At 35.5% G+C, this 57,671-nt stretch carries 55 protein-coding genes and 2 tRNA genes (1 of these 57 cut by a window edge); 22 read left to right on the top strand and 35 right to left on the bottom strand.

All coding sequences use genetic code 11. The annotated features are described in order from the left end of the window. Positions 1-31 precede the first annotated feature (31 nt). The 6 genes from H599_RS0100995 to H599_RS0100970 all read left to right on the top strand — a co-directional run bounded on the left by H599_RS0100995 (position 32) and on the right by H599_RS0100970 (position 6,073). Complete coding sequence (locus H599_RS0100995; RefSeq protein ID WP_026712410.1) at positions 32-1,357, top strand: trigger factor; 1,326 nt, start codon at positions 32-34, stop codon at positions 1,355-1,357. A 192-nt stretch (positions 1,358-1,549) separates the two neighbouring features. Then, the gene (gene clpP, locus H599_RS0100990) at positions 1,550-2,221 is read left to right on the top strand and encodes an ATP-dependent Clp endopeptidase proteolytic subunit ClpP (protein WP_026712409.1); all 672 of its coding nucleotides are present in this window, start codon (positions 1,550-1,552) and stop codon (positions 2,219-2,221) included. Positions 2,222-2,300: 79 nt separating this feature from the next. After that, on the top strand, positions 2,301-3,533 hold the full coding sequence (gene clpX / locus H599_RS0100985; RefSeq protein ID WP_026712408.1) for an ATP-dependent Clp protease ATP-binding subunit ClpX: 1,233 nt from the start codon (positions 2,301-2,303) through the stop codon (positions 3,531-3,533). A gap of 168 nt (positions 3,534-3,701) precedes the next feature. Next, positions 3,702-4,940, top strand: a complete 1,239-nt coding sequence (gene serB / locus H599_RS0100980; protein ID WP_026712407.1) for a phosphoserine phosphatase SerB — start codon at positions 3,702-3,704, stop codon at positions 4,938-4,940. A 165-nt stretch (positions 4,941-5,105) separates the two neighbouring features. Beyond that, a complete protein-coding gene (locus H599_RS0100975; protein ID WP_026712406.1) occupies positions 5,106-5,537 on the top strand; it encodes a VOC family protein in 432 nt (143 codons plus the stop codon). Positions 5,538-5,542: 5 nt separating this feature from the next. Next, positions 5,543-6,073, top strand: a complete 531-nt coding sequence (locus H599_RS0100970) for an SRPBCC family protein (RefSeq protein WP_026712405.1) — start codon at positions 5,543-5,545, stop codon at positions 6,071-6,073. A 136-nt stretch (positions 6,074-6,209) separates the two neighbouring features. Here the strand turns inward: H599_RS0100970 and H599_RS0100965 are convergent, their stop codons facing one another. Continuing rightward, positions 6,210-7,736: a GH3 auxin-responsive promoter family protein gene (locus H599_RS0100965; protein ID WP_026712404.1), complete on the bottom strand. Its 1,527-nt coding sequence runs from the start codon at positions 7,734-7,736 to the stop codon at positions 6,210-6,212. A 100-nt stretch (positions 7,737-7,836) separates the two neighbouring features. Between H599_RS0100965 and H599_RS0100960 the strand changes: the two genes are divergently transcribed. Continuing rightward, positions 7,837-8,631 carry a DUF2797 domain-containing protein gene (locus H599_RS0100960; RefSeq protein ID WP_026712403.1) on the top strand — a complete coding sequence of 265 codons (795 nt, stop codon included), beginning with the start codon at positions 7,837-7,839 and terminating at the stop codon, positions 8,629-8,631. Positions 8,632-8,655: 24 nt separating this feature from the next. On the opposite strand, the gene H599_RS0100955 is transcribed toward H599_RS0100960, so the two are convergent. The 4 genes from H599_RS0100955 to sppA all read right to left on the bottom strand — a co-directional run bounded on the left by H599_RS0100955 (position 8,656) and on the right by sppA (position 14,204). After that, a complete protein-coding gene (locus H599_RS0100955; RefSeq protein ID WP_026712402.1) occupies positions 8,656-9,015 on the bottom strand; it encodes a helix-turn-helix domain-containing protein in 360 nt (119 codons plus the stop codon). A gap of 2 nt (positions 9,016-9,017) precedes the next feature. After that, positions 9,018-9,347, bottom strand: a complete 330-nt coding sequence (locus H599_RS0100950) for a type II toxin-antitoxin system HigB family toxin (RefSeq protein ID WP_026712401.1) — start codon at positions 9,345-9,347, stop codon at positions 9,018-9,020. A gap of 292 nt (positions 9,348-9,639) precedes the next feature. After that, the gene (locus H599_RS0100945) at positions 9,640-12,267 is read right to left on the bottom strand and encodes an AsmA family protein (RefSeq protein ID WP_026712400.1); all 2,628 of its coding nucleotides are present in this window, start codon (positions 12,265-12,267) and stop codon (positions 9,640-9,642) included. 176 nt (positions 12,268-12,443) lie between these two features. Then, a complete protein-coding gene (gene sppA, locus H599_RS0100940) occupies positions 12,444-14,204 on the bottom strand; it encodes a signal peptide peptidase SppA (protein WP_026712399.1) in 1,761 nt (586 codons plus the stop codon). A gap of 124 nt (positions 14,205-14,328) precedes the next feature. On the opposite strand from sppA, the gene folK reads away from it, so the two are divergent. Further along, a complete protein-coding gene (folK, locus tag H599_RS0100935) occupies positions 14,329-15,465 on the top strand; it encodes a 2-amino-4-hydroxy-6-hydroxymethyldihydropteridine diphosphokinase (protein WP_026712398.1) in 1,137 nt (378 codons plus the stop codon). A gap of 2 nt (positions 15,466-15,467) precedes the next feature. Here folK and H599_RS0100930 read toward each other — a convergent pair whose 3' ends face one another. From H599_RS0100930 to H599_RS0100920, 3 genes are all read right to left on the bottom strand, one after another. Further along, positions 15,468-17,600: an Ig-like domain-containing protein gene (locus tag H599_RS0100930; RefSeq protein WP_026712397.1), complete on the bottom strand. Its 2,133-nt coding sequence runs from the start codon at positions 17,598-17,600 to the stop codon at positions 15,468-15,470. Positions 17,601-17,630: 30 nt separating this feature from the next. Then, positions 17,631-18,167 carry an RNA methyltransferase gene (locus H599_RS0100925; RefSeq protein ID WP_026712396.1) on the bottom strand — a complete coding sequence of 179 codons (537 nt, stop codon included), beginning with the start codon at positions 18,165-18,167 and terminating at the stop codon, positions 17,631-17,633. Positions 18,168-18,252: 85 nt separating this feature from the next. Next, the gene (locus tag H599_RS0100920) at positions 18,253-18,696 is read right to left on the bottom strand and encodes a DUF1573 domain-containing protein (RefSeq protein WP_026712395.1); all 444 of its coding nucleotides are present in this window, start codon (positions 18,694-18,696) and stop codon (positions 18,253-18,255) included. A gap of 163 nt (positions 18,697-18,859) precedes the next feature. Here H599_RS0100920 and mutS point away from each other — a divergent pair, with 163 nt between their 5' ends. From mutS to H599_RS0100900, 4 genes are all read left to right on the top strand, one after another. Then, positions 18,860-21,466 carry a DNA mismatch repair protein MutS gene (gene mutS, locus H599_RS0100915; RefSeq protein ID WP_026712394.1) on the top strand — a complete coding sequence of 869 codons (2,607 nt, stop codon included), beginning with the start codon at positions 18,860-18,862 and terminating at the stop codon, positions 21,464-21,466. 144 nt (positions 21,467-21,610) lie between these two features. Next, a tRNA-Gly gene (locus H599_RS0100910) sits at positions 21,611-21,683 on the top strand. 14 nt (positions 21,684-21,697) lie between these two features. After that, a tRNA-Leu gene (locus H599_RS0100905) sits at positions 21,698-21,783 on the top strand. A 106-nt stretch (positions 21,784-21,889) separates the two neighbouring features. Next, a complete protein-coding gene (locus tag H599_RS0100900) occupies positions 21,890-22,237 on the top strand; it encodes a DUF1508 domain-containing protein (RefSeq protein WP_026712393.1) in 348 nt (115 codons plus the stop codon). An 89-nt stretch (positions 22,238-22,326) separates the two neighbouring features. On the opposite strand, the gene H599_RS0100895 is transcribed toward H599_RS0100900, so the two are convergent. After that, a complete protein-coding gene (locus H599_RS0100895) occupies positions 22,327-22,530 on the bottom strand; it encodes a PG1828 family lipoprotein (RefSeq protein WP_026712392.1) in 204 nt (67 codons plus the stop codon). A gap of 389 nt (positions 22,531-22,919) precedes the next feature. Next, on the bottom strand, positions 22,920-24,173 hold the full coding sequence (locus tag H599_RS0100890) for a 3-deoxy-D-manno-octulosonic acid transferase (protein WP_026712391.1): 1,254 nt from the start codon (positions 24,171-24,173) through the stop codon (positions 22,920-22,922). A 154-nt stretch (positions 24,174-24,327) separates the two neighbouring features. Between H599_RS0100890 and H599_RS0100885 the strand changes: the two genes are divergently transcribed. Both H599_RS0100885 and H599_RS0100880 read left to right on the top strand, forming a co-directional pair. Continuing rightward, positions 24,328-25,461, top strand: coding sequence for a DegT/DnrJ/EryC1/StrS family aminotransferase (locus H599_RS0100885; RefSeq protein WP_026712390.1), 1,134 nt, complete (start codon positions 24,328-24,330; stop codon positions 25,459-25,461). A gap of 2 nt (positions 25,462-25,463) precedes the next feature. Continuing rightward, complete coding sequence (locus tag H599_RS0100880) at positions 25,464-25,907, top strand: nuclear transport factor 2 family protein (RefSeq protein ID WP_026712389.1); 444 nt, start codon at positions 25,464-25,466, stop codon at positions 25,905-25,907. A gap of 62 nt (positions 25,908-25,969) precedes the next feature. Here H599_RS0100880 and H599_RS0100875 read toward each other — a convergent pair whose 3' ends face one another. The 12 genes from H599_RS0100875 to H599_RS0100820 form a co-directional block, all read right to left on the bottom strand. Beyond that, positions 25,970-26,221 (bottom strand): hypothetical protein, encoded by a 252-nt coding sequence (locus tag H599_RS0100875; RefSeq protein WP_026712388.1) that lies wholly within the window; start codon positions 26,219-26,221, stop codon positions 25,970-25,972. A 103-nt stretch (positions 26,222-26,324) separates the two neighbouring features. Next, positions 26,325-26,708 carry a DUF3037 domain-containing protein gene (locus tag H599_RS0100870; RefSeq protein WP_026712387.1) on the bottom strand — a complete coding sequence of 128 codons (384 nt, stop codon included), beginning with the start codon at positions 26,706-26,708 and terminating at the stop codon, positions 26,325-26,327. After that, entirely contained in the window at positions 26,686-27,474 is a 789-nt protein-coding gene (locus tag H599_RS0100865; protein WP_035140968.1) for a HipA family kinase, read from the bottom strand. Before H599_RS0100865 ends, H599_RS0100870 begins: the two co-directional genes overlap by 23 nt. A 163-nt stretch (positions 27,475-27,637) precedes the next feature. Continuing rightward, complete coding sequence (gene fabD, locus H599_RS0100860; protein WP_026712385.1) at positions 27,638-28,510, bottom strand: ACP S-malonyltransferase; 873 nt, start codon at positions 28,508-28,510, stop codon at positions 27,638-27,640. Positions 28,511-28,711: 201 nt separating this feature from the next. Next, on the bottom strand, positions 28,712-29,239 hold the full coding sequence (locus H599_RS0100855) for a YceI family protein (protein WP_026712384.1): 528 nt from the start codon (positions 29,237-29,239) through the stop codon (positions 28,712-28,714). Positions 29,240-29,353: 114 nt separating this feature from the next. After that, positions 29,354-30,730, bottom strand: coding sequence for a sensor histidine kinase (locus H599_RS0100850; protein WP_026712383.1), 1,377 nt, complete (start codon positions 30,728-30,730; stop codon positions 29,354-29,356). Positions 30,731-30,733: 3 nt separating this feature from the next. Then, positions 30,734-31,408 (bottom strand): response regulator transcription factor, encoded by a 675-nt coding sequence (locus tag H599_RS0100845; protein WP_026712382.1) that lies wholly within the window; start codon positions 31,406-31,408, stop codon positions 30,734-30,736. 134 nt (positions 31,409-31,542) lie between these two features. After that, positions 31,543-31,770: a (4Fe-4S)-binding protein gene (locus H599_RS0100840; RefSeq protein WP_026712381.1), complete on the bottom strand. Its 228-nt coding sequence runs from the start codon at positions 31,768-31,770 to the stop codon at positions 31,543-31,545. Positions 31,771-31,772: 2 nt separating this feature from the next. Then, positions 31,773-32,180 (bottom strand): OsmC family protein, encoded by a 408-nt coding sequence (locus tag H599_RS0100835; protein WP_051590590.1) that lies wholly within the window; start codon positions 32,178-32,180, stop codon positions 31,773-31,775. Between the two features lie 32 nt (positions 32,181-32,212). Then, positions 32,213-32,497 (bottom strand): GNAT family N-acetyltransferase, encoded by a 285-nt coding sequence (locus H599_RS0100830; RefSeq protein WP_026712379.1) that lies wholly within the window; start codon positions 32,495-32,497, stop codon positions 32,213-32,215. Between the two features lie 11 nt (positions 32,498-32,508). Beyond that, on the bottom strand, positions 32,509-33,225 hold the full coding sequence (locus H599_RS0100825; RefSeq protein WP_026712378.1) for a pirin family protein: 717 nt from the start codon (positions 33,223-33,225) through the stop codon (positions 32,509-32,511). 92 nt (positions 33,226-33,317) lie between these two features. Further along, the gene (locus H599_RS0100820; protein WP_026712377.1) at positions 33,318-33,899 is read right to left on the bottom strand and encodes a Crp/Fnr family transcriptional regulator; all 582 of its coding nucleotides are present in this window, start codon (positions 33,897-33,899) and stop codon (positions 33,318-33,320) included. A 270-nt stretch (positions 33,900-34,169) separates the two neighbouring features. Here H599_RS0100820 and H599_RS0100815 point away from each other — a divergent pair, with 270 nt between their 5' ends. From H599_RS0100815 to H599_RS0100800, 4 genes are all read left to right on the top strand, one after another. Further along, entirely contained in the window at positions 34,170-34,769 is a 600-nt protein-coding gene (locus H599_RS0100815; protein ID WP_026712376.1) for an RNA polymerase sigma factor, read from the top strand. 157 nt (positions 34,770-34,926) lie between these two features. Then, positions 34,927-36,114, top strand: a complete 1,188-nt coding sequence (locus H599_RS18960; protein WP_051590589.1) for a FecR family protein — start codon at positions 34,927-34,929, stop codon at positions 36,112-36,114. Between the two features lie 91 nt (positions 36,115-36,205). Further along, positions 36,206-39,685, top strand: a complete 3,480-nt coding sequence (locus H599_RS18955; protein ID WP_051590588.1) for a SusC/RagA family TonB-linked outer membrane protein — start codon at positions 36,206-36,208, stop codon at positions 39,683-39,685. A 30-nt stretch (positions 39,686-39,715) separates the two neighbouring features. Continuing rightward, a complete protein-coding gene (locus H599_RS0100800) occupies positions 39,716-41,128 on the top strand; it encodes a RagB/SusD family nutrient uptake outer membrane protein (RefSeq protein ID WP_026712375.1) in 1,413 nt (470 codons plus the stop codon). A gap of 171 nt (positions 41,129-41,299) precedes the next feature. Here H599_RS0100800 and H599_RS0100795 read toward each other — a convergent pair whose 3' ends face one another. Further along, positions 41,300-41,662 carry a DUF983 domain-containing protein gene (locus H599_RS0100795; protein WP_026712374.1) on the bottom strand — a complete coding sequence of 121 codons (363 nt, stop codon included), beginning with the start codon at positions 41,660-41,662 and terminating at the stop codon, positions 41,300-41,302. Between the two features lie 91 nt (positions 41,663-41,753). Between H599_RS0100795 and H599_RS0100790 the strand changes: the two genes are divergently transcribed. Further along, positions 41,754-42,617, top strand: a complete 864-nt coding sequence (locus H599_RS0100790) for an AraC family transcriptional regulator (protein WP_026712373.1) — start codon at positions 41,754-41,756, stop codon at positions 42,615-42,617. Between the two features lie 267 nt (positions 42,618-42,884). Here the strand turns inward: H599_RS0100790 and H599_RS0100785 are convergent, their stop codons facing one another. Further along, positions 42,885-43,973: a mandelate racemase/muconate lactonizing enzyme family protein gene (locus H599_RS0100785; protein ID WP_026712372.1), complete on the bottom strand. Its 1,089-nt coding sequence runs from the start codon at positions 43,971-43,973 to the stop codon at positions 42,885-42,887. Between the two features lie 131 nt (positions 43,974-44,104). Here H599_RS0100785 and H599_RS0100780 point away from each other — a divergent pair, with 131 nt between their 5' ends. After that, positions 44,105-44,953 (top strand): AraC family transcriptional regulator, encoded by an 849-nt coding sequence (locus tag H599_RS0100780; RefSeq protein WP_026712371.1) that lies wholly within the window; start codon positions 44,105-44,107, stop codon positions 44,951-44,953. A 3-nt stretch (positions 44,954-44,956) separates the two neighbouring features. Here H599_RS0100780 and nhaA read toward each other — a convergent pair whose 3' ends face one another. The 4 genes from nhaA to H599_RS0100755 form a co-directional block, all read right to left on the bottom strand. Then, the gene (nhaA, locus tag H599_RS0100775; RefSeq protein ID WP_026712370.1) at positions 44,957-46,090 is read right to left on the bottom strand and encodes a Na+/H+ antiporter NhaA; all 1,134 of its coding nucleotides are present in this window, start codon (positions 46,088-46,090) and stop codon (positions 44,957-44,959) included. A 234-nt stretch (positions 46,091-46,324) separates the two neighbouring features. Next, positions 46,325-46,894, bottom strand: coding sequence for a hypothetical protein (locus H599_RS0100765; RefSeq protein ID WP_026712368.1), 570 nt, complete (start codon positions 46,892-46,894; stop codon positions 46,325-46,327). Between the two features lie 154 nt (positions 46,895-47,048). Next, positions 47,049-48,239 (bottom strand): pyridoxal phosphate-dependent aminotransferase, encoded by a 1,191-nt coding sequence (locus H599_RS0100760; protein ID WP_026712367.1) that lies wholly within the window; start codon positions 48,237-48,239, stop codon positions 47,049-47,051. A gap of 75 nt (positions 48,240-48,314) precedes the next feature. Continuing rightward, a complete protein-coding gene (locus H599_RS0100755) occupies positions 48,315-49,409 on the bottom strand; it encodes a fatty acid desaturase family protein (protein ID WP_026712366.1) in 1,095 nt (364 codons plus the stop codon). 109 nt (positions 49,410-49,518) lie between these two features. Here H599_RS0100755 and rsmG point away from each other — a divergent pair, with 109 nt between their 5' ends. Further along, on the top strand, positions 49,519-50,148 hold the full coding sequence (gene rsmG / locus H599_RS0100750) for a 16S rRNA (guanine(527)-N(7))-methyltransferase RsmG (protein ID WP_026712365.1): 630 nt from the start codon (positions 49,519-49,521) through the stop codon (positions 50,146-50,148). Between the two features lie 25 nt (positions 50,149-50,173). After that, entirely contained in the window at positions 50,174-50,704 is a 531-nt protein-coding gene (locus H599_RS0100745; protein WP_162174240.1) for a hypothetical protein, read from the top strand. Between the two features lie 95 nt (positions 50,705-50,799). Here the strand turns inward: H599_RS0100745 and pruA are convergent, their stop codons facing one another. The 7 genes from pruA to gpmI all read right to left on the bottom strand — a co-directional run. Next, positions 50,800-52,428: an L-glutamate gamma-semialdehyde dehydrogenase gene (gene pruA, locus H599_RS0100740; RefSeq protein WP_026712363.1), complete on the bottom strand. Its 1,629-nt coding sequence runs from the start codon at positions 52,426-52,428 to the stop codon at positions 50,800-50,802. Between the two features lie 153 nt (positions 52,429-52,581). Next, positions 52,582-52,968 (bottom strand): Co2+/Mg2+ efflux protein ApaG, encoded by a 387-nt coding sequence (apaG, locus tag H599_RS0100735; protein ID WP_026712362.1) that lies wholly within the window; start codon positions 52,966-52,968, stop codon positions 52,582-52,584. 79 nt (positions 52,969-53,047) lie between these two features. Beyond that, positions 53,048-54,304 carry a type IX secretion system plug protein gene (locus tag H599_RS0100725; protein WP_026712361.1) on the bottom strand — a complete coding sequence of 419 codons (1,257 nt, stop codon included), beginning with the start codon at positions 54,302-54,304 and terminating at the stop codon, positions 53,048-53,050. Positions 54,305-54,381: 77 nt separating this feature from the next. Then, positions 54,382-55,146, bottom strand: coding sequence for a class I SAM-dependent methyltransferase (locus H599_RS0100720; protein WP_026712360.1), 765 nt, complete (start codon positions 55,144-55,146; stop codon positions 54,382-54,384). 89 nt (positions 55,147-55,235) lie between these two features. Beyond that, positions 55,236-55,610: a GxxExxY protein gene (locus H599_RS0100715; protein WP_026712359.1), complete on the bottom strand. Its 375-nt coding sequence runs from the start codon at positions 55,608-55,610 to the stop codon at positions 55,236-55,238. A 47-nt stretch (positions 55,611-55,657) separates the two neighbouring features. Beyond that, positions 55,658-56,476 (bottom strand): type I methionyl aminopeptidase, encoded by an 819-nt coding sequence (map, locus tag H599_RS0100710; protein WP_026712358.1) that lies wholly within the window; start codon positions 56,474-56,476, stop codon positions 55,658-55,660. A gap of 116 nt (positions 56,477-56,592) precedes the next feature. Further along, positions 56,593-57,671 carry the 3' portion of a 2,3-bisphosphoglycerate-independent phosphoglycerate mutase gene (gene gpmI / locus H599_RS0100700; protein WP_026712357.1) on the bottom strand. The gene runs 445 nt beyond the window's last position, so the window shows 1,079 of its 1,524 coding nt (coding positions 446-1,524); its start codon lies off the right edge, out of view — the gene reads right to left on this strand; the stop codon is at positions 56,593-56,595.

Raw genomic sequence — 57,671 nt, 5'->3', positions numbered from 1 at the left:
TCCAATTTTATTACGTAAATTAAAGAAGAAGATGGATATTAAAAGAGTAGCGATAGATGCTGTAAATGAAACAATTGTAATGACAGTTGTTCACATGGATTACAAAGGTCAGGTAGCCAAAAGACTTAACGAAAAAATGCCATTGGCACAAGTAAAAGGTTTTAGAAAAGGACAAGTGCCAAAAGACCTTGTTGAAAAACAATACGGAAAAGGGATTAAGAAAGAAGAAGTTAAGAAAGTAGTTGACTTAGCTTTAGAGCGTTATATCCAATCAGAAAGACTGAACCTTTTAGGTACTCCACTTCTTAAAGAAAACGAAAATTTAGACTGGGATGCTGAAGAATTAGTATTCGAATATGAAATTGGTTTAGTGCCAAACTTCGAATTAGATTTAGATGCTAAAAACGATATCGTGAAATATGTAGTTACTGCTGACGATAAATTAATCGACGGACAGGTAGAGCGTATTCAAAAACAATTTGGAACTGCAATCCCTCAGGAAACTGTAGTTGAAGGTGCTGATTTAAAAGGTATTTTTACTAACGAAGCAGAAGGAATTGGTAATACAACTACTATTTCTTTGTCTGTTTTTAAAGATAAAGCTACTGCTGATAAATTCATCGGTAAAAAAGTAGGTGATGTGGTTACTGTAAACACTCAAGGTTTATTTGAAGACGATCACCAATTAATGGATTTCTTAAAAGTAAGTCATGATGTGGTTCATACTTTAGCTGTTGATGTTGATTTTACAATCGAAGCGATTACTGTTTCTGAACCAGCTGAATTAAACCAGGAATTATTCGATAAATTATTCGGAGAAGGAAAAGTTGCTTCTTTAGAAGAATTGAAAGGAAAAATTAAAGAAGATGCTGAGTCTCAATTTGCGCAACAAGCTGACCAAAAATTATTAGGGGATGTAACGGAGTTCTTAATCGAAAACACAAAATTCGATTTACCGGCTGAATTCTTGAAAAAATGGTTGCAAACTGTAGGTGAGAAAAAATTAACTGCTGAAGAGGCTGAGGTTGAATACGCTCGTTCTGAAAAAGGATTGCGTTTCCAATTAATCGAAGGAAAAGCTTTGGCTCAAAACGATATCAAAATCACTTTTGAAGATTTAAAAGCTTTCACAGCTAAAAATATCAGAATTCAAATGGCGCAATTTGGTCAGACAAATCCAACTGACGAAGAAGTAGATGGAATTGTTGCCAGAGTTTTATCTAACCAGGATGAAGTGAAAAGACTTTCTGATCAGGTAGTTGCTGAGAAATTATTGGAATTGTTTAAAGAAAAAGCAAATCCAACGACTAAAGAAGTGACTTACGAAGAATTTATTGCTGCTTCTTACGGAGAATAAATAATTTCTGGAATAGCGGTTGGCATTAGCCAAAAGTTAAAAAAATAGTTATATTTGAGCGTCAGAAGTTTCTTTTGGCGCTCTTTGTTTTAAATGCTTTTTGGGTTTTATAAGACAGAATGGCATTGTTTTCAAAGAGGTATAACCTTTGATGAATACAAAAAACAACTATAACTCATAATTAATAAAAATATGAACTACGGTAAGGAATTTAAAAAATTTGCTACTAAGCACCAGGGAGTAAACGCGATGTATTACGATAAAATCGTAAATGCTATGACGCCAACAAATATGACTCCGTATATCATTGAAGAACGTCAGTTGAATATTTCGCAATTGGATGTTTTCTCAAGATTGATGATGGACAGAATTATCTTCTTGGGAACAGGAATTGACGATCAGATTGCAAATATTGTTCAGGCACAATTATTATTCTTAGAAAGTGCTGATGCTTCTAAGGATATCCAAATTTATTTGAATTCGCCAGGAGGTAGCGTGTATGCAGGATTAGGAATTTATGATACCATGCAATACATCAAGCCAGATGTGGCAACTATCTGTACAGGTATGGCAGCTTCAATGGGAGCGGTTTTATTATGTGCAGGAGCTGCTGGAAAACGTTCGGCTTTACCGCATTCAAGAGTAATGATTCACCAACCATCAGGAGGAGCACAGGGGGTGGCTTCGGATATGGAAATCAACTTACGTGAAATGTTGAAACTGAAAGATGAGTTATATAGAATTATTTCGCATCATTCAGGACAAGAATTTGATAAAGTATATGCTGATAGTGAGCGTGATTACTGGATGATTGCTGAAGAAGCAAAACAGTACGGAATGATTGATGAAGTTTTAATAAGATAATTTAGATGGAAGTTAGAAGATGGAAGTTGGGAGTACTCCTAACTTCCATCTTCTAACTTCCATCTTCTAACTATAAAAAATGGCAAAAGAAGTATTAGAGTGTTCGTTTTGTGGAAGGAAAAAGCCGGAAACCAATTTGTTGATTGCCGGAATTAATGCGCATATTTGCGACAGATGTATCGAACAGGCTCACGGAATTGTTCTGGAAGAATTGAAATCGAGCGGGAGTTCGAAATTAATTGGTGATTTGATTTTGCAAAAACCAAAAGAAATCAGAGCTTTCTTAGATGAATATGTAATCGGGCAAGACCAGACTAAAAAAGTAATGTCGGTGGCGGTGTACAATCACTACAAACGTTTGATGCAACAACAATTGGAAGATGAAGTGGAGATTGAAAAAAGTAACATCATCATGGTGGGACAAACCGGAACCGGAAAAACATTAGTAGCCAAAACGATTGCAAAAATGTTAGATGTTCCTTTGGCTATTGTGGATGCAACGGTTTTAACTGAAGCAGGTTATGTAGGAGAAGATGTCGAAACCATTTTGACACGTCTTTTACAGGCAGCTGATTATGATGTGGCAAAAGCCGAACGCGGAATCGTATTTATTGACGAAATAGATAAAATTGCCCGTAAGAGCGATAATCCATCTATAACTCGTGACGTTTCGGGTGAAGGAGTGCAACAGGCTTTATTGAAATTATTAGAAGGAACGGTGGTGAACGTACCACCAAAAGGAGGACGTAAGCATCCGGATCAAAAATTTGTAGAGGTAAATACCCAAAACATTCTGTTTATTGCCGGAGGAGCTTTTGATGGAATCGAAAGAATTATTTCGAAACGATTGAATCGTCAGGCAGTGGGTTATTCAACTTCTAAAAATGAAGATAATATAGACAAAGAAAATTTGTTGCAATATATTATTCCGAAAGACATCAAAGATTTTGGTTTAATTCCTGAAATTATTGGTCGTTTACCAGTGTTGACGCACATGGATCCTTTGGACAGAGAAACTTTAAAATCTATCTTAACTGAGCCTAAAAACGCTTTGATTAAGCAATATGAGAAATTGTTTTTGATGGATGAGGTTGAATTTAGTATTTCAAATGATGCTTTGGACTTTATTGTTGATAAAGCATTGGAATATAAATTAGGAGCCCGTGGATTGCGTTCACTTTGTGAAGCTATCTTAACCGATGCGATGTATGAATTGCCAAGTACGGATGAAACAACTTTGGAAATTGACTTAGATTATGCTAAAGAAGCTTTGAACAAAAACTTATTAAAAAGATTGGAGATTGCTTCTTAAATTTTAGGACAATTAAAATAATTGAGCCCGACAGTTTTTAAAAAGCTGTCGGGTTTTTTAGTTTATAATTTTCGGATAATTAACTCTTTGTAAAAAAGACAGAATCTACTTTTTTATAAAAAATATATTGTCGATTTTTGTCGCTTCTAAAATCAATATAGATTAAAAATGGCAATTGAGGATAAAGAGATTATTTTATTAAAAGTTTCTGGTCAGGATAAACCAGGGGTAACCGCTGGTTTGACATCGGTTTTGGCGACGTACAATGCCGTTATTTTAGACATTGGTCAGGCCGATATTCACGATACACTTTCGTTGGGAATTTTGTTCGAAATTGAGGCTGGTTCTTCATCGGCTCCGGTTTTGAAAGATTTACTGTTTAAAGCTTATGAATTAGGAATTAAAGTGAAATTTATTCCAATTACCATTGATGATTATGAAAAATGGGTAAAAGCACAATCTAAACAGCGTTATATCATTAATATTTTAGGAGAGACGTTGGCTGCGGGACAATTGGCTGCGGTGACTAAAATCATGTCGGATCAAAACCTGAATATTGATTCCATCAAAAGATTAACGGGAAGAACTTCGATTGTAGAAACAGAAATTTATCCTCGTTCCTGTGTGCAGTTGTCGGTTTCCGGAGATATTGTGGATAAAACGGCAATGACAGCCAGTTTTATGGAAATTTCCAGAACTTTAGATGTGGATATTTCATTCCAGGAAGATAATATTTACCGAAGAAACCGTCGTTTGGTGTGTTTCGATATGGATTCTACTTTGATTCAAACGGAAGTAATTGACGAATTGGCCGAATTAGCGGGAGTAGGAGAACAGGTTAGAGCTATTACCGAATCGGCGATGAATGGTGAGATTGATTTTAGCGAAAGCTTTAAAAAACGCATGGCATTGCTGGAAGGTTTGAGCGAAGAAGTTTTGCATAACGTAGCAATCAATTTGCCAATTACCAAGGGAGCACACCGTTTGATGAAAGCCTTGAAATACTACGGTTATAAAACGGCTATTTTGTCCGGAGGATTTACGTATTTCGGACATTATTTGCAAAAAGAATTAGGAATTGATTATGTGCATGCTAATGAATTGGAAATCAAAGACGGCAAACTAACCGGGAATTATGTGGGTGAAATTGTAGATGGTAAAAAGAAAGCCGAATATTTAAAAGCGATTGCTGAAAAAGAAGGTATTCATATCAATCAAACGATTGCGGTGGGTGATGGTGCCAACGATTTGCCAATGATTAATTTAGCCGGATTAGGAATCGCTTTTCACGCTAAACCTACGGTAAAAGAAAGTGCTGCAACTTCTATTTCGAGTTTAGGATTAGACGGAGTGTTGTACTTATTAGGTTATCACGATCGTCATATTGACATGATGGACGAAATATAAGGAGACAAAAAAATAACATTTAGGAAACCTTAGTTCTGATTTTGAACTAAGGTTTTTTTATGGAATAAAGAAAAAAATAATGCGGACTTAAAATCGGGTTTTAAATAAGTTGTACTTTTATAGGTGTGAACAAAAAAAGAATTATGAATTAAAAAGCATCAAATTATGGCAACAATTAATCCGTATTTAATTTTTAATGGCAATTGCGAAGCAGCATTTTTATTTTATCAGTCGGTTTTTGGCGGAGAGATTCCGTATATCGGGAAATTCAAAGATATGCCGGCGGGAGACGGTTCGGGAAATTTATCAGAAGAAGATGCCAATCGAATTATGCACGTTTGTTTACCTATTGGTGATGTGGTGTTAATGGGTAGTGACAGTAATTCGACTAGTGGAGATGTGGTTTTTGGAAATAATTTTTCGGTATCTGTTAATGTGGAAAGCAAGGAAGAAGCGGATCGGATTTTTAACGGATTGTCGGCCGGAGGAAATGCTTATATGCCGATGAATGATACTTTTTGGGGTGCTTATTTTGGAATGTTTACCGATAAATTCGGGATCAACTGGATGGTGAATTTTGATAAAAACGAAAAGTAATAAGGATGAAAATAGTAAAGAAAATTATAGCTGTTTTTTTAGCTCTGATAGTATTGCTTCTGGTAGTGGCTTTGTTTATTCCAAAAGATTATACGGTTTCGGTTTCTGCAGTTATTAATGCCCCAAAAGCGGAAGTTTTTGATTATGTGAAATTGATTAAAAATCAGGAAAAATACAGTGTTTGGGTGATGCAGGATCCAAATGTTGTAATGAATTATGAGGGGACTGACGGAACGGTGGGTTTTAAAGCTTCCTGGAACAGTAAAGATGATAATGTGGGCGAAGGTTCGCAACAAATCACGGCTGTTACCGAGAGTCGAATGGATGTCGATTTGCATTTTGTCAGACCAATGGAGGGAGAAGCTAAAGCTGCTACTTTTGTAGAGGCTATTTCCGAAAATCAAACGAAAGTTACTAATGAATTCTATGGGCATTCCGATTATCCTATGAATTTAATGTCTGTTATTGGAAAGCAATTCATCACCGACGCACAAACGCAAAATTTGGCTAATTTGAAGAAGATTTTAGAAAAATAATTAGTTTTTTACGCCACTAATTCACGAATAAAATGTAAAAGAGACTATTCTTTTGCAATGTCACTAATATTTTAAAATTACTTTTCTTAGTGGAATTTTGATATTATATAAATTAGTGAATTCGTGGCTAAAATAATTAAATAATTACTTTCTCCTGCATGCTTTTCAACTGCTCCAGATAATCTCTTTGATTGGACAATCTTGGAATTTTATGCTGACCACCTAGTTTGTTATTGTCTTTTAGCCAATCATAAAACAAGTGTTCTCTGGCAACATTGATTACCAAAGGATTTAGTGTCATATTATTGTAACGTTTGGCTTCGTAATCGGAATTTAAAGTTTGTAAAGTTTCGTCCAAAACCTTTCTGAAAATATTCATGTCGGCGGGTTTTTTCTTGAATTCAATCATCCATTCGTGTGCGCCTTTTTCTTTGCCTTGCATAAATACAGGAGCTACGGTATAATCTTTAATCTCTGCTTTGGTGAGTTGGCAGGCTTTGTCTAAAGCCATATCGGTATTTTCGACCATCAATTCTTCACCAAAAACATTGATGTGATGTTTGGTTCTGCCGGTTACTCTGATTCGAAATGGATTTAAAGAAGTAAAACGAACGGTGTCGCCCACTAAATAACGGAACAAGCCGGAATTTGTAGTAATAACAACCGCATAGTTTTTATTTAATTCCACATCATTCAGGCGGATGGCTTTTTGATTTGTTGTGCCAAAAGTATCCATTGGAATAAATTCGTAAAAAATGCCGTAGTCCAGCATCAGCAATAAATCCGAGGAATGATTTAAATCCTGAATGGCAAAAAAGCCTTCGGAAGCGTTGTATATTTCGTAATATTTAAAATCTTTTTTAGGTAATAAGTTTTTGTACTGCTCGCGATACGGATTAAAACTTACCCCGCCATGAAAATAAACTTCCAGATTAGGCCAGACTTCTAATAAATTTCCTTTGCCGGTTTCTTCGAGCATTTTATTCATTAAAACCAACATCCAGGAAGGAACGCCGGCAAAACTGGTAACATTTTCTCTTTGGGTTTCGTTGATAATCGCCGCGATTTTAGATTCCCATTCGCTCATTAATGAAGTTTTATTGCTGGGAGTGCTGCTAAATTCGGCCCACATGGGCATATTTTCAATTAAAATTGCCGATAAATCACCAAAATAACTATTGTTGTCTTCATAAATTTGGGAGCTTCCTCCTAATCGTAAACTTTTGCCGGTAAAAAGTTCGGAGTTTTCATTGTTGCTCAGGTACAGGCACAATAAATCTTTACTGCCTTTGTAATGACAATCTTCGAGCGCTTCATAACTCACCGGAATGAATTTACTTTTAGCATTAGTGGTTCCGCTGGATTTGGCAAACCATTTTATGGGTGATTCCCAAAAAACATTTTGCTCGCCCTGACGGCTTCTTTCGATATAAGGTTGCAATTCTTCGTAAGTAGAAATCGGAATTCTTTCGGAAAAAGTAGCATAGGAATTTATCGAAGCATAATCGTATTTTTTGCCTAACTCCGTATTTTTTGCAGCCGAAATCAAATTTATAAGTAGTTCTTCCTGAACCTCGTTGGGGTATTTCAGGAAAAGTTCAATCTGGTGGATTCGTTGTTTTAAAACCCAGGAGGCAAATGAATTGATGAATTGTTTTGGCATTTTTTAAAAAAATAGGGTTATGAAATTTACTCCAGGAGTAATAACTTTACCAAAAATAGGAAAATTTACGAAATAGCAAACTTTTTAAAATTCAAACTTCATGCAATACGAAGGCGTGCTTACTAAAATGGAAACCGAATACGGAAAACCGATTCAATATTATTTGGTTTTTGAGAACAGTTTTTTGAATGTAAACCAACTTTTGGATAAAAATATCGAAATCAGTCTGGAAGGTTTTCAATGTTTGAATTGTGGTAAAAAGAAAAAAATATACCGTCAAGGATTTTGTTACGAATGTTTTTATTCCAGTGCTGCTGTGGGCGACTGGATTATGAAACCCGAATTGAGTACGGCGCATTTGGGAATTGAAGACCGTGATTTGGTTTATGAACAAAAAGTACAATTACAACCTCATATTGTGTATTTGGCTTTGTCGAGCGAAATAAAAGTAGGCGTAACGCGCAAAACACAGGTGCCTACACGATGGATTGATCAGGGAGCGACTCAGGCGATTGCAATTGTGGAGGTTCCGAATCGCTATTTAGCAGGAATTACCGAGGTAGCTTTGAAAGATCATTATGCGGATAAAACCAATTGGCGTAAAATGTTAACCAATGATATTGAAGCCGTAGATTTGGTTGCAGAAAGGATAAAATTGGAGCATTTAATTCCCACAGAAGTTCAGGAATATTTTTATTCGGAGAAAAATGATTTGTATCAGCTGGACTATCCCGTTTTGCAATATCCTGTGAAAGTAAAGAGTTTGAATTTAGATAAAATGCCAAATTTTCAGGGAAAATTAACCGGTATAAAAGGACAGTATTTGTTGTTTGAAGACGGAACTGTTTTTAATGTTCGCGGCTCGGAAGGATATATGGTGAGTATTAAGGTTTAATAATAAATTTATGAGTTTATAATTTTAACTCGCGTTATGCAGAAATACTTCGGCAGGAATTCTAAAATAGTTTTTTAGCTTTTGAGCCATTTTTAAAGTAATTTCTCTTTTTCCCGAAAGGATTGCTGAAACATGTCCCTTGCTTCCAATTATTGGTTCAAGATCTTTTGCTTTTATTCCCATTTCCTGCATTTTATATTTAATTACTTCTAAGGCATCGAGTTCAGGTAATTGATAATGTTTTTCGTCATAATCTTTAATCAAAACCATCAATAAATCCAATTCATCACTTTCAGCTGTATTGGGTTCAGCGTTGAAAATTTCCATCATTCGTATTGACGCCTTGTTGTAATCGTCTTCTGTTTTTAATACTTTCCAGTTCATAATTAAATCTTTTTATCTGTTAGGATTGTAGTGTCAAATACAATTGTTGCTACATTTATTTTGTCATATTCTTTGTGTGTTCCAAACCAAATTACATAACAGGCACTTTGTAGAAAATTAACCGAAATGACTAATCGAAAATCATTTCCTTTGATGTTGAAAACTACACGGTTGTTATTTACAATGCTTGCATTTCCATAAACTCTTTTGACTTCGTTGAAGTTTTTAAATTCCAATTTTGAAAATTCATTATACCAAATTAGTAATTGAGTTGCAGCAATTGGATACTTTTTGATGTAAAATAAAATAGTTTTCTTTACAAGGATTTTCATTGAACAAAGGTAATAAAAGTTTTCAATTTGCAAACATTTATTGGTGTTATGTTTTAAAATATTTGATATTTAACCCCATTGGGTGAAATTATTAAAAACGTCAGTTCGAGTGATTTTCTTCCGAAGCCTCGGGAGAAAATCACTCGAACTGACGAAAAATTATCATTAAAAACTAATTTCACCCAACGGGTTTGCTATTTAGATTGGTAGTTATAATTGTTGCTTTTGAAAAAATACAATCCGTCTCAAAATAGTACTTTGAGACGGATTGTTCGTTTAAAAAAGAGTATTGCTAATTTGTTTTTGTTGTATCAGTTACTTTTTTCTTTTTGTTGAAGAGATTATTAAGCAAATCAGTTGCTTTGGTTTTGACTTCTTCCTTGGCTTTTTGTTGCACTTCTTCTTTCGTTGTCGGAATTACCGTTTTAGTGGTGTCTCCGGCTTTTTTATTTTTGTTAATAATATCCGTCAGGGCAGCATTTCCTTTGCTGACTAATTTTTGTTTTTGTTGTTGAATCAATTGATTGGTCAAATTGGTCGCTGCTGCTTTTAAATCGGTGGTGATTTTAGGTTTGGAAAAACTTCCTGTTAGTATTGCATTTACCGGAATATTTTCGAGTTTTGCTGCATCGGCAGCTGATAATTTCGAAATCAAAGCATTGGCTTCGGTTCCTAAATATTTCGCAGGAACATTCAATTTGATATTGTAATTCATACTTTGGTCAAAACCATGGGTTCCGCCAATGGTAGCCTGAATATCCTGATATTTGATGTTAAAAGGTTTCACGCTCACTTTTCCGTCTTTGAAAGTAATGGCAGCTTTTAAATCATTTAAATTGATTTTGCTCATGTCTAAAAACTTGATGTTCGAAGTTAGAGCCGTCAATAAAGTCGAATTACTGGAATTGATTGTGGTAGAAAGAAACTGTCCTAATAAATCTCCGGTAATGGTTTTTAAGTCGGGCGTAAATTCTACGGCGTCCAGATTTCCATTTAATTTGATGGTCGAATTGATTTTTCCATTTACAATTCCGGCAATTGGAGCGAGTTTTTTCAACATGTCCAGCTGAGTGAACGATTGTGCAATATCAACCTGATTTAAACCTAAATCCATGTCGAAAGTTGGCGTTTTTTCTTTGGTAGAAACCGCTCCCGAAAGTCCAATCGAACCACCAAAAATGGAAGTTTTTACGTTTTCCATAGTTAGTTTTTCATCTTTAACGATTAATTTTCCTGAAACATTTTTTAACGTAAGATTGTCATACAAAACCGTATTGGCTTCGGCTGTTAGCGAACAATCTAAGAAAGCGGGGATTTTCATCGCTTCTGTTTTCTTTGTTTCTGTTTTAGGCGCTTCTTCTGTGGTCATGAAATCATCAACGGCTAATTGGTTGGAAGTTAAACTGAAATTTCCCTGTAAATTTTGATTCTTGAAAATATAACCGTAGAAATTTTCTAAAACTCCGGTAACGCTTAAATCACTTTTTCCGGTGGAAGCATCAAATTGTTTCAGGTTTACACGTGACGGATTGAAAGCAATTACCGCATTTTTAATATTTAACGATTTGCCGTTTTCATCGGTGTATTTGAATCCGGATAAGCTCATCGTTCCGGAATTATTGATGTTTTGGTATTGACTTTTTTCTACCGATTCCATGTCAAATTTGGTAGTAACATCGGCTTTCAGGATTCCACTCAGCGGTTTGTCTAATTTGACAGGATAGGCTTTTGAAAAATTGCCCAGATTGATGGTTCCTTTTAGCATGGCATCTACCAAAGCGTTTTGCGTGATGTTTTTAATATTCGCTTTGGCATTAAAAACATCCTGATCAATACGGAAAGAAAGTTTGTCCAGATTGACATAAGTATCGTTTAAAACTCCGGTTTGATTGATGATTTTAGTATCAATCACAATGTTTTGAACTGATTTTGGTAAATCAGGATATTGGAACGAAGCATTGTTAGAGGCGATTTCGATATTGAATTTTGGAACGGTAGTATCCGAATACAGTCCTTTGGCAAATCCCGCAACGGTAAAATCTCCGGTGGTTTTTACATTGTCTAAATTGGCCGCATAAGCCGCAGGAATGACTCCAAGGAAGTTTTTGAAGGAAGAAGTAGGAGTTTTGAATTTTAAATCGTATTCCTGACCGGCATCGACCAATTGAATGTAACCGTCAAATTCTAACGGTAACTGGTTGATTAAGGCTTTGTTTTCTTTGAAAGTATATTTGCTTTTTTCTAAATCGATTCCTAAAACAGCTTCTAATGTTAAGGCTACTTTATTCATGTAATTCACCTTGTCCATGTCCAGACTGATTTTAGCAGTTGAATGAGTATCTAAATCCAGTTTGGATGCGGAAAAATCTCCTTTCCCTTCGTGATTCAGGCTGTCGATAACCATTTTTATTTTGGAAGCTTCATCAAAATAACGGAATTGGAAATTCTCAATTTTGTATTGCTGAATGTTTAAAGCCAGCGGTTTGCTTTTGGAATTATCCGTTTCTTTGTCGTCTTTTAGGGCAATATCATAATTTCCAACGCCGTCTTTGTTAAAAATAATATTGATTAAACCGTCTTTAGAATTAATTCCGTCGATATTCATGGCTTCATTATCGCCTTTGAATAATTCTTTGACTGACATTTTTAAATTCAATTCGCCTAATGCAACTAAGGTGTCGCCTTCAAAAGGAGCTTTGTTGATGATGGTTAATTTTTCAACAGAAACAGTTGCATTCGGAAAGTTTTTGAATAAGCTCAAATCGGCATCGGCAAAATTCACTCTGGCATCTACTTTTTGATTAATGGCATCCAGAATCTTGGCTTTTATTTGATCTTTGAAGAAATAAGGAATGGCAAATAAGGAACCGGCAAATAGTAAAAGGATAATTCCGATAATTTTTAATGCTTTTTTTAACATGGCGTAGGAATTTAAATTTTATATGAGATGTTCTATTACAAAAATAATGCAATAGTGCTTAAGAAGTTTATAATATTTTCATAATATCTTACAGCTTCTTCAGTAGTTTTTGGAGATAAAAAAACCGTCTCAAATTATGTTTTGAGACGGTTTTTTTTGATGTCTATTTGAATCAATTAATAAATGCTAATTTGAAAGGGCATTAAAGCCTGAACACCTTTTCGGGACTGGAACTTTTTAATTTGTTGTAAAAGTTGGTAGTTTTCGTTTCCAATTTCTTCTTTGATAATGCTTGCTTTCGAATTAGCAAAAGGTATTTTAGAGAATACGTCCTCAAGGTCTTTTTCGTATTCCGGATAATTTTGGGTGCTGTAATTCTCAGTTTTTGATAAACGGGCAGCCTCGGCAATAGCAGCATTCAGTCCGCCAATTTTATCCACTAAACCAATTTTGAGCGCTTCAGTTCCTGACCAAACTCTTCCCTGAGCAATCGAATCAACCGTGGCAAAATTCATTTTTCTTCCCTGAGCAACATGACTCACAAAAGTTTTGTACACCTGCTCAATGCTTTCTAAAGTTACCGCTTTGAAATTTTCGTCCATTGGAACAAACGGGCTGTATTGGGCTGCATTTTCATGCGTTTTCACCTGTTCGATATTGATTCCGATTTTTTTTGTCAGCTGGCTGAAGTTGGGTAAAATTCCAAAAACACCGATGGAACCCGTGATGGTGTTTCTTTGTGCGAAAATCGTGTTGGCATTACAGGCAATATAATAACCGCCTGAAGCGGCATAATTTCCCATAGAAACTACAACTGGTTTGACTTTTTTGGTCAATTCGACTTCTCTCCAGATTAAATCGGAAGTCAGGGCATTTCCTCCCGGACTGTCAATTCGAAGTACAATAGCTTTAACATTTTTGTCTTTTCCGGCTTCCTGGAGCGAACGACGCATAGAACCTTCGCCAATAGTATTTACATCGCCTTCACCACTTTGGATTTCGCCCTGCGCATAAATAACCGCAATTTTATCTTCGCTTTCCGTCATTATAGCGGTCGAAATCATTTTGTGGGTATAATCGTTAATGGAGATTTTGTTGTATCCCTTTTTAGGATTTACTTGTAATATTTTTTTAATAGCGTCATGGTATTGGTCTTCATAAGCAATATAGTCAATCAGTTTTTCTCTTTTAGCCATTTCAGGAGTTCGGGCCAATAAACCACTAGCAATTTGGTTTAATCGGGCAACCGGAATATTTCTGCTTTTAGAAATGTCGGTAGCAACGGCATTCCAAACGGATTGTAACAAAGCGGCGGTTTGTTCCCGGTTAGCCTCACTCATTTTGTTTTCTAAGAATGGTTCAACGGCACTTTTGTATTTTCCGTGACGGATAACTTCCATTTTTACACCGGTTTTTTCCTGTAAATCTTTGTAGAACATGATTTCGGAAGATAGCCCTTTAAAGTCCATTTCACCCACAGGATTCAGGTAAATACTGTTGGCTACGGAATTTAAATAATATTCTTTTTGCGAATAACTATTGGCGTAGGCCATGACAAATTTGCCCGATTTTTTGAAATTTTCTAATGCATTTCTCAAATCTTTGCTTTGTGCCATTCCTAATTCAGACTCATTATTTAAAATCGAAATTCCTTTGATGTTGTCGTCAATCGAAGCCACATCGATAGCATTTATTACATCCGAAAGCCCAATGTTTTTTTCTTCTGAAAAAAAACTCATCCAGGGATCTTTGTATTTGCCGGCATAATCATATTTTACATCTTCGAGGTTTAATTCTAGAATAGAATTGTTTTTGACTGATGCTGTTTCGTCTTCTCCGCTAAACATAGTAGCGATGAAAATGATTCCGAAAAAAAACAACATTAAAAAAACAAACAAACCTACAACAGTAGCGATGACATTGCTTAAAAATTTCATAATATATATTCTTTGATTTTAGCACCTAAAGTATCTGAATATTGTTTTTTACAAAAAAAGGAAGCAGACACTAAGTGCAAAGATATTGCTATTTCTAAAATTCTTTAGTTAATTTGTGCTTAATATGAAAGCACAACATCAGGTTATTTTATCCATTGGGAGTAACCAGGGCAACCGACTCGAGGCAATAAAAAAATGTATTGCATTAATACATCAGGAAATTGGTACTGTTATTAAGGTTTCTAAAGTTTATGAAACCGCTGCCTGGGGATTTGACAGTGATGCTTTTTATAACTGTGCTTTGGTTTTGCATACGGATTTTCCGGCTGCCGAGGTGCTTTTAAAAGCCTTGACGGTGGAACAAAAATTGGGACGCATTCGCAAACATGATTCTGGTTATCAGTCCCGGATTATTGATATTGATGTGATTGCTTTTGATGAGGCTGTTATCGATACCGAAATGCTTCAGGTGCCGCATCCATTGATGCAGGATCGAAAGTTTGTGTTGTTTCCGTTTCAGGATTTAGAAACTCATTGGATTCATCCTGTTTTTCATAAAACGATTTCGGAGTTAATTGAGACTTGTTCGGATGAAGGTGAATGTGTGGCTGTGGCAAAATTGGAAAGTCCGTTGCAGCAATTTTCTTTCAGGCATTTAAAATACATTGCTTTTGAGGGAAATATTGGCGCCGGAAAATCAACTTTAGTCTCTAAAATAGCACAGGATTTTAAGGCTGAAACCCTATTTGAACGTTTTGCCGGGAATTCTTTTTTGGAGAAATTTTATAAAGATCAGGAACGTTACGCTTTTCCGCTTGAACTGTCTTTTTTGGTAGATCGATACCAACAACTTTCGGAAGATTTAGCAGCATTGAATTTGCAAAATAATTTCCTGGTAGCCGATTATCATGTTTTTAAATCGCTGATTTTTGCCAAAGTTACTTTGGAGAAAGACGAATATCAATTGTATAGAAATCTTTTTAATATTATTTATAAAGAAGTAGCAAAGCCTGATTTATACGTGTATTTGCTGCAAAATCCCGAGCGTTTATTAGCTAATATTAAAAAAAGAGGCAGGGAATATGAACAGGAAATTTCGGCTGAATATTTAGAAAAAATAAATAAAGCTTATTTGGATTATCTAAAACAACAAACCGATTTGAATATTTTGATTATCGATGTAACCCAAAGGGATTTTGTAAATAATCCTTCGGATTATCTTTTTGTTTTAGAGGAAATTCAGAAAAAAATTCAAAGCTGAAATTATCTTTTCAGTGAAAAATGACCACGGATTTCAGGGCTGTTTTCATCAATTTTCATGACATACCAATAATCATCTGCCGGGAGCATCGTTTGATGATAAGTTCCGTCCCAACTCAGATTTTGCGCATGTAAAATACTGATTAGTTTACCATAACGGTCAAAAATATGTACCGATGCTTTTGGGTAATAAATTAATCCGTTGATTTCCCAACGGTCGTTGTAAGAGTCATTGTTTGGAGTGAAAAACTTAGGAGGAATTAAAACAATAAATTCTTTACTATCCTGACCGCATGCTGTTATGTCTCTGATATAAGCCGTGTGTAAACCACTTGGGATATCAAAAAAAGCATTGGAAGTTTGAAAATTACCTTCGTCGATAGCATATTCAAAATAAGCATGTGTTTGTTTTGGAAAAATAACAACGGAGGCTTCTTTTACTTCAATGTAATCAATTTCAGGAAGCAAGTGTTCGGTTACGATAATGGTTTTAGTGCTGCTACAATTATTTTCGTTAGTAACGGTAACAGTATATGTTCCCGGAGTCGTAATAGTTATTTTTTGAGTATTTTCTCCTGTTGACCATAAATAACGCATACCTGAAAGTCCGGTATCTAATTCGCTGCTGCTTCCCTGGCAAAGTACTACTTCTTCATCATTAACAACAGGAAGCGGGTGGACTATAATATTTATTATTTCTCTAGTAGTCGAAATACAGCCGTTATTGTTAGCTTCGGCATAATAGCTCGTGTTTTGCTTAATAAGTGGGGTGTTAAATTGATTTCCGGTGGCTATAATACTCCCACCGTTTGGTTGATCATACCAGTTAACAATACCTAGGTCTGTAATTGCGTTTAAAGTGACTGTTCCGGTTTCGCATAGAGGAATGGTCGTTTTAGGAACACTAAGTGTGGGAATGTCGTTAATTGTTGCTGTTACAGCGACTCTGGAAGAAGAACAATCTGCTGCTTGCGCATAGTAGGTAGTTGTTGACGAGAGAATAGGTGTAGTGAAACTGTTTCCTGTATCTAAAAGAGTTCCGGCTGTTGGGGAATCGTACCAATTAACCACTCCTTTTAATGATGTAGCTTGTAAGCTGAGCGAACCACTCTGGCATCTTGAGGCCGGAGTAGTGCTTGTGATTTTAGTCATAGTGATGGTAGTGCTGGCTGAAAGCTGCAATACAGGATCACCTGGCATTCCTCCGTATTCTACAATATAACCTCTTGGGTAGTAATTGCCATTAGCTGTAGTTATAGGGTTGCCTGCTAATGGTAAATCATTCCATGTTCCAGGATTTCCTATAGCAGGGGAGGTTATGTGTGCATAATCTTCATTGTTTCCAGAGTCATTAGGTTCGTTTGGTGCATGCCAATTAGCAAAATTAAAAGGAGCTGTGGTTGTTCCATTGCTTTTTCCTCTCCAAAATATAGTTCCTGCTTCTGGTCCGGTAACCCATTTCCATAAACCTTCTGTTTCAGCATCGCTACCGCCTATCCATCCGGTTCCCGGTGCCTGAGCTCCGGCTAATTGTGCCTCATCTTTGGCGGTTAAAGTGGCTAAATACCCTTGTAGTCCATAATAAGTTCTTAAAGCTGCAGCATCTCTGGCTTCAGTCCATTTAATTCCTAATGCTGGAACATATTCGTAATAATGTCCATTTCTGGGTAGATAACTAAGATTTCCAATTCCTATACTGATAGAAAAACTCCTTGTTCCGCTTGGGGATGGAGATGAATTGTAGAATTCAACAGCTTCAATAGCCTCAACAAAGTCATCGTAAGAGATTAAACTTCCTGTAGGACTGAATAATTTTAATTTCCCTTCTGAGGCGTTAAAATAACTTGTAATTAAAGGATGAGTGCTGGCAAATAAATTATTTAGTTCTAGCAAATCCTGTCCGTTAACATAGCCGGAGGAAATTTGAACATAAATAGCATCTGTACTAGTATAAGACGGATCATGAGTGATAACTACGTTTTGAGCAATTTTTACATAGGATTGTGGACAATAGACGGCATCTCCTTCTGCGGTTATTGTTGTTGGAGGATCTATTAAGAATGTATTGTTGTTAGAGTAGGATTGATTTGTGAAAAATAATACTACGATTATAAAATGTAAAAAGCTGTTTTTCATGTTATAAAAGTATTATTTTTTTGAAAATAATTATTTTGACCAATGTATTTTCTGAAACAAATCCCAAACTACAATTCCGGCGCTAACTGAAATATTTAATGAATGTTTGGTTCCTAATTGCGGTATTTCAATACAGCCATCGCATACGGCTACGGCTTCCTGAGCTACTCCGTGTACTTCATTTCCAAAAACCAAGGCGTATTTTTGATTTTCTTTGACTTCAAAATTTTGTAAAAAGACAGCATTTTCAACCTGCTCGATAGCTAGTGTGAGAATTCCTTCTTGTTTTAAAGAAGCTATCGTATCTAATACATTTTCATTGTGTTCCCAGTTAACAGTTTCGGTTGCTCCTAAAGCCGTTTTGTGGATTTCTTTGTTAGGAGGTGTTGCGGTAATTCCGCACAAGTAGATTTTTTCGATTAAAAAAGCATCGGCGGTTCTAAAAACCGAACCGATATTGTGCAAACTGCGTACATCATCCAAAACTAAAATAAGAGGTGTTTTTTCTGATTTTTTAAAGTCTTCAATGGATTTGCGTTCCAATTCGCTGTTTTCTAGTTTTCTCATTTTTTTAATAATGGAATTTAGTCGAATAAAAAAAGCTTCCAATTGTAGCAAAGGAAGCTCTTTTAAGTATGATGTAATTTAAAAATTAGCTCTTTTTTTCATCATCAGGAAGCACAGTTCCTTTGATAGTTAAAGTTTTTGTAGGTTGTCCTTCCGCATTTGAAGTTACCGTAACAGTTTTTGTAAATTGCCCCACTCTGTCAGTAGCATATTTTACGCTAATTTTTCCTGTAGCACCCGGAGCAATAGGTTCTTTTGGCGTTGAAGGTACTGTACATCCGCATGAACCTACAGTATTTGTAATGATAAGTGGTTTGTTTCCGTTATTTGTAAAAACAAATTCACGTCTTCCGTCTGCATTATGAGCGATTGTTCCGTAATCAATAGTTTCTGTTTCAAAAACCATCCCAGCTCCGTTAACTTTTGCCATTTTAGTAGCTGTTGCTTTGATTTTTTTAGTAGTAGTTTGCGCTTTGGTAGTAGTGATTCCAAAAACAATTAATCCTGCAAGTAAAACTATTTTTTTCATTTTTTTGAAATTTAGATTTTGTACAACAAATCTAAAGAAAAAATCATGCCATTGGCTTAAATTTTCCTTAAAAATGTTTTTAATTTTTCAAGTGGTCGTTATTCGTTATAAAATTTTTAAATTCGCTTTCACATTTTTTTTAATTAATTAAATTCAAAATAAGTTGGCATCTAAAGAGAAAGCGGTTAAGGAAACTCCATTAATGAAGCAGTATAACGAGATTAAAAGAAAATATCCGGATGCCTGTTTGTTGTTTAGGGTTGGTGATTTTTATGAAACATTTGGAGATGACGCTATTCGTTCCGCCAAGATATTAGGAATAACATTAACTAAACGTGGGGCGGGTTCAGAAAACGAAACGGCTTTGGCCGGATTTCCACATCATTCGATTAATACTTATCTGCCAAAATTAGTAAAAGCCGGACTTCGTGTGGCGATTTGCGATCAGCTTGAAGATCCGAAAATGACTAAATCGATTGTAAAACGTGGTGTAACCGAGCTGGTAACTCCGGGAGTTTCCATGAATGATGAAGTTTTACAGTCAAAGGTGAATAATTTTTTGGCTTCGGTTTATTTTGGAAATAAAACCATAGGGATTTCATTTTTAGATGTTTCAACGGGTGAATTTTTGACCGCTCAGGGAAATGCGGAATACATTGATAAATTATTGCAGAATTTCAGTCCTTCTGAGGTTTTGATTCAAAAAAACAATAAAAACGATTTTAAGGGAAATTTTGGAGAAGATTTTCATTGTTTTTACCTCGAAGATTGGGTTTATAAGGAAGATTATGCTTTTGAAACTTTGACGAAACATTTTCAAACTATTTCTTTAAAAGGTTTTGGTATTGAGGATTTGAAAGAGGGAATTATTGCTTCGGGAGCTATTTTGTATTATTTGTCCGAAACACAGCATAATAAAGTGCAGCATATTACCTCTATTCAGCGTATTGCTGAAGATGCTTACGTTTGGATGGATCGATTTACAATCCGAAATCTGGAATTGTATCACAGTTACAATCCTAATGCGGTGACGCTTTTGGATGTGATTGATAAAACGCTTTCGCCAATGGGAGGACGTTTGTTAAAACGATGGCTGGCTTTGCCTTTGAAAGATATTAATAAGGTGAGAAGCCGTCATGAGGTGGTCGCTTATTTGAAAGAGAATCAGGAAGTGTTGCAAAAAATGCAATATCAAATCAAGCAAATTTCTGATTTAGAGCGTTTGATTTCTAAAATTGCCGCCGGAAAAGTCTCTCCACGTGAAGTGGTTTATTTAAAAGAGTCTTTGGATGCTATTATTCCAATAAAAAGTTTGGCTTTGGAAAGTCAGCAGGAAGCGGTTAAGATTATTGGAGATAACTTGCATAGTTGTGATTTGCTTCGCGAAAAAATCAAAGCAACCTTAAATCAGGATGCGCCGGTTGCGATTGCTAAAGGAAATGCAATTGCCAAAGGAGTGAATGAAGAATTGGATGAATTACGTGCTATTTCAACTTCCGGGAAAGAGTTTTTGGAAGGAATTGAAGCCAGAGAATCGGAGCGTACCGGAATTTCTTCGTTGAAAATATCATTCAATAATGTTTTTGGATATTATATCGAAGTAAGAAATACGCATAAAGATAAAGTGCCTGCCGAATGGATCAGAAAACAGACTTTGGTTAGTGCTGAGCGATATATTACCGAAGAATTAAAGGAATATGAAGCGAAAATTCTGGGAGCTGAGGAAAAAATCCATAAAATAGAAACCGAATTATTCGAACAATTAGTCGCCTGGATTGCAACTTATATCAAACCGGTTCAGTTGAACGCTAATTTGGTTGCACAATTGGATTGTTTGTGTTCTTTTACCCAATTAGCGATTGAAAATAAATATGTGTGTCCGGAACTGGATGAAACTTTTGAGTTGGATATTAAAAACGGACGTCATCCGGTGATTGAAAAACAACTGCCTGTTGGTGTTCCGTATATTGCGAATGATGTTTTCTTAGACCGGGAAACACAGCAGATCATTATGATTACCGGACCTAATATGTCGGGTAAGTCAGCTATTTTGCGTCAAACGGCTTTAATTGTACTGCTGGCGCAAATGGGAAGCTTTGTTCCGGCAGAAAGTGTTAAAATGGGTGTGGTGGATAAAATTTTTACCAGAGTAGGCGCGAGTGATAATATTTCGATGGGTGAATCTACTTTTATGGTCGAGATGAATGAAACGGCTTCGATTTTGAATAATATTTCAGAGAGAAGTTTGGTCTTGTTAGATGAAATTGGTCGTGGTACGAGTACGTATGACGGAATTTCGATTGCCTGGGCTATCGCCGAATTTTTGCATGAACATCCTTCGAAACCCAAAACCTTATTCGCTACACATTATCATGAATTGAACGAAATGAGCGAGTCTTTGAATCGTATTCAGAATTACAATGTTTCGGTCAAGGAATTAAAAGATAATGTGCTTTTTATTCGAAAATTAGTTAAAGGAGGAAGCGCGCATAGTTTTGGTATTCATGTGGCTAAGATGGCCGGAATGCCGCAATTAGTGATTGCTAAGGCGCAAAAAATACTAAAGAAGCTTGAAAAAGATCATTCAGGAGCTGCTTTGAATGGAATTAAGCCGGAAAAAGAAGAAATACAAATGAGTTTCTTTAATTTAGATGATCCTTTGTTAGAAGAGATAAAAGAAGAGATTCTGAATCTCGATATCAATTCGGTGACTCCGGTTGAGGCTTTAATGAAGCTGAATGAAATTAAAAGAATGCTGAGCAGAAAATAAATTTGTTTTTAAAACGAAGTAAATCAAAATCTTAGTTGATAGATTTGATTTTTTTTCTAAAAATTCTTGTGTAATCGGAAAAAGGTCTTAAATTTGCATCCGCAATACCGAATAAGTGTTGCGGTTCTTTTAAGAATTGTTAATGCGAAAATAGCTCAGTTGGTAGAGCGCGACCTTGCCAAGGTCGAGGTCGCGGGTTCGAGCCCCGTTTTTCGCTCAATATTGCATCATGCTCGGATGGTGAAATTGGTAGACACGCTGGACTTAAAATCCAGTGAACAGCAATGTTCGTGCGGGTTCAAGTCCCGCTCTGAGTACAAAGAAAGCTTCAAACGTTTGTTTGAAGCTTTTTTGTTTTATATTGGTTTTGTTTAAAAAAATAGGAAAGCATAAGTGTTTTTCTTTTTTCTGAGGGTAAGGAATATGGGGACTTTTGTTATTAGTAAAAGATTTAGCGGTGATTATAAGTTTGAGTTTGTTTCCAGAAAAGGGAAAACTATTTTTACGAGTAATGCTTATGAGTTGCGGATGGATTGTGAGGCGGATGCTGAATATTTGCTTTCTGTGCTGGAGACTTGTTCTTATGTGAAATTTAAAACCTCTAAAGGGAAGTTTTTTTTCAGAGTGGTTGTAGATAATAAAGTGATTGCCGTAAGTCGAAAATACAGTACGGAATTGATGGTGCAGAAAGGGATTGATGAGATTGTGAAATACGGTTCGAAGGCAGAGATATTGGATTTTGCTAATAATGGATTTGTGTTTCCGGAATAATTAAACTAATTCTTTTTGTTGGGAATTTATGGGTATAAAAAAAGCCGTTACATTGTAACGGCTTGATTTTTTTTACTGTAGTTTAGTAATTACTCAGCAGCAGGAGCTTCAGCAGCTGGAGCAGCAGCAGTATCAACAGCAACAGCAGCAGTATCAGCAGCAACAGCAGCAGTGTCAACAGCTTCTACAGCAGTTGTGTCAGCAGCAGCTTCCTCAGCAGGAGCTTCAGCTTTTTTACAAGATACAACAGATAATACAGCAACTACAGCTAAACTTAAAAATACTTTTTTCATCTTACTTTATTATAAAAGGTTAATTATTAATTCGAGGCAAAGATATAAAATTTTTGATATGTAAAATATTTTTTCATTTTTTTTTTTTTAAATATTATTCGATTATATTTTGCGGATAATTGGTCTAATTTAATGATTATATATTGCAGTTTAAATCACTTTGTTTTTTTAATAAATACTAAAAAAAGCTGTTTTTTAATGTTTTGATTTTAAATGTTTTATGGTTGTGTTTTCTTTTAGGAAGCCGTTTTTTGTGAATTTTCAAATCTAAGAATGTCTTTTTTGAGAAAACAGTTATTAAAAACCTTGATTTTTGAGATTTAGTTAGAAGGTTATAAAAGTTTTTTTCAAAAGGAAAAATAGAAAGAGGATAAGTTATTTCGGTTCGTTTAAAACTCGATTTTAGTATTTAGAGTTGCTATTTTTTCTAAAATCAGCGAAGTGGCGCCTTTATTTTTATTTACAAAGTTTTTACAAATACCACCTTTTTTCTTACAATGAGTTTCCTCTGTAATTAAGCTGTTGAAAATTTCGGATAATTCCTGATTGTTGTTGATGCTTGTACAGCCTTCAAGATTTACTAAATCGACAGCTTCTGCAAAATGCGAATAGTTAGGGCCGATAACGATGGGAACACCAAAAGTGGCTGGTTCTAATATATTGTGAACGCCCGGGTTTCCAAAACCGCCGCCTACGTAGGCAATGTTGGCATAGCTGTAAATTTTGGTCAAAATCCCGATGGTGTCAATGATAAAAACCTCAAAATCGGCTAAATTTTTATTTTCTTTTTCGCTAAAGAGAACTGTTTTCTTGTTGATGGTATTTTTTAATTTTTCAATTTGCTCACTTTTGATGTTGTGCGGAGCAATTATGAATTTGACTTTTTGTGTAGTAGTGTTTATGTAGTCAATAAGTAATTCTTCGTCTTTGGGCCAGGAGCTTCCAACAACGATAGTCGTTGTATTGTTTTTAAATGTAGAAATAAAATCTAAAGTGTTGTTTTTTTCTAAAATAGTGACAACCCTGTCAAAACGAGTATCGCCTGAAACAATGACATTGGTTTTGTTAAGTTGATTTAGTAGTTTTTTGGATAATTCATTTTGGACAAAAAAGAAAGTAAATGTGTTTAATGCATTGCGGTAAAATTGTCCGTACCATTTAAAGAACACTTGGTTTTCTCTAAAAATCCCCGAAATTAAATAAGTGGGAGTTTTTAATTTATGGAGTTCGTTGAGGTAATTTGGCCAATATTCATATTTAATAAAGAAAGCCATTTCCGGATGAACGAGTTTTAAGAATTTTTGAGCATTTTTTTTGGTGTCCAAAGGTAAATAAACAGTGGCATCGGTAATGGTATTGTTTTTACGAACTTCATAACCAGAAGGGGAAAAGAAAGTCAAAACAATTTTGTGGGAAGGATATTTTTCTTTGATTTTTTCAATAACCGGTAAACCTTGTTCGTATTCTCCTAAAGAGGCAGCGTGAAACCAGATGGTTTTATCGTTGCCGTTTATTTTTAGCGAAAGCGTCTTAAAAACTGTTTTTCTGCCGGCAACGAACAATTTTATTTTTGGGTTGAATAGCGCAACGAATTTTAGCAAAAGTGCGGTAATTGTAATGAGGATATTGTATAGAAAAAGCATTGGGAATTTTTTTGCGGCTAAAATACATTTTCTTTGGCTTAAAAACATTGGTTTGAAGTCAATAATAGCTATTTTTGTTTCCCTTTTGTGAAAGTTTAGTTGTTGATTAATAAGTGTAAAAACAACAACTTTCTAATTATTTAATACAGTTGAAATGAAGAAAATTCAAATGGTTGACTTAAAAAGTCAATACGATAAAATTGCTGCTACGGTTAACACTTCTATTCAGGAAGTTTTGGATAATACAGCTTATATTAATGGTCCTCAGGTGCATCAGTTTCAAAAATCTTTGGAAGATTATTTAGGAGTAAAACATGTGATTCCTTGTGCTAATGGTACCGATGCCTTGCAAATTGCGATGATGGGATTAGGTTTAAAACCGGGTGATGAGGTAATTACTGCCGATTTTACTTTTGCAGCTACTGTGGAGGTGATTGCTTTGTTGCAACTAACACCGGTTTTGGTAGATGTGGATGTGGATACCATGAATATTTCTTTAGAAAAAATTAAAGCTGCGATCACGCCTAAAACAAAAGCGATCGTTCCGGTACATTTATTCGGTCGCGCAGCTAATATGGACGAGATTATGGAACTGGCTACAGCGCATAATTTGTATGTTATCGAAGATAATGCGCAGGCTATTGGTGCGGATTATGTTTCTTTAAAAGGGACAAAAACTAAGGCAGGAACTATTGGTCATATAGGTGCGACTTCCTTTTTTCCGTCTAAAAATTTAGGCTGTTACGGTGATGGAGGTGCAATTTTTACGAATGACGATGCATTGGCACACATTATTCGCGGAATTGTCAATCACGGAATGTACGAGCGTTACCATCATGATGTGGTAGGGGTGAATTCAAGGTTAGACAGTGTTCAGGCTGCGGTTTTGAATGCTAAATTACCATTTTTGGATAATTATAACACTGCCCGTCGATTGGCTGCAAGCAAGTACAATGTGGCTTTAGGATCGCATCCAAATATTATTATTCCTTCTTTTGATGCAAATGAAAATAATCACGTTTTTCATCAATATACTTTGAGGATTATTGGTAAAGACAGAAACGGATTGATGCAACATTTATTAAATAAAGGAATTCCTTGTGCGATTTATTATCCAATTCCTTTGCATTCGCAAAAAGCTTATGCAGATGTTCGTTACAAAGAAGAAGATTTTCCGGTAACTAATCAATTGGTTCAGGAAGTGATTTCGTTGCCAATGCATACGGAATTAGACGATGAACAAATCCAATTTATAACTGATTCTGTTTTAGAATTTTTAAATCAATAAATATGAAAAAATCCTTGTTTGTTTTTGCGTTGTTTTTGATTTCTTTTTCAAATTGGGCCCAAAATGCTAGTATTGCTAAAGAAGAAAAAGTGGTCGCTGACAGAGTAGAAGCTTTGCGCAAAGCTTTAATCGATCCAACTGTTGAAGGTTTGAAATCCCTAACTTCAAAAGATTTAAGTTACGGACATTCCAGTGGTGTACTTCAGGATCAAAAAGTTTTCATTGAAAAATTACTCAATGGAGAATCGGATTTTGTGACGATAGAATTTCAAAATCAAAGCATTCAAATTACCGGAGATGTTGCTATTGTAAGACATAATCTGGCAGCACATACTAAAGATAGCGGTGTTGAAAAAGATATCAAAATTGGTAACGTACTGGTTTGGCAAAAGCAAAAAAACAAGTGGTTGCTCATAGCGAGACAGGCGTTTAAATTACCTCAGTAAAAAAAAGCTATAAAAGTAAAAATCCCAAACTACCAGACTGGTAATTTGGGATTTTTTTTGGATTATTTTTTAGAAGCTTCTTTTAATTGTTCTGCAGCTTTATCCATTTTTTCTGCTCCTTTTTCAAGGATTTTAGCTGTTTTTGATTGAGTAGAATCAATGGCAGTATCGACTTTTTTGCTCACAGTATCTATTTTTTGTTCAACTTCAGCTCCAACAGCCTCTTTAGCATCTTTAATTTTGTCTTTTGTTTTGTCCTGGCAGGAAGCCATTGCAATCAGCATACAAGCTGCTGCTAAAATTGTTTTTTTCATTTGTAGGATATTTGAGATTTGTATTTAAACCTTGTCTTTCAAATATAAATAAATCCTCTTAAACTTCCGCTTACGAGGAATGTATTTATAAAAACAATTCTTCTTATAAAACTAATTCAGAATATAATTTTTCAAAAGTCTGATCCAAATTGCTACTAAAACCCGAATGTGGTCTTGAAGTTTGTATACTGGAGCTTTTAACTGCTGTAAGCCATCTAAAACGCTCGTCTTTTTCTAATTGTGCAATTGGTCCTGCATTTTTTTTGCCTTCACAAATAGCCACAAAAGAATCTAAATTTGTTTTGAGTTGGTCCAAATCAAATTCATTGCAAAAAAGACGAATTTTTTTTGCTGGAATTTGATACTGAATACGTAAATATTTTTGACGTTTGCAGTAAAGCATCAATCCTACATTAATAAATTCTTCGCGTTCTACTTTAGGTACTACACGAATGACAGCATATTCATATAAGTGTTGTTCGTGCATCTTGAGCTTGTTTTAGAAATATTTCGGCGTTCTTTAAACGCATGCTTAAAAATTGAAAATAAACGGCTTTGATCTCTTCTGCCGTTAACATTTGATCTTCCCAGTGCAACCAGTCTTCCGGAATTTGATTGACAATTTCCTGTAAAACAGCGTCGTTTAATGCAGCGGTAAATTCCTGATGCGCTTCTTCAAGTCTGGAGGCTTTTGGCAATAAAACATGATCTTTAATCAAGGCAAAGGGAGTTTGCGTTGTTTTTTCCCAATTAATCCAGAAATGATGAAAATAAAAGGAAGCTCCATGGTCTATGATCCACAGTTCTTTTTTCCAAATTAAAAGATTGGTGTTTTTGAAAGTTCTGTCAACATTAGTGATGAAAGCATCTAGCCAAACAATTTTTGAAGCTAATAACGCCTCACAATCATTGGCCGCTGCATCATAAGTAATAGCACCTGATAAATAATGCAATCCCAAATTTAATCCCTGACTAAATTTTAATAAATCCTGAATTTCTTCATCCGCTTCCGTTCTTCCAAAAGCTTCATCCAGTTCGGCAAAAACTAATTCAGGTACCGGAAGCCCTAGAAATTTAGCGATTTGACCACCTAAGAATTCAGCAATTAAAGCTTTTACGCCATGACCGGCACCTCTGAATTTTAATACATATTTAAAGTCGTCATCAGCTTCGGCTAAGGCAGGTAAGGAACCACCTTCCCGGAGCGGTGTGATGTAACGGATAACGTTTACGGTTCGTAAATTTGAAATCATAAAAAGAAATTCTTAAAACAAAGATAGCTAAAATTCCAAAAGCTAATTTTGGAAGACAATTGTATGAAATAAAAATCCTCACAAACCTAAGTTGATGAGGATTCTCTATATAATTACTGAAATCTAATCCCGATAACTATCGGGACTGATGACTGAGTACTATTTAAGCATTGGCCGTAACCGCTTCTTTATTGATTTTTCCAATTAATCCGGTTAATACTTTTCCGGGACCAACTTCAGTAAATAATGTTGCTCCGTCAGCAATCATTTGTTGTACTGATTGTGTCCATTTTACAGGAGCAGTCAGTTGGATGATTAAGTTTTTCTTGATTTCAGCTGCATCCGAAACGGCGTTTGCGGTTACGTTTTGGTAAACCGGACAGATAGGAGTAGAGAAAGTTGTCGCTTCAATAGCAGCTGCCAATTCTTCTCTTGCAGGTTCCATCATTGGCGAGTGGAAAGCTCCTCCTACAGGTAATAACAAGGCACGTTTGGCTCCGGCTTCTTTCATTTTTTCGCAAGCCAATTCGACTGCTTTAAACTCTCCTGAAATTACTAATTGACCTGGACAGTTATAGTTGGCAGCAACTACAACTCCATCGATAGAAGCACAAACTTCTTCCACAACGTTATCTGCTAATCCTAAAACTGCAGCCATTGTTGATGGTGTAATTTCGCAGGCTTTTTGCATGGCTAAAGCTCTTTGGGAAACTAATTTTAATCCGTCTTCAAAAGACAAAGCGCCATTGGCAACTAAGGCTGAAAATTCTCCAAGAGAATGTCCGGCAACCATTTCAGGATTGAAATCTTCTAAGGTTTTAGCTAAGATTACCGAGTGCAAAAATACAGCAGGTTGGGTAACTTTAGTTTCTTTTAATTCTTCAGCAGTTCCTTCAAACATGATGTCTGTGATGCGGAAACCTAATATTTCGTTTGCTTTTTCAAACAATTCTTTAGCTAATGGAGAGTTTTCATATAAGTCTTTACCCATTCCTGTAAATTGAGCTCCCTGACCCGGAAATACGTATGCTTTCATATTTTTTTAATTTAAAAATTTGCCCTTCGACTGTGCTCAGGGTGACATTATTTAAAGATTGAAAATTAGTCAATCGGGATGCAAAAGTAATGTTTTTTTTAGGATTTTTTGAAAATCATAAATTTTGAGAAAAAGAAAACCACCTCACTCTTTGAAAAGTGAAGTGGTTTTTCGAATGAATCAATAAGGTTTGAAATCAATTTATAGTTTTACCAATTGCAATTCGATGCTCAATTTAACGTCTTCTCCCACTAAAACGCCTCCGGTTTCTAAAGCCGAATTCCAGTTTAATCCCCAGTTTTTACGATTTATTTTTCCGGAAATGTTCAATCCGGCTTTGGTGTTTCCCCAAGGATCTTTCATCAATCCGCTGAATTCAGCCGGAAGTGTAACTGATTTGGTTATTCCTCTCAAACTTAAATCGCCTGCAATTTCATAATCGTCACCGTTTTTAGTAAATGAAGTCGCTTTGAAAGTCAGTTTTGGATGGTTTTCAGCATCAAAAAAGTCACCACTTTTCAGGTGGTTGTCTCTGTCGGTATTATTGGTGCTAATCGAATCGATGTTGGCTTCAAATTCAATATTGGCATTCTCGAAGTTATCATCTTCTGTCGAAATAGTAGCTTCGTAATCGTTGAATTTTCCGGAAACATTAGTAAACATCATGTGTTTTACTTTAAAACCAATTTCTGAGTGTGTAGCGTCAATTGCCCATTTTGTAGTTGCCATAATTATATGTTTTTATTGTTGTTTTAATTTGATAAAACAAATTTACAGCGACACTATTATTGAAACACTTAATCTAGGTTAAGAAATAAAGTAATCTTTTGAAAATTAGCTTTTCTAAGCGTTTTTAAGATTGCTTTTTTCGAAAGTAATATTTACAACTGTTCCTTTTCCGGTTTCCGATTGTATTTGAAGTTCGCCATTATGCATGCGGATAATTTTCATAGCTAAAGGTAAACCCAATCCGTAACCGTTGTATTTTGAGGCAATTTTTCCTCTAAAAAAAGGTTCATAAAGATAAGGAATATCTTCCGGAGGAATTCCAATTCCAATATCGGTAATGGCGATTTTAATTTTCGTTTTGTCTACCGAAAGATTGACAAAAACTTCATCGTTATCCGAATATTTCACGGCATTGGAAATGATATTATTTAAAGCCAATTCCAACAGCGGTCTGTTGCAGGGAATGGTCAAAAGCGTGTCGTCTTCCGGAATGTTGTTTAGTTTGATATTCACGCGATTATCTGGAAAAAGAGTGTCGATAGAAGCTTTTACTTCTAAAAGAATTTCGTCAATCCGACCCATATCTAAAACCTGTTTCCTTCCGTCGTAGCCGGTTTGAGTCAATTTTAAAAGACTTTCAGTAAGATTTCCCAGTTTTGAAGCCTGCTTGTTGATGTTTTCCAAAGAATAGATGTATTCTTCGGTTTTTCTTTCTTTCAAAAGCATGATTTCCGTTTCGGCAATAATAGTCGTAATTGGTGTTTTGAGTTCATGCGAAGCATTGTTGATAAAATTAGCCTGAATTTCGAACGAAGTTTCCAGTCGGTCGAGCATGTCGTTGAAGGTTTTCGTTAAATCTGAAATTTCGTCGTTACCTTCGGCATCCGCTAGTCTGTTGTGCAAATTAGAAGCGCTAATACGATGTACTTCATTAGTGATTCGGGCAATCGGATTGATTACCCTTCGGGCTAAAAATTTTCCAAAAAAGTAAGCGACTATGATAAAACCAATTCCTCCAAAAATTAATATCTGCAAAATGTAAATTATACTGGTACTTCCGCGACGGTCTATGGCAGTTACAATTACAATGTGCCTTTGGTTGCCTTCGCTAAAAATTTGTCCGTAATAATAACGATGATTTTCCTCAGTCCAGCTGGAACCTTTTTTCATAATAGTATGGTAAAATTCCGGCGGAAGATGTAAATCAGTGTTGTATTCAAAAGTGTTTTTACTGCTTACTTTCAGTACAAAATCTTTTTCTTCAACTAGTTCTTCTAAGCCCTTTTTTTTGAAATCTTTGAAATAATCCTGATGCACAAGATTTTTCTGATAATAGGCAGATGAAGCAATTTTGGCTCGATCCTGAAGTCTTTTGATGAAATAATATTGGTTGTTTTGCTTAAAAAGAGAAAAAATAACAATGCAAAGCAGCAAGGTACTGAAACCCGAAAGGGCAATATAAGTAATGGTTATTTTCTTTCTGATTTGCATAAATTAGGGTTTTAAAATGTAACCTAAACCTTTGATGGTGTGGATTAATTTGTTTTGAAAGGGTTTGTCTATTTTATTTCTTAAATAGTTGATATATACATCAACTACATTCGTGTTCATGTCAAAACTGATGCCCCAGACATTGTCGAGAATTTGTTCCCGGGACAAAATAATTTCAGGATTATTGGCTAAATATTGTAATAATTTGAATTCTTTGGCGGTTAACTGAATGACTTCGCCATTTCTTTTTACCGATTTAGCACGATTGTCAATTTCCAAATCGTCAATCTGAATCAGACTATTGGGTTGGTGTTTCTGGTTGGATCTTCTGGCCAAAGCAGCGATTCGGGCTTCTAATTCGGTGAATTTAAAAGGTTTTACCAAATAATCATCGGCTCCCGAATTGAGTCCCGTCACAATGTTTTCAGTAGTCCCTAAAGCGGTTAAAAGCAGGATGGGAACAAAGTTTTTTTCGGCACGGAGTTTTTTGCAAATTTCAATTCCGTTAATGTCCGGTAACATGATATCCAGAATAACCACATCAAAATCTTCGTTTAAAATCATTTCTAAAGCAGTTGTTCCGTTTTGAGCAACGCTTACTTCATTATCGTTTTCCGAAAGTCCTCTTCGTATGATGGATAAAAGATGTGGTTCGTCTTCAACGATAAGTAGTTTCATAAATGATTTTTTTCTGAATCAAAATTAAATATTGTCTTCTTAAAAATTTGCAAAAACAGTATTTATCTTTTCTTTATCGGTAAAAATAAATAAAGCGTCACCTTGAGTAACGCTTTTTTAGGATTGAAAAAGATTTATTTTTTGTTCAAAAAATAGGTCAAAGCTCCCGAAGGGCATTTGTTTACGGTTTCGATTATTTTTTCGGAAGAAGAAGCTTCGGGTTTAATCCAGGGTTTTTCTCTGGGTTGGAAAACGTCAGGATTGTTGCGGGCACAATTTCCGGAATGGATGCATTTAGCCGATTGCCATACAATGGTCACTTCACCATTAGTGTACTCCTTAGTAATGTTTTTTGGATCCATGATTACAGTTGGGTATTAATAGTTACTTTTCCTTTTAATATTTTAGAAACAGGGCATTTGTCTGCAATTATTGCCAGTCGTTCCTTTTGTTCGGGAGTAATTTCAGTTGAAAAAGAAATATGTCTGGAAAAAACAGTTTCAAATTCACCATCTAATTCCTGAGCAGCGTTAATGCGAACATTGATTTCTGGAATATTCCAATCTTTACGGTCAATGTACATGCGCAAAGTAGCGAGTGTGCAACTGGCCAAAGAAGCTAAAAGTGCCGAAAATGGATCAGGTCCTAAATCTTTCCCTCCATTGTTTTCGGGTTCATCCATGATGAGTTGTCCATTGCGCCAGGAAATGGTACACAAATATTTTTGTGTGCCAATGTTTCCAACAATATCTTTTTCTAGTAAATTCTTCATGTCAAACTTTAATAAATGAATTTTTATACTGTTTACAAAACATCGTTGTATTCAGGTGTTTTGTCAAAAACTTTTTTCGCAAATGGACACAATGGAAGAATTTTTAGGTTTTTTTCACGGGCAAATGAAACCGCTTTTTCAACCATTCTTTTTCCAAAGTTTTTTCCGTTGTGTCCCGGATTTACTTCGGTGTGATCGATAATGATTTTGTGAGGTCCTGCAAAAACAAACGTCATTTTTGCTTCAATACTATCATTTATTTTTACATAAAAATAGCCTTTTTTGTCGTTGTATTCTACACCTAAAACTTCTTCCATTATTCTTTTATTTAGTAATTCATCGGGATTTCCATCACTAAAAATTTAGCTGCTGTAGTGGCTTTGATTTCTATTTCAGGAGTTTTCCAAAGACCGATGGCATCTCTTTTTTCTAATTTTTCACCATTTACTTCAATTTTACCTTCAATATTGATAATATAAAAACCATTATCGGCTTTTTGTAAGCTTAGTTTTTTTGAAAAATCTTTGTCAAAATCACTTAAATAAAACCAGGCATCCTGATGAATCCAAACGCCGGCATCCTCTGGATTTGGAGATAAAATTTGTGCAAAATCATTTTTTTCTAAAGATTTGTCTAAGGTAATTTGTTGGTAACGTGGTGTTACATTGCGCATTTTTGGGAACAGCCAAATTTGGAATAATTTGGTTTGCTGGTCGTGATTAGGATTGAATTCGCTGTGTTGAATTCCGGTTCCGGCACTCATCACCTGAACGTCACCGCTTTTAATGGTGGCGGCATTTCCCATGCTGTCTTTGTGAGCCAAATCGCCTTCAAAAGGGATGGTGATGATTTCCATGTTGTCATGCGGATGTGTTCCAAAACCCATTCCGGCAGCAATGGTATCGTCGTTCAAAACACGAAGTGCTCCAAAATGTACTCTGTCGGGATTGTACCAGCTGCCAAAACTAAAACTATGATAAGCGTTTAACCATCCGTGATTAGCGTGTCCTCTTGTGTCTGCTTTATGTAAAACTGTAGTTGCCATAATGTATGTGTTTTTATTAGTTGTTAAATTATTACCTTACAAATTTACAACCATAGAAGGCCTTTTGTGCTTAACCTAGGTTAAGAAAGTATTCAGATTTTGTTTTTGAGCATTCGGGATTTCATTTTACTGAAAAATTCCGGTGTGACACCTATATAGGAAGCAATTTGTTTCTGAGGAATTTTTTGCATTAAATCCGGGTATCTTTTGCAAAATTTATCAAAGCGTTCTTCGGCTGATAAACTTAAATTATCCATCAGGCGTTCCTGATGCGCAACTAATGAATTTTCGATAAGAATTCTGAAAAAACGTTCCAGTTTTGGAATTTCGATATACAGTTGTTCCTGATTTTCTTTGGAAAGTAAAACCAATTCAGCGTCTTCTAAAACTTCAATGAACAGATTGCCGGGTTTTTGCGAAATAAGGCTGTACATGTCACCAATCCACCAGCCTTTGCAGGCAAATTGCAATACATGTTCCACAATATTATCGTTGATGTTAAAACTTCTTAAAACACCCGAATTTACAAAATAGGAATATTGACAAATTTCGCCCGGACTTAACAAAATAGTCTTGGCTTTGTGTTGTTGTATTTCGAGTTTGCTTGCAAAAAGCTCTTTTTCTTCGGGAGTGAGCAAAACATGTTTTTCAATACTGTCTATAATCAAAGGCATGTTACTTTTTTAAAAATTTAATCTTGCTAAGATAGTCATTAAATAGGGGAAAATAGTTTTGAATTTGGTTAATGCAATATTTGATAGTTACTTTTTTTGTGAAAATTTGTTATTTGTTGTTTTTTTTGGAATTAAAACTTTCTTTTAATTAGTGATGTGGTTGAAATTGTTATATTAGCAATGATAAAGCTTGAAAATAAGAATTCTAATTCAAAAGAAGTGAATTTGTAGCAAATCAGTAGTTTGATAATGGAAAAGGCGAGTTGCAAAATGTCAGAAACAAAGGGAATTAATAATAAGTTGTTGATTTTAGAACTCATTGGAGGAAATGAAAAAGCCTTCAGTGAGCTTTTTAATATATTTTGTAATGATGTTTATGCTTATAGTTTGAGCATGCTTAAAAATAATGCGCTTGCTGAAGAAATCGTTCAGGATGTATTTTTAAATATCTGGCTGCACCGGGACCGCCTTAATCCGGACTTGTCTTTTAAATCTTATGTGTTTACCATAACACGAAATCTAACATTTAATCTTATCAGTAAAGTAGCGAACAGTGATAAGCTGAAAGAAGAAGTGTTTTATACCAGTCAAAAATCATATAGTCCTATTGAGGATACTATTGCCGAAGCAGATTATGAAGCGATAAGAACTCAGGCAATAGAACAATTACCGCCTAAACGCAGAATGATTTTTGAAATGTCCCGTAATCAAGAAATGAGTTACGAGGAAATTAGTAAAGAATTAAATATCTCTGTAAGTACTGTAAAAGGTCAGATGAGTAAGGCTTTGGCAGAGATTAGAAATTTTTTGGAAACTCATGGCGATGTTACGCTTTTAATTACCCTTATTTCCTCTCGTTGGTTAGAATAATCGACTCCTGATTATTGGGTTTATTTTCTTTTTTTTATTTTTTATTTTTTCGTATTACTTATGTTTTGTTATTATTTTTTTTGTTTTTCAAAAAAAATAATAACATGGAGTAGTACTTTTATATTTTTCATCTGTATTATATATAAGAACGTTTATTATGCAACACGATATTCACATTCAAAATTTGTTAAAAAAGTTCATTCTGAATCAATGCTCTCCAAAGGAGGTTGATGAAGTGGTGCGTTATTTTCAAAGTTTGACTGATTCCAATCAACTACCAACTGTGGAGGAGGTTTTGGCTATTTTAAATGAAAAACCATTAATGAATGAGGCAGATGCTGTACGTATTAAGAATGAAATATTGGCGATTTCTAAAAAGAGACCTGAACTAGATTTTAAAAAGAAATCCCGTTTTGTAAAATATGCGGCAGCGGCAGCCCTTTTTATCGGAATCTTAACTACAGCTTATTTCTTCAAGGATATCGTTTCTCAAAAACAAATGGAAGTTACGCCGGCAATAGTTAAACAAAATACTAATTCACTAAAACCGGGAACGGATAAAGCGACGCTTACTTTAAGCAATGGAAAGCAAATTGTGTTGGTAAACGGAACTTCTTTGCAAACACAAAATGCCAAATGCAATGGCGAAGCTTTGATTTATGCGTCTAATAAAAGCAGCACTGTTAAGGTGGTTTATAATTATCTGACTATTCCACGAGGCGGAAAATTCAGCATTACCTTATCGGATGGAACACGGGTTTGGTTGAATTCGGAGACCCAATTGAAATTTCCGGTAGCCTTTGTTGAAGGAAAAACAAGAGCAGTAGAATTGGTTTACGGAGAAGCTTATTTCGATGTGTCGCCAAGTACGATGCATAAAGGGGCTCATTTTAAAGTTTTAAGCCGTAAACAGGAAGTTGATGTTATTGGTACTCAATTTAATATTAAAGCTTATAAAGATGAAACGAATAGTTACACCACTTTGGTTGAAGGAAAGGTGGATGTGAATATGGAAAATGGAAAACAAAGATTAGCGCCCAACCAACAATTAAAACTCGATTTGAAAACTAATAATGCATTGGTGAAAAATATCGATGTGTACAATGAGATTTCCTGGAAAGAAGGTGTGTTTAGTTTTGAGAAAATTACCCTCAGAGACATGATGAAAGTATTATCACGTTGGTATGATTTTGATTTTACTTTCAAAAATAAAGCAATCGAAAACGAAATTTTCGATGGAGTGTTAAGGAAAAACCAATCCTTAGACGAAATATTAAAGAGTATTAAAAATTTTAAAATTATTAAAAACTATGAAATAAAAGACAAACAAGTAATTCTAGAGTAAAAAACGAAAGAGAAGTACTAATGAACTCCCGTGCGTTAGTTTCTGCCTGTTTTTATTAGCCAATTTGTAAAACCAACCAAACCAAAAAATTATGAAAATTAAAGTACGTAAGGGCTTTACTCTTTTTGGAGAAAAGCTTAAAGGAACTGTTTTGAGAGCATTTATCTTTTTGTGGTGTACCAATGTTTTTTGCCTTAATATAGGTCGGACATTTGCACAGTCGAATGTAATTATAGAAAAAGACCAGTCGGTAACTATTTACGAGGTTTTTAAGATTATAAAACAACAAACAGATTTAAATTTTGTTTATCCACGAAAATTCTTCAAAGACATTCCGGATGTTCGCTTAAAAAAAGGAACTATTGCCGTTTCTAAATTATTACAGCAGTGTCTTTCAACTTATAATTTAGATTTTGAATTGACGGATGATAAGACGATTTTTATTAAAGAAAAAACAGTTGTTGAAGTTACTATTGTTCAGCAAAAAACAGTTAGCGGAAAAGTTACCGATGCTTCCGGACAACCAATACCCGGAGTAAATGTGGTTGAAAAAGGAACTACAAACGGTGTTCAAACTGATTTTGATGGTAATTTTTCATTAAAAGTAAAAAGCGACAAAGCCATTTTAGTGGTTTCTTATATTGGTTTCAAAACCAAAGAGATTGCAGTAGGCGGTCAAAGCAAAATTGCGATTAAATTAGACGAAGATTCTGCTAAACTGGAAGAAGTTGTTGTGGTGGGATACGGATCGGTTAAGAAAAAAGATTTAACAGGTTCAGTAGTTTCTATCGGAGCGGAAAAATTAGAAGGAAGATCGAATAGCAATGTACTTCAGTCTCTTGCGGGACAGGCAACCGGGGTGCAAATTACACAATCTCAGGGAGCTCCTGGTATGGCGCCAACGATTAAAGTGCGTGGGGCATCTTCTATTAATGCCGGAACGACTCCGCTTTATGTAATTGACGGAATTCCATTGGAAGACAATACGACGAATTCGACAGATACCGGAATTAGTGCAGGAAGTAATTTGAGTTACAACCGAAACCCGTTGAATTCCATTAATCCAAATGATATTGAGTCTATCGATATTTTGAAAGATGCTTCTTCGGCAGCAATTTATGGTTCCAGAGGGGCTAATGGGGTTGTGATTATTACTACCAAACAGGGAAAAGCCGGGAAAACTAAAATTAATGCCACTTTTGAAACGGGTATTTCACGTGTGAATCGTAAAACGGATATGATGAATGCTTCTGAATTTATTGCATTCAACTCCGCTGCCAGAAATAATTCCTGGGCAACCATTGTAGCAGCCAATCCATCGGCTGTAAGAGGAAATAATGTAACGGTGCCTGTAGAATTTTCCGATCCGGTGTGGTTAGAGCGTATCGGTAACGGAACCGATTGGCAGGATGTGATGTTTAGAACCGCTCACAGCAGTAATATGCAATTGTCAGCTTCCGGAGGAAATGAAAAAACGCAATTTATGGTGTCTATGGGTTATATAAACTCAGAAGGTGTTGTTGACAGAAATACCTACGACCGAATTAATTTAAGATCCAATTTGAAACATAAATTTAGTGATAATGTTCGCATGGGGCTAAATATTGGTCTTAGCCGTGTAAAAGAAGCGCCTTATGGTACCGGAGGAAAAAGTGACGTGGTAAGTTTAGGTTTGCAAAGTGATCCTTTTTTTCCGCTTTATGTAGAAACAGGAAGTCTTGGGTTTAAAGATCCTGCATCTATTTGGAACACATTTACAAAATATGGTTTCCAACTTTGGCATCCTTATTCTTTAACCAGAGAAGCGACTGCTAAAAAAACAACTAATATTTCTACTGTTGCTTCTTATATCGAATGGGATATTATTAAAGACTTGACTTTAAAAACATCTGCGAGTTCTAATATCGAAAATACCGTTCATAATTTCTATTGGAATGCCGGTCAAAACTGGGGATATTCCGGATGGGTTCCGGCTCAGGCTGATTTTAAAACCTTGCAATCCAACAACTGGATTTCAGAAACAACGCTTAATTACAACAAAACATTTAATGAAAATCACAATTTAAATGTTTTGGCAGGATTTTCGGCTCAGGAACAAACTTTGGATACCAGCAGCATGACCGCAGGAAATTTTCCAAATGATTTGGTACATACTTTGAATGCCGGTGTGGTAAATTCCGGAAATACTTTCTCGGAAGATTGGTCATTGGTTTCTTATTTGGCTCGTGCAAATTATTCTTATAAAGGAAAATATTTGGCATCGGCAGCAATCAGAGCGGATGGTTCTTCCCGTTTTGGAGCTAATAACAGATGGGGTTATTTCCCATCGGGATCGTTGGCATGGCGTATTTCGGAAGAAGATTTTCTGAAAGATGTTGCCTGGATCAGTAATTTGAAAGTAAGATTGAGTTATGGTGCAACAGGAAACAATCAAATTCCAAATTACGGTTCCATCGGAGTTTTAGGATATAATTCTTATGTGAGTTCCGGAACAGTAAATCAGGGAATTTATACTTCCAATTTTGCTGATAAAAATTTGAAATGGGAAAAAACTGGTCAAACCAACTTTGGTGTTGATTTTAGTGCTTTAAACGGACGTGTAAAATTCTCAGGAGATATTTATTATTCGAAAACAAAAGATTTATTGCTTAATGTGCCAATCCCGATTCTTTCCGGTTTCTCGTCAACTTTGACTAATATCGGAGAATTAGAAAACAGAGGATTTGAAGTAAATCTTACTACGCAAAATATTGACAGTAAATTCAAGTGGAGTACCGACTTTAATATTTTTGCCAATAGAAATAAAGTGGTGAAATTAGGCGTAAATGATGCGCCAATTGATATTAACGTAAGTAGTATGACATCGCGTACAGCGGTTGGAAAACCTATCGGGATGTATTATGGTTATGTAATTGACGGGGTAATTATGTCGCAAGCCGAATTAGACAGTGGGGCTTATCCGGTATGGGCAGGCAGTGAAGCCGGAGATCCAAGAGTGAGAGATGTGAACAAGGACGGTAAAATTGATTCTAACGACCGTACGTATTTAGGAAATTACCAACCTAATTTCCAATGGGGATTGACCAATAATTTTTCTTTCGCCGGTTTTGATCTTTCTGTTTTATTACGTGGTTCACAAGGTGGAGAAATTTTGAATCACAATGCCCGTTATTTAAAATCAGGTGTTGGTGGTGGTAACCGTAATATGTATTCGGTGGTAAATAATTACTGGAAATCCGATGCTAATCCTGGAGACGGAATGACACCAAAACCTCGTATGTTGCCAACAACGGTTCGTGATTTTGGTTCAAGCTACTGGGTTGAAGATGGTTCGTTTGTTCGTATTCAAAATATTCGTTTAGGATATAATTTACCAAAAAGCTTAGTTGAAAAATGGAAATTAAGCAATGTAAAATTCTATGTAAATATGGAAAACGTACATGTGTTCTCTGATTATTTAGGTTATGATCCGGAAGGAAGTACGTATCAATCGGGTGTAATGGTTGGTTTTGATTATGGAGCTTATCCAAATCCATTTACAGCTACAGCCGGAGTAAATATCAGTTTCTAAAAATTTGATAAACGTTTAAAACTTAAGAACATGAAAAAAATACTATATACCCTGCTATTCTGTAACTTATTCCTGTTAGGATGTAGTTCGGATTTTTTGGATAAAGCACCTATTTCTAATGCCAATGAAGAGAATTTTTATAAATCTAAGGAAGATATTGAAACAGGATTGTGGTCGGCTTATAATTCACTTTATACTTTGTATGGACCGGAAAGTTTGCCTTCTTTTTACGGCGAATTGATGTCGGATAACGCTTATAGTGATAATGCTGCCGGAAGGATTCAGGATTATGAAGGATTCGAATTGCACACCATGACCATCGATAATGAGTTGGTGTACAACTATTGGAACAATTATTATAAAGCTATTTACATTGTAAATAATTTAATCGTTAATGCTGAAAAACTGGATTTTGCAACCAGAGATGCTTTAATTGGTGAAGCAAAGTTTTTACGCGCTTTGTATTATTTTGATATGGTTCGTACCTGGGGCGATGTGCCGTTGGTTACTACTCCTTTAAGTGTGGCTGATTCTTATGCCAAAGGACGCACACCAAAAGATCAGGTTTATGCTCAAATTATTGCCGATCTTCAATTTGCTGCGGCTAAATTACCCGTGAAAACAAGTCAGCGTTTTGTTGGGGCTGCCAGTCAGGAAGCGGCTAATACTTTATTAGGTAAAGTGTATTTAACTATTGGAGATAAACCAAAAGCAGCTGAAGCTTTGTTGAAAGTCTATGGTAAATTTAGTTTGGTTCCTTATGCTGATTTATGGGATAAAACAAAGAAAAATGGCGCTTCGTCAATTTTTGAAATTCAGTATAAAGGAGGCATTTCTAATCCTTACAGCTTGTATTGGGCTATGTTTACTCCGGTAGATAACCGTGTGGTTACAGCCTGGGGAGGGGGATTTAATCAGGTTACTGATGATTTATGGAATGCTTATGAAACAGGCGATCCAAGACGTGATATTTCTATTCAAAACGGATATACAACGCCTAATAATTCATTTGTAGATGTAAAATTCACCATTAAATGGAAAGATGCCACTGCGCCTGTTGCCGGATTAAGAGAAGCTTCGGATAATAATTTTATTGTGTTGCGTTATGCGGATGTACTTTTAATGCTTACCGAAGCAACGGATGATGCAAAATACCTGAACGAAGTTCGTGCCCGAGTTAATTTGCCAGCTTATGGAGCGATAGGTTATCCGGCGCAATACAATACCCTGGCTTTGGCTTTAGAGCACGAAGCACAGGTGGAGTTTGCCTGCGAATTTCACCGTTGGTTTGATTTAATCAGAACCGGGAGAGCTATAACAGTGATTAAAAACAGTAGCAAAAACATCACTATTGAGACAGAAGATGATTTGTTATTGCCAATTCCGTTTTTAGTAATTAATCAAAATCCGGATGTGATTACGCAAAATGAAGCTTATAAATAAGAATTAAAGTTTATTTGGTGGTTAGTTGTTTGGCCGCTTATTTGTCAAAAAGACATTTAAGCGGTTTTTTTATTCCCCTCCTTTGGGAGGGGTGCCCGACGGGCGGGGTGGTTTATTCCTATTGATTTTTTACTAAAACAATAACCGAACTCTGAATAGTTTGTTATTTTATTAACTCGAATAATTCTTAAACATATAAATCCATAATAGTCGGGACAATCGGATATTAAAAGTAGCCAGAACGATAATAACAGTCATAATGATAGGGATGATTCTCAGGTCAAATGTTTCTTCAAAGAAAAACTGCGCGATACAATAAGTAGTAATTGCCTGCGCAACTGTCAGCCCGTAATTCATATACATAGCACCAAAAAAATAACCCGGTTCTTTTTTGAATTTATAATGACAATGCGGACAATATTCGTTCATTTTAGGAAAACTGAATTTGAAAAAGATAGATTTTTCTTTAAAAACTTTTCCCTGATGACAATGAGGACAATCGTTGTTTAGGATGTGAAGAAGTGAATTTGACATGACTCTTATTTTTTATTCAAAGGTATTTATTATCCATGTGCCGGCTATTTTCTATATTCGCTTATTCTAGCACAAAAAAGACATTTTTATAATGAAAAAGTATCCTGTCTATAGTATCAAACAGTTTAATTGCAATTCGGTCAATAGTGATTTGTATGTCAATACTTTTAAGAATCATTTAATTAACCACAGTTTTATAGAAAAACCCCATCGTCATAATTTTTACTTGTTGGTTTTCTTTACTCATGGAAGCGGCGTTCATGAAATTGATTTTAACCGATTTGAAATCAAAGCCGGAAGTGTTTTTGTGTTGCAACCGGGACAGATGCATCATTGGGTTTTGTCCGAGGATATAGAAGGTTACATTGTTTTTTATACCGCCGAAATGTATAATCTGTATTTTGGGAAAAAGAAAATTGATGATTATCCTTTTTATTTTTCGGTTCAAAATAATCCCGAAATTCTATTGGAAAAACCCGAAATGGAAACGGTTTTGGCTTATTTTGAAAATTTGGTGGTCGAGATGCAATTGGAGCAATTGTGGAAACAGGATAAGATTATGAATATTTTGGACAGTATTCACATTGAGTTGGCTCGAAAATATAACGCAGTTTATGTGCAGGAAGCGCATTCCTACCAGGTAAAGATTAAAAAGTTGGAACAATTGTTAGAGCAACATTATAAAGAGCAAAAGTCGGCTGCTTTTTATGCCTCCGGACTCCATATCAGTTTGAAACATCTGAACCGAATTTGCAGAGATACCCTAAAAAAAACAACCACCGAAGTGATTGTAGATCGCATTATTCTCGAAGCCAAGCGTATGTTATTGGATAAAAACTGGACGGTTAACGAAATTGCTTTTGCATTAGGTTATGAGGATTACTCTTATTTCACGCGTTTGTTTAAAAAACACACCACAATGACACCTACAAATTTTCGATTGTTGAAGAATTGAAACTTTGTTTTAGTTATTTGCTCGCGCCAGCTGGGGATAGCTTTTTTTGAAGGAAAATGTATCGAGAACCCTTAGAGGAAGAAAGCTTCTCGATACAATTTTAAATCATATAGCTGTCGCAATATGATTTAAAATCACTCGAAGTGACGGTTGTGAAAAAGTTAATAAAGTTGAGTTTGGCGATAAATGAACCCAAAAAAAAACAGTTAAAAAAGGGAGTGTTGATACTTCCAATTTTAAACTGCTTGTATAAAAAAATGAATTGTTTTATAATTTAATTTCAGTCATTCGGTCATCGATAAAACTGAATCCCCAGCCCGGTAAATCGTGCGGTTTGGCAAAACCATCCTGAATAACCATTGGGTTGTCAATCAATGGATCGACCCAGTCAAAAGATTCCACGCCCACACCGTTAGAAATGGTACACAACAGCGGCACATCATAATCTTTGTAATAATGTGGCAGCACCGGCAGATGGAAACTTTTTGCCAAAGCGGCGCTTTCTCTCCAGGCTTCGACACCGCCAATGCGCAAAATATCGGGTTGCCAAATATCCAAAGCATTTCGGGTAGCTAATTCTCTCAACGGCAAAGTATCAAATTCTCTTTCTCCCATGGCCAGTGAAATTCCGGTTTGGTTTTTCAGGATTTCATAACCCTGAAAATTTTGGTGATGAATCGGTTCTTCAAACCAGTTGATGTTTAAATCTCTGGCTTCACGAGCCAGTTTCATGGCTGATGGCAAATCCATTCCCTGATTGGCATCCATCATGATATCGACTTTGTCGCTCACGGCTTCGCGCACTAAACGCAAACGCTCGACATCAGTATTCACTTTTGGCGAACCTACTTTTATTTTTACGGCTTTAAATCCGCGATTGGCATAATTGGTTACTTCTTCGATCAATTCGTCAATAGAATAGGAAATCCAGCCGCCGCTTCCGTAAATAGAAACTTTTTCTTTGTGTGTTCCCAGAATTTTATGAATAGGTTGTCCCAAAGTTTTTCCCCAGGCATCCCACATGGCAATATTGATAGCCGCTTGTGCCCAACGCAATAGCCCTTGGTTTCCAAAATATTCGGCTAAATCGTCCAATTTTTGATAAACAGCCGAAGTTTCATTGGTATTATAACCTTTGATAACCGGAATAATATCTTTCAGTGCACCTACAATCGCATTTGGTGAATATTGGAAAGACAATAAATACGACTCTCCAATAATACCGTTTTCCAACTGGATTCTCATCACGATAAAGGAGATTTCGGTTAGCGTATGGGTAGCGTCGGCAATTGGTTTTTTAAGTGTGGTAGAGGCTTTGTATAGTTTTACGTCTCTGATGGCGATAGATGAGTTCATGCAGTTGTTGTTTTAGTATTTGCAATAGTACAACTTTTAAATAAACACTATTTACACCATAAAAGCAATTTTAAACACTATATTGATTCAAAATAGTGTTATTTTTACAGTTTTACATTCGTTTAGAGTCTATGAAAGCAGAATATCGAAGTATTAGTCCCTCGCCCGGGAGTTCATTCCGAACCAGTATTTTTGAAGGAAAAGAGTTTATCGCTTCCTGGCATTTTCATCCGCAGTATGAACTGACTTATATTTTGGGGAGTAGCGGGATTCGGTATGTGGGGGATAATATGGCCAATTTTGAATACGGCGATTTGGTTTTAGTGGGTTCTAATTTGCCGCATTGTTGGAAAACGGTTGGAGAACAAAAGGAAGAAGTGCGCTGTATTATTATTCAATGGGATGAAGATTTGCTTACTCCTTGGTTAGAAAAAGAAGAGTTTCAGCACATCAGGCAAATGATGCAATTGGCCTCACGTGGAATTCATTTTCCTAAAGAAGAGGCACTGTTGGTCGAAAAAAAGATGTTGGAATTAATCGATTTACCTCCTTTTGAGCGATTGCTGTCTTTTTTGCAAATCTTACAGGAATTGACCAAAGCTCATCATAGTTGTCTGGCAGGAGAAGGTTTTACGACCAATTTGACGGTGAAAGAAAGCGAGCGGGTCAATTTGATTTACAATTATGTCAAAGAATATTACAATCGGCAGATTACTCTGGAAGATGTTGCTCAAAAAATAGCGATGAATAAGGATTCTTTTTGTCGTTTTTTCAAGAAAACCTTTCGCAAGTCTTTTTTTGAATTTATTAATGAATATAAAATAAGTATGGCGACCAAAATGTTGATTAATACTGATTTAACGGCATCGGAAATAGGTTATAAAGTAGGGTATAATAATTTGAGTTTCTTCAATAGACAGTTTAATAAGTTTGTGCAGATGTCACCCTCTAAGTACCGAAAAATGTATCGGGATATCTGAAACTTATTTTTTTAAAGTTTGCTTTAAAGTGAAGAAGCCAAGTAATCCTGCAATTAGGGAAGAAATTAAAATGACCAATTTAGCGTTGTTAATGATTGTTTCATTTTCGAATGCCAATAAAGTAATGAAAATGGACATGGTAAAACCGATTCCCGCCAAAAGACCAACTCCAAAAATAGTTTTCCAGCTAAGTCCTGATGGGAGTTTACAAAATCCCAGTTTGACTGTGGCATAGGATAAAATAAAAATTCCCAATGGTTTCCCCGCAATAAGACCAAGCAGAATTCCGATGCTGTAATTTTGAGTTAAAGTTTCCTGAATATTTCCGCTAAGAAGAATGGCTGTATTGGCTAATGCAAAAATGGGTAAAATGATAAAAGCCACCGGTTTGTGTAAAAAATCCTGTAAAATATAAGAAGTAGAGTTTTTATCTCCGTTACCAAACGGAATGGCAAAAGCCAATAAAACACCACTAATTGTAGCGTGAATCCCAGAATTAAGCATAAAATACCACATGGCTACACCGCCAATCAGGTAGGGGGTGAGGTTTCTCACTTTTAATCGGTTGAAAGCTAAGAGTAAAGCAAAAATTCCTAAAGCTATAAATAAATTGTTTAGATGAAGGGTTTTGGTATAGAATATAGCAATGATAATGATTGCTCCTAAATCATCAATAACGGCCAGAGCGGTTAGGAATATTTTTAGCGTTACAGGTACACGGTTCCCCAAAAGGGAGAGGATGCCCAAGGCAAAAGCAATATCGGTTGCCATGGGAATTCCGGCTCCGGATTGTGTGGGAGTTCCGTAATTAAATAGCAGGTATAGTCCTGCCGGAACAACAATTCCGCCCAGTGCCGCAAAAATAGGCAGCAAGGCATTTTTAATGCTCGAAAGTTCTCCTTTGTAAATTTCTCTTTCCAGTTCTAAACCAATAAGTAAAAAGAAAATAGCCATTAGTCCATCGTTAATCCAATGTCCAATACTGTGTGAGCCTATTTTAATGTGAAATAAATCTTGGTAACTGTCTCCAAAACTCGAATTTGTCAGAAATAATGAAGCCAGTGTGCAGGCTATTAAGGCAATTCCACTGGATTTTTCACTATCGAAAAATTCTTTAAATAATGTAGTTACTCTCATTTTTCAGGTAGATTTTTCTCTTAGAATTCAGGAAGGCTTTTATTTTTTGTTTAACAAAAAAACAGTGTTTTTTCAAATATACTAATTTTATTTGGTAATGTAATTCGGTGTTTTTTAACACTACAGAAGTAATCGAATTATAAAGCTTATTAACTGTGTTTTGTTTTTTAATTGAAATAATCATATGAAAAAAGCCCCAAGTTTCCTTGAGGCATTTTCAATTATTTCAAAAAATTAATTGTTTATAGGAATTGAAACACCTGCGGCAAAAGCACCTGAAATTTGTTTCATGGATGGATAGAAATAATAACTTAATGCAATATCTACACTATGTTTACGCCCAACCGCTAATCCTAATGAAAATGGAATATGCATCAAAACACCATTTTTTTTGAGATTAGTGGATGGAGTGTAAGTTTGAAAAGAACCAATAGATACCCCAATTCCTGACTCGATAAAAGGAGCAACATAAGGAATAGGTGCTGCAACACGAATTTTTCCACCCAATGAAAATGCTTTAGAGCTTATTCTGTATTCGGTTGGATCTCCATTCTCATTAGTTTTGTCTCCTGAGGTAAGTAAAATTCCTGCGTAAGATCTTACGCCAATCCATTTTGTTATTCCTTTTGCATATTCAGCCTGAGCATAAAAGCCAGTTCCTGTACCTTCTTCTTCATAATAGGAAGTACTTAGTCCCAAACCAATAGAAGTATTAATGTATTCTCCTTTTTTGGGTTGGGCGTTTACAGAATTGGAAAGAAATAGGTTGAAAAGAATAATCAGGAGAAGATACCTAAAAAACATTGTTGTTTGAGTTTAATTGTAATAATTAGATTGTAAAAGTATGATTTTTTTTTGTTTGGCATAATAAATAAATGAGTACAAATTTTATTTTTAAAAAAACAAAAAAAGCCCCAAGTTTCCTTGGAGCTTCTTAATATCAATTAAGATTTTCTGACTATCCTGCCAAAGCGTCTTTAATTCTTTTTAAAGCTTCTTTCAATAAATCGTCGCTTGTAGCATAAGAGAAACGAATACAGTTTGGGTTACCAAAAGCATCACCAGTTACGGTGGCTACGTTAGCTTCCGCTAAAAGGTACATAGATACATCGTTAGCATCTTTAATTTCTTTTCCTCTTAATGTTTTTCCAAAGAAAGAAGATACATCCGGGAATACGTAGAAGGCTCCTTCCGGAACGTTGATTTTAATTCCTGGGATTTCTTTCAATAATCCAACCACTAAATCTCTACGTTTGTGGAATGCCTGAACCATGTGGTTTAATACCGATGGGTCAGCATCAACCGCAGTGATGGTAGCACGTTGCGCGATAGAGTTGGCTCCTGAAGTTACCTGACCTTGAATTTTAGTACAGGCTTTTGCGATAAATTCCGGTGCTCCAATGTATCCAATTCGGTATCCTGTCATGGCGAAAGCTTTTGCTACTCCGTTAACCGTGATTGTTTTTTCAAACATTCCGGGGATAGAAGCAATACTGCAGAAAGTTCCTGAGAAATTAATGTGCTCATAGATTTCGTCAGCTACTACATAGATATTTGGATATTTTTCTAAAACTTTAGCTAAAGCTGTTAATTCTTCTCTGTTGTAAACAGATCCTGAAGGGTTACATGGAGAAGAGAACCACATCATTTTAGTTTTTGGTGTGATAGCAGCTTCTAATTGTTCCGGTGTGATTTTGAAATCTGTTTCTACAGAAGTTGGAACTTCTACAGGAACTCCACCTGATAATTTTACGATTTCGAAATAAGAAACCCAGTAAGGAGCTGGTAAAATTACTTCGTCACCGTCGTTTAACATTACCTGAGCAATGTTGTATAAAGATTGTTTAGCACCTGTAGAAACTACAATGTTAGCAGGTTTGTAATCTAAATCGTTGTCTCTTTTGAATTTTCTGCAGATAGCATCTTTCAATTCAGCATATCCGTCAACCGGAGAATAAGTGCTGTAGTTTTCGTCAATCGCTTTTTTAGCAGCTTCTTTGATGAAGTCTGGCGTGTTAAAGTCAGGTTCTCCTAAACTTAAACTGATGATGTCTTTACCTTGCGCTTTTAATTCTCTAGCCAAAGCTGCCATTGCTAATGTTTGTGATGTAGCAAGATTGTTAATTCTGTCTGAAAGTGGATTACTCATTAATAAAATGTATAGCCCCGATAAGGGAGATTAATTATTTGTTTTTATTTATAAATCTAAAATGAACGTTTTCTGCTACGCCATTTCAGGGTTTGTTCCTAATTCTTTTAAATGTTTGAAATGTGCAATTACGGCACTTCTCAAGGTTTTGTATTCATAATAAGGCAGGTTGCATTCCTGTGCGGTTTCGCGAACAATTTTTGCAATTTTACCATAATGAATGTGACTGATATTTGGGAAAATATGATGTTCAATTTGGTGATTCAAACCTCCGGTATACCAGTTTACCAACCAGTTTTTTGGAGCAAAATTGGTCGTGGTGAACAATTGGTGAATTGCCCAGGTGTTCTCCATTTCTCCTAATTCATTTGGAGTAGGGTTTTCTGCTTCTTCTACAACGTGAGCTAATTGGAAAACAATACTTAAAATTAATCCTGCTGTATAATGCATTACAAAAAATCCAACAAGTACTTTCCACCAAACAATTCCAATGACAATAGGCAATACAATCCAAATGGCTGCATAAATTATTTTAGTAATAATTAAGGTTGTCCAAAGAATTTTAGGACTTTTAGGCTCGCCGTAAGATAATTTTCTTTTGATGTAGTTTCTCATTTGCTTAAAATCAGTCGTAATCGCCCAATTGAAAGTCAATAATCCGTATAGAAAAACAGAATAGTAATGTTGAAAACGGTGAAAGCGGTGCCATTTGGCACTTTTAGTAAAACGGATAATTCTACCCGCATCTAAATCTTCATCATGTCCGGGAATGTTAGTATAAGTATGGTGTAGAACATTATGCTGCACCTGCCAGTTGTAGACATTTCCGGCCAAAACATAAATGGTTCCTCCCATAATTTTGTTAACCCAACTTTTATTGGAATACGAACCGTGATTGCCATCGTGCATCACATTCATCCCTAATCCGGCCATACCAATGCCCATAACGATGGTTAAAAGTAGGTGCGCCCAAAAAGGCATATCAAGGGTTAGGATTAAAAAGTAAGGAACCAGAAAGACAGTAAAAAGGATGACCGCTTTTAAATGCAGTTTCCAATTACCCGCTTTTGAAATGTTATTTTCTTTGAAGTAATTGTTTACCCGCGAGTTAAGCGTTCTAAAAAACTTTAGTTTGTCTTGCTTAGCAAATGTAGGTGCGTTAGTATTCATACAATTCAAAAATAGCGTTCAAAGATAATTATTTATAATTTTTAACTCGGCAAAATTCAGTTAAATATTTCAAACTTAAAAATAGTACTTTTGTTAAAAAATTAAAACCATGGATGAGATTCTGAAGTATTTTCCAGATTTAACCGATATTCAAAAAGAACAATTCCAAAAACTGGATTTTTTATACCACGATTGGAACGAAAAAATAAATGTAATTTCCCGAAAAGATATTGATTCTTTGTACACTAAACATGTTTTGCATTCTTTAGGAATTGCTAAAATCATGAAATTCGAACCAGGAACTTATGTACTTGATGTGGGAACCGGAGGAGGTTTTCCCGGAATTCCATTGGCGATTTTATTTCCTGAAACCCGTTTTTATCTGATAGATGTTATTGCCAAAAAAATAAGAGTAGTACAGGGTGTTGCCGATGCTTTAGGACTTAAAAATGTAAAAGCAGAGCAAACACGTGCCGAAAACGTAAAAGGGGATTTCGATTTTATTGTGAGCCGTGCGGTAACGAATATGCCTGATTTTGTTTCCTGGGTAAAAACCAAAATCAAGAAACAACAAAAACACGAATTGAAAAACGGAATTCTGTACTTAAAAGGAGGTGATTTAACCGAGGAATTAAAAGATTTTCCAAAAGCTACGCAATATGATTTAGCTGATTTCTTTGAAGATGAATTCTTTGAAACTAAGAAAGTAGTGCATTTGCCATTGAAGTTTGTAGTTTAAGAATTATTATAAGAATCAGAATAATATGGATATTAAATATTATAAGATTTCAATTTTTAAATTGATAACGAGGACAATGTTCAATTTGTTGTTATTGTTTCTTCTTGGAAGTTTTATTTTTATAACTGTACATGCATTTAGAGGGTTTTTTAGTAATAACTTAAAACTTGGGTGTGTTGGAATTGGATTTTTGTTAATTTCTTTATATTCGGTTTATTATTTTGGAACAGTATTTAAATTGTTTTTTCAATATTATTTCAATGATAAAAAACGTGAAATTAGTATTGATTTTAAAAACAATAAGATAATAATTAAAAATCGAGATGAAAATCGATCTATAGTCTTTAATGATCAGAATTTAAAAATGATAGAATTTAATATTTCTACAAAAGATTCCAAAAATCTTACTAGCGAATATGATTTTGTGAAATTAATTTCAATTGATAAAAAGGAGTATTTTATTACAAATTTAATATTAGATAGTTCTGAATTGTTGGATGTTTTGCCAAAAGTTAAAAGAACGATAAAATTAAATTCGATAAATTATTTGAAATAAAAAAAGGTTTTAAAAATAACCCTGCACGATTTCAAAAAATCTAAAATTGTGCAGGGAAATCATAAATCACAAATCGTTATCTGTAATCATAAATCTTACTCTCCTAAAAACGGATATCTGTAATTTTCAGGGCTGACAAAAACTTCTTTGATAGTTCTTGGTGAAACCCAGCGCAACAAGTTCATTGCCGAACCGGCTTTGTCATTCGTTCCCGAAGCTCTGGCACCACCAAAAGGTTGCTGACCTACAACAGCTCCGGTACATTTGTCATTGATGTAAAAGTTTCCGGCTGCATTTTGCAATTTCACGGTAGCTTCTTCAATAGCATAACGGTCTCTGCTGAAAATAGCTCCGGTAAGCGCGTAATCGGATGTTTGATCGATTAATTCCAAAGTTTCCGACCATTTAGCGTCTTCATATATGTAAATAGTAAGAACAGGGCCAAACAATTCGGTTTCCATAGTTGCATATTTTGGATTGGTAGTCAGGATAACCGTAGGTTCAACAAAATAACCAACTGATTTATCGTAGTTTCCACCAATGATGATTTCGGCATCAACGTCTTTTTTGGCTTGTTCAATATGGCTTACTAATTTGTCAAAAGAACCTTCGTGGATTACGGCAGTGATAAAGTTGCCAAAATCTTCCGGAGAACCCATTTTCATAGATTGAATATCTGTGGTCATTTGCTCTTTTATAGCAGGCCATAAACTCTGCGGAATATAAGCTCTGGAGGCAGCTGAACATTTTTGTCCCTGAAATTCGAAAGCGCCACGCACAATTCCGGTTACGGCTTGTTTTACATTAGCACTTGGGTGTACCATAACAAAATCTTTTCCTCCGGTTTCGCCTACAATTCTTGGATATGTTTTATAATTATGAATGTTAGTTCCGATTTTAGCCCAAAGGTCTTTGAATACATGAGTTGAACCGGTAAAATGCAAGCCGGCAAAGTCGCGACTGGCCAGAACCGTTTCGGTAACCATTAAGGCATCACCAAAAACTACATTGATAACGCCTTCCGGAAGTCCGGCTTCTTTGAAAATATCCATGATAATTTTGGCAGAGAAAACCTGACTGTCGCTAGGTTTCCAAACCACTACGTTACCCATCATTGCTGCACTGGCAGGAAGATTAGCCGCAATAGCAGTAAAGTTAAAAGGTGTAATTGCGTAAACGAAACCTTCTAACGGACGGTATTCTAAGCGATTCCAAATGCTGGAATCTGAATTAGGCTGATCGTTATAAATTTGAGTCATGAATTCTACGTTGAAACGCAAAAAGTCAATCAATTCACAGGAAGCGTCAATTTCGGCCTGATGAATGTTTTTAGACTGACCAATCATCGTGGCAGCATTGATGCGGGCTCTGTACGGTCCGGCAATCAATTCGGCAGCTTTTAAGAAAATAGCAGCGCGTTGTTCCCAGGCCATATTTGCCCAGGCTGTCTTTGATGCTAAAGCATTCGAAATTGCTTTTTCAATATGTGATTTCTCGGCAAGATGATAAGTTCCTACAATGTGTTTGTGGTCGTGTGGCGGAGTGATGTTTCTGGTGTTTCCGGTTCTGATTTCTTCATTACCGATGTACAAAGGAACATCTATTTTCTCATTCCACATCTTTTTATAAGCAGCTAATACTGCCGCTTTTTCAGGAGAATTAGGAGCGTAGTTTTTTACTGGTTCGTTAACAGCTTTTGGTACATTGAAAAATCCTTTTAGCATTGTTTTTTGTTTTTTTTATCTAATAGTTTTAGATAAGGTTAGAAATATTTTATTCAAAAACTAAGAATAAAGGTATGCTAACAAAAATACAAAAGGATTACTTAAAACTTTTATAAAGAGTTATAAATAAGTTTTAAAATGTTAACTGAGTAATTAATTTAAAGCAAAAGGAGCACACAACCTAAAAGTAGGGATAATTACTTTAAAGGTTTTAGTATTGGTAAAATTAATCATATTGAAATGTCCTTTCATAGCTCCGTAAGGAGAAGAAAGTAAACATCCGGAACTGTAAGTGTGGTTTTCGCCTGGTTTTAAAACTGGTTTTTTGCCAATAATACCTTCCCCGTCAACAATTTCAATATTGTTTAAAGAGTCAAAAATTTCCCAGTGTCGGGAAGTAAGTTGTACAGAATCTTTGCTGTGGTTTTCGATGGTGATTTGATAACTAAAGGCAAAATGAATCTTGTAGTTCTTGAAGTAAGTGCCTTCAAAACTAGTCAAAACGGTGATTTTTATGCCTCTTGTTATCTGAGAAACCATGATTAATATATTAAAACAGTGTTTAATAAGGGCAAAATTACAAAATTTTCATTTGCATTTGTTAATTTTTAATTTTTTTTTAGTTGATGATATTTAGGGAGCTGGCGGTGCCTTTTCCAATGATTCTGTCATAGCGTCCGGTGTTTTCTTTGTAATAAACTAAAACAGTATATTCATTTTCAGTTTGGTAGAAATTTCCGTCGATGGCATTTTCGTTATCAATTTTTTCATTTTTATCGGCGATGACATATTTGTAATTGGTAAATCCCTGTTTGATTAAGATGGCTTTTTCATAAATTCCTTTTTTTTCATCATAATCCATTTTGTATTCCGGGGATAAAGTATTGTTGTTAAACATTCCGACGATGTAAATGTTTTTGTTGAGTCGGAAGGTGGGAGCCGAAAGGCTAAAATAAACCCAGGCATAATCGGCTTCGGTTTCATTATTCGTAGCGTTCGAATTTTTGACTAAAAAATTTCCGTTTATATCTTCAAAATAAGTGTAAGGGAAGTTGGCTCGGGCGTTGTTGGTGTATAAGTAGCTGTTGTAAATGTCTGTACTGGCATCCACTCGCGCCACATTGTTAGCGGCTACGCGGATGTCTTTGTTTTCAAAATAAAGGAATTCATTACCAGCCCAAAATTGGGTTTCGCTGTCGTATTTGTAAATTAAATCATTTCCCACGGTATATTGTGGTTTAATATTGTTTATTGCAGTGCTGAAATTGCCGTTTTGAAGTAATGTTACTTTGATATTTTTTAAAGGATTTTGAAAAGTAATACTGTTGGATTTTATCGAGAAATCCAAGTTGTGTTTGTATTCTATTAAATTAACGTTTCGGGCTCTTTTTATTTGTAAAGGAACTGATGCGTGGTCTTCGTAAAGCATAAATTTTCGTGAAAAAACTACTTCGCGGTCATCGTTTAAGATTTTGAGCAAATAGTTGCCACTTAGTCGCAACTGTTGTGTAAACTGGTTTGGAAAATTTAATTTATAGTGCGAATAGATTTGTAAAGTGTTAACGGAATTCGTGTAGTTTTGAATTCTTTGATTATCAAAACCTTGTAAGTATTCGTTTTTTTGAATAGTTGACGGATTCCAATTGTAATCACAATGGATGATTTCGTAATAATAATTAGCTTCATTTCCATAGAGGTCATCAAACTGGAATTCGAAAGAGCTGCCTAATTCAAATATAGGAACTACATTTTGACTGTTTTGGACAAAAGATATGGTTTTGATATGATAAGGCGGAGCTGTTTCATTTTGTATTTGAGCGGTTGCTGTATTAAAAATGAAAAGCCATAAGATTCCAAAAAGAAAAGGTTTAGGCATAATTATGTGATTGCTTGGTGTAAATATAACAAAATAAGCAATAGAATATTATGCCGTTTCTGGTTCTCTTTTGTGAATTATTTGAAGCAAACAGGAATGATTTCTCCTTTGGCGAGGCAATATTTTTCTACTAATTCCGGACTGATTTCGTTAGTGTAATCCTCTTCGGTTACTTTAAAACCAATGTTTCTTAGTTTGTCAAAATAGTCGCGGCCGTAAATACGAACGTGGTCGTATTGTCCAAATATTTTAGCGCGCTCTTTTGGATCAGTGATGCTGTCATCGGCAAAAGTAGTTGCTCTTTTTAAATCTTGCGGAATTTGTAAAATGGCCATACCGCCTGGTTTTAACACGCGATACAATTCCTGCATGGCCTTAGTATCGTCAGGAATGTGTTCCAAAACGTGGTTGCAAAGGATAACATCGTATTGATTGTCTTTGAATGGTAAATTACAAATATCTGCTTTTATATCTGCTAAGGGTGAAAATAAATCAGTTGTAGTATAATCCAGATTTTTTTGCTTACGGAACAATTTGTAAAAAGCCTGCTCAGGAGCAAAGTGTAATACTTTTTTTGGTGCTGTGAAAAAATCGGTTTTTTCATTTAGGTATAACCAAAGTAGGCGATGTCTTTCCAGTGAAAGTGTACTAGGTGAAAGTACATTGTTTCTTTGGTTTTCATAACCATAAGGCAACATCGATTTGAAACTTTTTCCGTCGATAGGATCGGTATATTTAGTTCCTTTTAATGAAAATGCGATAATAGGACGCGCCACATAACTTAAACGAATAAGTAAGGGGCGAGGGATGGTATTTAGGATAAGTTTAAATAATGATTTCACAGATTATTTGTAAAAAAAATTAAACACAAATTTCACGGATTATCACAGATTGTGTTTTGAAAAAGATATGTTTAATGATAGTAAATTAATTATAGTATTATTCGTTTGTATTTTAAGCTGTCTTCTCCGAAATTGGCTAATAAACCAACTTTGTTTTTTGAAGCAGCCAGATAATTTAGAGTTTGTTTTACTTCACTACTAGTAAGTTCTTTGATTGCTTTTAATTCCAAAATAATTTCTTCAAAAACAACAAAGTCAGCATAATAGTATGTGGGTAAAATGATTTCTTTATATTCGATATTGTATTTTACTTCACGCGAATAAGGAATTTGGTTTTTTTGGAACTCATATTCCAAAGCATCACCATAAACTTTTTCACTATGTCCTTTTCCTAATATTTTGTGGACTTCCATGCAGATTCCAATTATTCGATAAGTTTCTTCTTTTAAATAAAAATTTTCCATATTTTTTAGAATAACTTTTAATTTGTGGAAATCTGTGAAATCTGTGTTTAGATAACTAAAGGCACTTTTCTGAACTCATCTTCTTCATTACTTTTAATACCTAAAGCTTTGTAGATGTAAGCATAAGTTGAAAGTAATTCCGGTTTTCCATCTACTAGAGCTACATCGTGTTCAAAGTGAGCGGATGGTTTTCCGTCAGCAGTAAGGATTGTCCAACCGTCTTTTAATTGTTTGATGTTGCGTGTTCCCTGATTAATCATCGGCTCTAAAGCAATAACCATTCCTTCAACAAAAAGTTTTCCGCGACCTTTTTTACCATAATTAGGCATTTCAGGGTCTTCGTGCATTTTTTTTCCTAAACCGTGGCCTACTAATTCACGAACCACTCCGTATCCATGTGCTTCGGTATATTTTTGGATTGCATTTCCAACGTCTTCTACGCGGTTTCCTGCTTTGAATTCGCGCATTCCAACATATAAGGATTCTTTAGTAACCTGTAATAATTTTTTAGTTTCCGGAGCTACTTCTCCAACTTCAAAAGTATAGGCATGGTCGCCGTGAAATCCGTTTTTGTAAGCCCCACAATCGATAGAGATAATATCACCGCTAACAAGAGGAGTATTATTTGGAATTCCGTGAACAACCTGAGCATTAGGACTCATGCAAAGTGAATTTGGAAAACCGTATAACCCAAGAAAACTTGGTTCGGCACCATGATCGCGGATGAATTCTTCAGCCAATTTGTCAAGATGTAAAGTAGTTACGCCTTCTTTGACTTCAGAAGCCAGCATACCTAATGTTTTGGATACGATTAAAGCACTTTCGCGCATTAATTCTATTTCTTCACGGGATTTTACTATGATCATATTTTTAATTTTCGATTTGCAAAAGTACAATTTTATAGTAACTTTTAAAATCAAATGCAGGGAATAAAAAAAGCTGCCCGGATTTGGACAGCTTTCAGTTGTTTTATCTTTTCAAATTATTTTGTTAATAAGGAATGACTGGACATAGCAGCCGGTTGTGCTACTCCCATCAAGTCTAAAATTGTTGGAGCAATATCTCCTAAAACACCGTCCTGAATAGCTATTTGGTCGTTGTCAACCAAAATAAAAGGAACCGGGTTTGTGGTGTGCGCTGTATTTGGACTTCCGTCAGGGTTAATCATCGTTTCGCAGTTTCCATGATCGGCAATTACGATGGTAGAATATCCATTTGCCAAAGCGGTAGTGATTACTTTTTCGACACATTTGTCAACTGCTTCACAGGCTTTGATAGCGGCTTCCATAATACCCGTGTGTCCTACCATGTCACCGTTAGCGAAGTTAAGGCAAACAAAATCAGTTGTTCCTTTTTCTAATTCCGGGCATAGTGCATCAGCTAATTCGTAAGCACTCATTTCCGGTTGTAAGTCGTATGTGGCAACCTTTGGAGAATTTCTCAAAATACGGGATTCACCTTCAAAAGGCGTTTCTCTGCCTCCGGAGAAGAAGAAAGTTACGTGCGGGTATTTCTCAGTTTCGGCAATACGAATTTGTTTTTTGCCTGCTTTTTCTAAAACCTCTCCTAATGTTTCAGTAATGTTGTCTTTGTTGTAAACTACTTTTACATTTTGGTAAGTTTCATCATAATTAGTTAAGGTAACATAGTACAAATTCAATTTGTGCATGTTTTGTTCGTGGAAATCCTGTTGCGAAAGAGCTTCAGTCAATTCACGACCTCTGTCAGTTCTGAAGTTGAAGAAAATAACTACATCTTCATCTTCTATAGTTGCTAAAGGTTTTTCGTTAGCATCTACAGCAACCAGTGGTTCAATAAACTCATCGGTGATGTCGTTTCCGTAGCTGGTAGCAATTGAAGTAACGATATTGTGAGTAGGAGTCCCTTTTCCGTGAACCACTAAATCGTAAGCCAATTTTACTCTTTCCCAACGTTTATCACGATCCATAGCGTAGTAACGTCCGATAACTGAAGCTATTTTTACGGAAGTATTAGCAATATAGTTTTCTAAATCCTGAATGTATTTTTTTCCTGATTTAGGATCAACGTCTCTTCCGTCAG

Origin of the sequence: Flavobacterium daejeonense DSM 17708, from assembly GCF_000425425.1 — a bacterium.
Lineage (GTDB): Bacteria > Bacteroidota > Bacteroidia > Flavobacteriales > Flavobacteriaceae > Flavobacterium > Flavobacterium daejeonense.
The sequence above is the reverse complement of the archived record's forward strand: the minus strand, read 5'-3'. Positions and strand labels throughout refer to the sequence as shown.

Bases quoted from the DNA above. Each gene is read 5' to 3' on its own strand.
- H599_RS0100995 (WP_026712410.1), top strand. From the start codon at position 32: ATGGATATTAAAAGAGTAGCGATAGATGCTGTAAATGAAACAATTGTA.
- clpP (WP_026712409.1), top strand. From the start codon at position 1,550: ATGAACTACGGTAAGGAATTTAAAAAATTTGCTACTAAGCACCAGGGA.
- clpX (WP_026712408.1), top strand. From the start codon at position 2,301: ATGGCAAAAGAAGTATTAGAGTGTTCGTTTTGTGGAAGGAAAAAGCCG.
- serB (WP_026712407.1), top strand. From the start codon at position 3,702: ATGGCAATTGAGGATAAAGAGATTATTTTATTAAAAGTTTCTGGTCAG.
- H599_RS0100975 (WP_026712406.1), top strand. From the start codon at position 5,106: ATGGCAACAATTAATCCGTATTTAATTTTTAATGGCAATTGCGAAGCA.
- H599_RS0100970 (WP_026712405.1), top strand. From the start codon at position 5,543: ATGAAAATAGTAAAGAAAATTATAGCTGTTTTTTTAGCTCTGATAGTA.
- H599_RS0100965 (WP_026712404.1), bottom strand. From the start codon at position 7,736: ATGCCAAAACAATTCATCAATTCATTTGCCTCCTGGGTTTTAAAACAA.
- H599_RS0100960 (WP_026712403.1), top strand. From the start codon at position 7,837: ATGCAATACGAAGGCGTGCTTACTAAAATGGAAACCGAATACGGAAAA.
- H599_RS0100955 (WP_026712402.1), bottom strand. From the start codon at position 9,015: ATGAACTGGAAAGTATTAAAAACAGAAGACGATTACAACAAGGCGTCA.
- H599_RS0100950 (WP_026712401.1), bottom strand. From the start codon at position 9,347: ATGAAAATCCTTGTAAAGAAAACTATTTTATTTTACATCAAAAAGTAT.
- H599_RS0100945 (WP_026712400.1), bottom strand. From the start codon at position 12,267: ATGTTAAAAAAAGCATTAAAAATTATCGGAATTATCCTTTTACTATTT.
- sppA (WP_026712399.1), bottom strand. From the start codon at position 14,204: ATGAAATTTTTAAGCAATGTCATCGCTACTGTTGTAGGTTTGTTTGTT.
- folK (WP_026712398.1), top strand. From the start codon at position 14,329: ATGAAAGCACAACATCAGGTTATTTTATCCATTGGGAGTAACCAGGGC.
- H599_RS0100930 (WP_026712397.1), bottom strand. From the start codon at position 17,600: ATGAAAAACAGCTTTTTACATTTTATAATCGTAGTATTATTTTTCACA.
- H599_RS0100925 (WP_026712396.1), bottom strand. From the start codon at position 18,167: ATGAGAAAACTAGAAAACAGCGAATTGGAACGCAAATCCATTGAAGAC.
- H599_RS0100920 (WP_026712395.1), bottom strand. From the start codon at position 18,696: ATGAAAAAAATAGTTTTACTTGCAGGATTAATTGTTTTTGGAATCACT.
- H599_RS0100900 (WP_026712393.1), top strand. From the start codon at position 21,890: ATGGGGACTTTTGTTATTAGTAAAAGATTTAGCGGTGATTATAAGTTT.
- H599_RS0100895 (WP_026712392.1), bottom strand. From the start codon at position 22,530: ATGAAAAAAGTATTTTTAAGTTTAGCTGTAGTTGCTGTATTATCTGTT.
- H599_RS0100890 (WP_026712391.1), bottom strand. From the start codon at position 24,173: ATGCTTTTTCTATACAATATCCTCATTACAATTACCGCACTTTTGCTA.
- H599_RS0100885 (WP_026712390.1), top strand. From the start codon at position 24,328: ATGAAGAAAATTCAAATGGTTGACTTAAAAAGTCAATACGATAAAATT.
- H599_RS0100880 (WP_026712389.1), top strand. From the start codon at position 25,464: ATGAAAAAATCCTTGTTTGTTTTTGCGTTGTTTTTGATTTCTTTTTCA.
- H599_RS0100875 (WP_026712388.1), bottom strand. From the start codon at position 26,221: ATGAAAAAAACAATTTTAGCAGCAGCTTGTATGCTGATTGCAATGGCT.
- H599_RS0100870 (WP_026712387.1), bottom strand. From the start codon at position 26,708: ATGCACGAACAACACTTATATGAATATGCTGTCATTCGTGTAGTACCT.
- H599_RS0100865 (WP_035140968.1), bottom strand. From the start codon at position 27,474: ATGATTTCAAATTTACGAACCGTAAACGTTATCCGTTACATCACACCG.
- fabD (WP_026712385.1), bottom strand. From the start codon at position 28,510: ATGAAAGCATACGTATTTCCGGGTCAGGGAGCTCAATTTACAGGAATG.
- H599_RS0100855 (WP_026712384.1), bottom strand. From the start codon at position 29,239: ATGGCAACTACAAAATGGGCAATTGACGCTACACACTCAGAAATTGGT.
- H599_RS0100850 (WP_026712383.1), bottom strand. From the start codon at position 30,730: ATGCAAATCAGAAAGAAAATAACCATTACTTATATTGCCCTTTCGGGT.
- H599_RS0100845 (WP_026712382.1), bottom strand. From the start codon at position 31,408: ATGAAACTACTTATCGTTGAAGACGAACCACATCTTTTATCCATCATA.
- H599_RS0100840 (WP_026712381.1), bottom strand. From the start codon at position 31,770: ATGGATCCAAAAAACATTACTAAGGAGTACACTAATGGTGAAGTGACC.
- H599_RS0100835 (WP_051590590.1), bottom strand. From the start codon at position 32,180: ATGAAGAATTTACTAGAAAAAGATATTGTTGGAAACATTGGCACACAA.
- H599_RS0100830 (WP_026712379.1), bottom strand. From the start codon at position 32,497: ATGGAAGAAGTTTTAGGTGTAGAATACAACGACAAAAAAGGCTATTTT.
- H599_RS0100825 (WP_026712378.1), bottom strand. From the start codon at position 33,225: ATGGCAACTACAGTTTTACATAAAGCAGACACAAGAGGACACGCTAAT.
- H599_RS0100820 (WP_026712377.1), bottom strand. From the start codon at position 33,899: ATGCCTTTGATTATAGACAGTATTGAAAAACATGTTTTGCTCACTCCC.
- H599_RS0100815 (WP_026712376.1), top strand. From the start codon at position 34,170: ATGTCAGAAACAAAGGGAATTAATAATAAGTTGTTGATTTTAGAACTC.
- H599_RS18960 (WP_051590589.1), top strand. From the start codon at position 34,927: ATGCAACACGATATTCACATTCAAAATTTGTTAAAAAAGTTCATTCTG.
- H599_RS18955 (WP_051590588.1), top strand. From the start codon at position 36,206: ATGAAAATTAAAGTACGTAAGGGCTTTACTCTTTTTGGAGAAAAGCTT.
- H599_RS0100800 (WP_026712375.1), top strand. From the start codon at position 39,716: ATGAAAAAAATACTATATACCCTGCTATTCTGTAACTTATTCCTGTTA.
- H599_RS0100795 (WP_026712374.1), bottom strand. From the start codon at position 41,662: ATGTCAAATTCACTTCTTCACATCCTAAACAACGATTGTCCTCATTGT.
- H599_RS0100790 (WP_026712373.1), top strand. From the start codon at position 41,754: ATGAAAAAGTATCCTGTCTATAGTATCAAACAGTTTAATTGCAATTCG.
- H599_RS0100785 (WP_026712372.1), bottom strand. From the start codon at position 43,973: ATGAACTCATCTATCGCCATCAGAGACGTAAAACTATACAAAGCCTCT.
- H599_RS0100780 (WP_026712371.1), top strand. From the start codon at position 44,105: ATGAAAGCAGAATATCGAAGTATTAGTCCCTCGCCCGGGAGTTCATTC.
- nhaA (WP_026712370.1), bottom strand. From the start codon at position 46,090: ATGAGAGTAACTACATTATTTAAAGAATTTTTCGATAGTGAAAAATCC.
- H599_RS0100765 (WP_026712368.1), bottom strand. From the start codon at position 46,894: ATGTTTTTTAGGTATCTTCTCCTGATTATTCTTTTCAACCTATTTCTT.
- H599_RS0100760 (WP_026712367.1), bottom strand. From the start codon at position 48,239: ATGAGTAATCCACTTTCAGACAGAATTAACAATCTTGCTACATCACAA.
- H599_RS0100755 (WP_026712366.1), bottom strand. From the start codon at position 49,409: ATGAATACTAACGCACCTACATTTGCTAAGCAAGACAAACTAAAGTTT.
- rsmG (WP_026712365.1), top strand. From the start codon at position 49,519: ATGGATGAGATTCTGAAGTATTTTCCAGATTTAACCGATATTCAAAAA.
- H599_RS0100745 (WP_162174240.1), top strand. From the start codon at position 50,174: ATGGATATTAAATATTATAAGATTTCAATTTTTAAATTGATAACGAGG.
- pruA (WP_026712363.1), bottom strand. From the start codon at position 52,428: ATGCTAAAAGGATTTTTCAATGTACCAAAAGCTGTTAACGAACCAGTA.
- apaG (WP_026712362.1), bottom strand. From the start codon at position 52,968: ATGGTTTCTCAGATAACAAGAGGCATAAAAATCACCGTTTTGACTAGT.
- H599_RS0100725 (WP_026712361.1), bottom strand. From the start codon at position 54,304: ATGCCTAAACCTTTTCTTTTTGGAATCTTATGGCTTTTCATTTTTAAT.
- H599_RS0100715 (WP_026712359.1), bottom strand. From the start codon at position 55,610: ATGGAAAATTTTTATTTAAAAGAAGAAACTTATCGAATAATTGGAATC.
- map (WP_026712358.1), bottom strand. From the start codon at position 56,476: ATGATCATAGTAAAATCCCGTGAAGAAATAGAATTAATGCGCGAAAGT.